The sequence below is a fragment of the Pseudomonas sp. Z4-20 genome (genome assembly GCF_051131955.1).
In the GTDB taxonomy this organism is placed as follows: domain Bacteria; phylum Pseudomonadota; class Gammaproteobacteria; order Pseudomonadales; family Pseudomonadaceae; genus Aquipseudomonas; species Aquipseudomonas marvdashtae.
On the sequence record NZ_CP071641.1, the window covers coordinates 3,722,198 to 3,779,868 of the forward strand.

45 protein-coding genes (2 of these 45 running past the window's edge) are annotated in these 57,671 nt (G+C 61.8%); 19 read left to right on the forward strand and 26 right to left on the reverse strand.

Annotated features, from left to right (window positions below; genetic code table 11):
- From J3P82_RS16875 to J3P82_RS16905, 7 genes are all read right to left on the reverse strand, one after another.
- On the reverse strand, positions 1–340 hold the 5' portion of the coding sequence (locus tag J3P82_RS16875; protein WP_186636644.1) for a zinc-binding metallopeptidase family protein. Its footprint begins 821 nt before the window's first position; the window shows 340 of its 1,161 coding nt (coding positions 1–340); the start codon lies at positions 338–340; its stop codon lies beyond the left edge, outside the window.
- A 98-nt stretch (positions 341–438) separates the two neighbouring features.
- Positions 439–849, reverse strand: a complete 411-nt coding sequence (locus J3P82_RS16880; RefSeq protein WP_434557862.1) for a putative toxin-antitoxin system toxin component, PIN family — start codon at positions 847–849, stop codon at positions 439–441.
- A complete protein-coding gene (locus J3P82_RS16885) occupies positions 849–1,088 on the reverse strand; it encodes a ribbon-helix-helix domain-containing protein (protein ID WP_434557863.1) in 240 nt (79 codons plus the stop codon). Before J3P82_RS16885 ends, J3P82_RS16880 begins: the two co-directional genes overlap by 1 nt.
- An 83-nt stretch (positions 1,089–1,171) precedes the next feature.
- A complete protein-coding gene (ligA, locus tag J3P82_RS16890; protein WP_434557864.1) occupies positions 1,172–3,529 on the reverse strand; it encodes an NAD-dependent DNA ligase LigA in 2,358 nt (785 codons plus the stop codon).
- Positions 3,530–3,677: 148 nt separating this feature from the next.
- A complete protein-coding gene (gene zipA / locus J3P82_RS16895; RefSeq protein WP_434557865.1) occupies positions 3,678–4,523 on the reverse strand; it encodes a cell division protein ZipA in 846 nt (281 codons plus the stop codon).
- A 210-nt stretch (positions 4,524–4,733) separates the two neighbouring features.
- Entirely contained in the window at positions 4,734–8,222 is a 3,489-nt protein-coding gene (gene smc / locus J3P82_RS16900; RefSeq protein WP_434557866.1) for a chromosome segregation protein SMC, read from the reverse strand.
- 1 nt (position 8,223) lies between these two features.
- Positions 8,224–8,883: a GntR family transcriptional regulator gene (locus J3P82_RS16905; RefSeq protein WP_434557867.1), complete on the reverse strand. Its 660-nt coding sequence runs from the start codon at positions 8,881–8,883 to the stop codon at positions 8,224–8,226.
- A gap of 275 nt (positions 8,884–9,158) precedes the next feature.
- On the opposite strand from J3P82_RS16905, the gene xdhA reads away from it, so the two are divergent.
- The 4 genes from xdhA to guaD are packed head-to-tail and all read left to right on the forward strand — an operon-like array spanning position 9,159 to position 15,176.
- The gene (gene xdhA / locus J3P82_RS16910) at positions 9,159–10,613 is read left to right on the forward strand and encodes a xanthine dehydrogenase small subunit (RefSeq protein WP_434557868.1); all 1,455 of its coding nucleotides are present in this window, start codon (positions 9,159–9,161) and stop codon (positions 10,611–10,613) included.
- Positions 10,606–12,999 carry a xanthine dehydrogenase molybdopterin binding subunit gene (gene xdhB / locus J3P82_RS16915; RefSeq protein ID WP_434557869.1) on the forward strand — a complete coding sequence of 798 codons (2,394 nt, stop codon included), beginning with the start codon at positions 10,606–10,608 and terminating at the stop codon, positions 12,997–12,999. Before xdhA ends, xdhB begins: the two co-directional genes overlap by 8 nt.
- 15 nt (positions 13,000–13,014) lie before the next feature.
- A complete protein-coding gene (xdhC, locus tag J3P82_RS16920; RefSeq protein ID WP_434557870.1) occupies positions 13,015–13,851 on the forward strand; it encodes a xanthine dehydrogenase accessory protein XdhC in 837 nt (278 codons plus the stop codon).
- Between the two features lie 20 nt (positions 13,852–13,871).
- Positions 13,872–15,176, forward strand: coding sequence for a guanine deaminase (guaD, locus tag J3P82_RS16925; RefSeq protein WP_434557871.1), 1,305 nt, complete (start codon positions 13,872–13,874; stop codon positions 15,174–15,176).
- A 58-nt stretch (positions 15,177–15,234) separates the two neighbouring features.
- On the opposite strand, the gene J3P82_RS16930 is transcribed toward guaD, so the two are convergent.
- Positions 15,235–15,999, reverse strand: a complete 765-nt coding sequence (locus tag J3P82_RS16930) for a GntR family transcriptional regulator (RefSeq protein WP_186636663.1) — start codon at positions 15,997–15,999, stop codon at positions 15,235–15,237.
- Between the two features lie 241 nt (positions 16,000–16,240).
- Between J3P82_RS16930 and J3P82_RS16935 the strand changes: the two genes are divergently transcribed.
- Positions 16,241–17,428, forward strand: a complete 1,188-nt coding sequence (locus tag J3P82_RS16935) for a benzoate/H(+) symporter BenE family transporter (protein WP_434557872.1) — start codon at positions 16,241–16,243, stop codon at positions 17,426–17,428.
- A 66-nt stretch (positions 17,429–17,494) separates the two neighbouring features.
- Here J3P82_RS16935 and J3P82_RS16940 read toward each other — a convergent pair whose 3' ends face one another.
- Complete coding sequence (locus tag J3P82_RS16940; protein WP_434557873.1) at positions 17,495–17,836, reverse strand: YggL family protein; 342 nt, start codon at positions 17,834–17,836, stop codon at positions 17,495–17,497.
- 232 nt (positions 17,837–18,068) lie between these two features.
- Between J3P82_RS16940 and dacB the strand changes: the two genes are divergently transcribed.
- Positions 18,069–19,535 (forward strand): D-alanyl-D-alanine carboxypeptidase/D-alanyl-D-alanine endopeptidase, encoded by a 1,467-nt coding sequence (gene dacB, locus J3P82_RS16945; protein WP_186636673.1) that lies wholly within the window; start codon positions 18,069–18,071, stop codon positions 19,533–19,535.
- Positions 19,536–19,603: 68 nt separating this feature from the next.
- On the opposite strand, the gene J3P82_RS16950 is transcribed toward dacB, so the two are convergent.
- Complete coding sequence (locus tag J3P82_RS16950; RefSeq protein WP_434557874.1) at positions 19,604–21,988, reverse strand: sensor domain-containing diguanylate cyclase; 2,385 nt, start codon at positions 21,986–21,988, stop codon at positions 19,604–19,606.
- Positions 21,989–22,131: 143 nt separating this feature from the next.
- Positions 22,132–24,402 (reverse strand): bifunctional 23S rRNA (guanine(2069)-N(7))-methyltransferase RlmK/23S rRNA (guanine(2445)-N(2))-methyltransferase RlmL, encoded by a 2,271-nt coding sequence (gene rlmKL, locus J3P82_RS16955; protein WP_434557875.1) that lies wholly within the window; start codon positions 24,400–24,402, stop codon positions 22,132–22,134.
- A 532-nt stretch (positions 24,403–24,934) separates the two neighbouring features.
- Between rlmKL and rmf the strand changes: the two genes are divergently transcribed.
- A complete protein-coding gene (gene rmf / locus J3P82_RS16960; protein WP_003223300.1) occupies positions 24,935–25,150 on the forward strand; it encodes a ribosome modulation factor in 216 nt (71 codons plus the stop codon).
- A 305-nt stretch (positions 25,151–25,455) separates the two neighbouring features.
- Here rmf and J3P82_RS16965 read toward each other — a convergent pair whose 3' ends face one another.
- Entirely contained in the window at positions 25,456–26,475 is a 1,020-nt protein-coding gene (locus J3P82_RS16965; RefSeq protein WP_434557876.1) for a quinone-dependent dihydroorotate dehydrogenase, read from the reverse strand.
- Between the two features lie 234 nt (positions 26,476–26,709).
- Here J3P82_RS16965 and J3P82_RS16970 point away from each other — a divergent pair, with 234 nt between their 5' ends.
- The 8 genes from J3P82_RS16970 to cobA all read left to right on the forward strand — a co-directional run bounded on the left by J3P82_RS16970 (position 26,710) and on the right by cobA (position 38,311).
- A complete protein-coding gene (locus tag J3P82_RS16970; RefSeq protein WP_434557877.1) occupies positions 26,710–27,921 on the forward strand; it encodes a CmpA/NrtA family ABC transporter substrate-binding protein in 1,212 nt (403 codons plus the stop codon).
- Positions 27,922–27,935: 14 nt separating this feature from the next.
- On the forward strand, positions 27,936–28,511 hold the full coding sequence (locus J3P82_RS16975; RefSeq protein ID WP_047737436.1) for an ANTAR domain-containing response regulator: 576 nt from the start codon (positions 27,936–27,938) through the stop codon (positions 28,509–28,511).
- Between the two features lie 233 nt (positions 28,512–28,744).
- Positions 28,745–29,956, forward strand: a complete 1,212-nt coding sequence (locus tag J3P82_RS16980) for a nitrate/nitrite transporter (protein WP_186609882.1) — start codon at positions 28,745–28,747, stop codon at positions 29,954–29,956.
- A gap of 9 nt (positions 29,957–29,965) precedes the next feature.
- Positions 29,966–31,636, forward strand: a complete 1,671-nt coding sequence (locus J3P82_RS16985; protein ID WP_434557878.1) for a protein kinase domain-containing protein — start codon at positions 29,966–29,968, stop codon at positions 31,634–31,636.
- Between the two features lie 424 nt (positions 31,637–32,060).
- The gene (gene nirB, locus J3P82_RS16990) at positions 32,061–34,514 is read left to right on the forward strand and encodes a nitrite reductase large subunit NirB (protein ID WP_434557879.1); all 2,454 of its coding nucleotides are present in this window, start codon (positions 32,061–32,063) and stop codon (positions 34,512–34,514) included.
- Positions 34,511–34,828, forward strand: coding sequence for a nitrite reductase small subunit NirD (nirD, locus tag J3P82_RS16995; protein WP_434557880.1), 318 nt, complete (start codon positions 34,511–34,513; stop codon positions 34,826–34,828). The genes nirB and nirD overlap by 4 nt, the downstream gene beginning before the upstream one ends.
- Entirely contained in the window at positions 34,828–37,545 is a 2,718-nt protein-coding gene (locus J3P82_RS17000; protein WP_434557881.1) for a nitrate reductase, read from the forward strand. The genes nirD and J3P82_RS17000 overlap by 1 nt, the downstream gene beginning before the upstream one ends.
- A gap of 10 nt (positions 37,546–37,555) precedes the next feature.
- Positions 37,556–38,311, forward strand: a complete 756-nt coding sequence (cobA, locus tag J3P82_RS17005) for a uroporphyrinogen-III C-methyltransferase (protein ID WP_434557882.1) — start codon at positions 37,556–37,558, stop codon at positions 38,309–38,311.
- Between the two features lie 379 nt (positions 38,312–38,690).
- Here cobA and J3P82_RS17010 read toward each other — a convergent pair whose 3' ends face one another.
- From J3P82_RS17010 to ppsA, 8 genes are all read right to left on the reverse strand, one after another.
- On the reverse strand, positions 38,691–39,725 hold the full coding sequence (locus J3P82_RS17010) for an OmpA family protein (protein ID WP_434557883.1): 1,035 nt from the start codon (positions 39,723–39,725) through the stop codon (positions 38,691–38,693).
- Positions 39,726–39,832: 107 nt separating this feature from the next.
- Positions 39,833–40,423: an RNA polymerase sigma factor SigX gene (gene sigX / locus J3P82_RS17015; RefSeq protein ID WP_025212681.1), complete on the reverse strand. Its 591-nt coding sequence runs from the start codon at positions 40,421–40,423 to the stop codon at positions 39,833–39,835.
- A 91-nt stretch (positions 40,424–40,514) separates the two neighbouring features.
- Entirely contained in the window at positions 40,515–41,339 is an 825-nt protein-coding gene (locus J3P82_RS17020; RefSeq protein ID WP_045155488.1) for a mechanosensitive ion channel family protein, read from the reverse strand.
- A 2-nt stretch (positions 41,340–41,341) separates the two neighbouring features.
- Positions 41,342–41,587 (reverse strand): hypothetical protein, encoded by a 246-nt coding sequence (locus J3P82_RS17025; protein ID WP_014337331.1) that lies wholly within the window; start codon positions 41,585–41,587, stop codon positions 41,342–41,344.
- A gap of 63 nt (positions 41,588–41,650) precedes the next feature.
- The gene (locus J3P82_RS17030) at positions 41,651–42,646 is read right to left on the reverse strand and encodes a zinc transporter ZntB (protein ID WP_434557884.1); all 996 of its coding nucleotides are present in this window, start codon (positions 42,644–42,646) and stop codon (positions 41,651–41,653) included.
- Between the two features lie 25 nt (positions 42,647–42,671).
- Positions 42,672–43,163 (reverse strand): ribonuclease E activity regulator RraA, encoded by a 492-nt coding sequence (gene rraA, locus J3P82_RS17035; protein ID WP_434557885.1) that lies wholly within the window; start codon positions 43,161–43,163, stop codon positions 42,672–42,674.
- Between the two features lie 126 nt (positions 43,164–43,289).
- The gene (locus J3P82_RS17040; RefSeq protein WP_434557886.1) at positions 43,290–44,279 is read right to left on the reverse strand and encodes an alpha/beta fold hydrolase; all 990 of its coding nucleotides are present in this window, start codon (positions 44,277–44,279) and stop codon (positions 43,290–43,292) included.
- Positions 44,280–44,364: 85 nt separating this feature from the next.
- The gene (gene ppsA, locus J3P82_RS17045; RefSeq protein WP_434557887.1) at positions 44,365–46,740 is read right to left on the reverse strand and encodes a phosphoenolpyruvate synthase; all 2,376 of its coding nucleotides are present in this window, start codon (positions 46,738–46,740) and stop codon (positions 44,365–44,367) included.
- A gap of 184 nt (positions 46,741–46,924) precedes the next feature.
- On the opposite strand from ppsA, the gene ppsR reads away from it, so the two are divergent.
- On the forward strand, positions 46,925–47,743 hold the full coding sequence (gene ppsR / locus J3P82_RS17050; RefSeq protein WP_186609894.1) for a posphoenolpyruvate synthetase regulatory kinase/phosphorylase PpsR: 819 nt from the start codon (positions 46,925–46,927) through the stop codon (positions 47,741–47,743).
- 133 nt (positions 47,744–47,876) lie between these two features.
- Here the strand turns inward: ppsR and J3P82_RS17055 are convergent, their stop codons facing one another.
- From J3P82_RS17055 to J3P82_RS17070, 4 genes are all read right to left on the reverse strand, one after another.
- Positions 47,877–48,104 carry an MbtH family protein gene (locus J3P82_RS17055; protein ID WP_186609895.1) on the reverse strand — a complete coding sequence of 76 codons (228 nt, stop codon included), beginning with the start codon at positions 48,102–48,104 and terminating at the stop codon, positions 47,877–47,879.
- An 84-nt stretch (positions 48,105–48,188) separates the two neighbouring features.
- The gene (locus J3P82_RS17060) at positions 48,189–49,601 is read right to left on the reverse strand and encodes an aspartate aminotransferase family protein (RefSeq protein ID WP_434557888.1); all 1,413 of its coding nucleotides are present in this window, start codon (positions 49,599–49,601) and stop codon (positions 48,189–48,191) included.
- 118 nt (positions 49,602–49,719) lie between these two features.
- Positions 49,720–51,051, reverse strand: a complete 1,332-nt coding sequence (locus tag J3P82_RS17065; protein ID WP_434557889.1) for an ATP-binding protein — start codon at positions 51,049–51,051, stop codon at positions 49,720–49,722.
- Complete coding sequence (locus J3P82_RS17070; protein WP_434557890.1) at positions 51,051–51,731, reverse strand: response regulator; 681 nt, start codon at positions 51,729–51,731, stop codon at positions 51,051–51,053. Before J3P82_RS17070 ends, J3P82_RS17065 begins: the two co-directional genes overlap by 1 nt.
- Before the next feature lie 176 nt (positions 51,732–51,907).
- Here J3P82_RS17070 and dsbD point away from each other — a divergent pair, with 176 nt between their 5' ends.
- The 3 genes from dsbD to dsbG are packed head-to-tail and all read left to right on the forward strand — an operon-like array spanning position 51,908 to position 55,247.
- Positions 51,908–53,635, forward strand: coding sequence for a protein-disulfide reductase DsbD (gene dsbD, locus J3P82_RS17075; protein ID WP_434557891.1), 1,728 nt, complete (start codon positions 51,908–51,910; stop codon positions 53,633–53,635).
- Entirely contained in the window at positions 53,635–54,504 is an 870-nt protein-coding gene (locus J3P82_RS17080; RefSeq protein ID WP_434557892.1) for a prolipoprotein diacylglyceryl transferase family protein, read from the forward strand. Before dsbD ends, J3P82_RS17080 begins: the two co-directional genes overlap by 1 nt.
- Positions 54,480–55,247, forward strand: coding sequence for a thiol:disulfide interchange protein DsbG (gene dsbG / locus J3P82_RS17085; RefSeq protein WP_434557893.1), 768 nt, complete (start codon positions 54,480–54,482; stop codon positions 55,245–55,247). Before J3P82_RS17080 ends, dsbG begins: the two co-directional genes overlap by 25 nt.
- 177 nt (positions 55,248–55,424) lie before the next feature.
- Here the strand turns inward: dsbG and J3P82_RS17090 are convergent, their stop codons facing one another.
- Together J3P82_RS17090 and J3P82_RS17095 are read right to left on the reverse strand one after the other, a co-directional pair.
- On the reverse strand, positions 55,425–56,237 hold the full coding sequence (locus J3P82_RS17090; protein ID WP_434557894.1) for an alpha/beta fold hydrolase: 813 nt from the start codon (positions 56,235–56,237) through the stop codon (positions 55,425–55,427).
- Between the two features lie 127 nt (positions 56,238–56,364).
- Positions 56,365–57,671, reverse strand: the 3' end of a protein-coding gene (locus J3P82_RS17095; protein ID WP_434557895.1) for a non-ribosomal peptide synthetase. It continues 11,680 nt past the right edge of the window; the window shows 1,307 of its 12,987 coding nt (coding positions 11,681–12,987); the start codon falls outside the window, past its right edge — the gene reads right to left on this strand; its stop codon occupies positions 56,365–56,367.

The following is a 57,671-nucleotide window of genomic DNA, read 5'->3' on the forward strand; positions in this document are numbered from 1 at the left end:
TGCGATTCAAGCTGCAGGCGATGCACAAGGTGTCATGCCCGTTCGCCGGCAACAGCCAGTTGCAGGCCGCTGGTGTATCAAGATTGGCGCAACGCCTGAACAGCCCGGCCTGCGGATCGACATCCAGGGTCCAGGTGCCCGGTTGCTCGCCGGGTTGCAGAGACGACAGGCGGCTCTGCTCCGGCTGATAGCCCAGCGCCGCCAGGCATGCCAGGCATTGGCTGTTGCGAAAGAACAAGGACTGGCCGCAACGACACGGCCAGATCTTGCTGTTCCGTGACCGATCGCCCAGGAACGGCGCGGCGATGCGTGAGCTCAGTTGTTCGAAGAAGCGGTACATGGCGGTCTCTCCCTTGAGCCTGCAAGACTAGATCATCCACTACCCTTGATCGTTCCATGCTCTGCGCCACCCATGCTCGTCGAACCACAGCTCAAAGATCAAAGCACTTCGGAACAGAACACGCCGGGCGTCACTATCCGGGTACGCTCTATGTGCCCACGCTGCAATAGACCAGCGCGGCGATCCCCAGTCACTAGATAATCAGCACCGCCAGCCAAAGCCATGGCGAGCAAAAACGAGTCATCCGGATCATCGGCTTCATCCACAATGGTCAGACGCTCCAACACGAGCGCCCGCTGCAGGTTATTGATCATGGCACCCACTTTAGCGGGTTGAAGGATGGCTTGAAGCTTGGGATAGCGGCTAGCTCTGCGGATTTCATCGAGCTGCATCCGCGAAGTCACCACTTCGAAACGTGCCGCCCGCCAGGCACGGTAAATCGCATCGGGTGCACCGTGTGGCGAGATCAGCGCGCTAAATAAAATGTTGGTATCCAACACGACCCGCATCAGCGCTTACGGGCCCAGTCGAGCGCCTCATCAACAATTGAGGTAAGTTCTGCTTCACTCACGCTCGCTGTGGCCGCCTTGGCCTGCTCTGCCGTCAGTTCCAGGATATGTGCCTGCACCGCTTCTTCAATGAAGCGTGACAGGTCTCCCTTGCGGCCGCCTCCTTGGCTGGCCAGGAACATCCGAAGCGCCTGGTCAGTATCGGATGAGACGGCGACGTTCCAGCGAACCGTATTCATTGCGTTTCCTCTCCTGATAGGTGTTTGTGTGTTTATACACCTATCAACCGCTTCGAGACAACGCTCGCCGTGAACCAACGCACTCAAACAGTCATGCCATGCTTGCTCAGGAAATCGACAAACGCTTGTTCATCGAGCACCTTGAGCCCCAGCTCATTGGCCTTGGTCAGCTTCGAGCCTGCCCCAGGCCCTGCCACGACGCAGTGGGTTTTCGCCGAGACGGAACCGGCCACCTTGGCCCCCAGGCTTTCCAATTTGTCCTTGGCAACGTCGCGACTCATCAGTTCCAGCGAACCGGTCAGTACCCAGGTGTGCCCGGCCTCGGGCAAGCCTTCGACGACTTTTTTCTCGCTCTGCCAGTGCATGCCGAAGTCCCGCAGCTGCTGCTCCGCGGCCATGGCCTGCTCGCGGTTGGCGGCAATAGCGAAGAATTCGCGCACAGCATTGGCCTGCTTTTCCGGCAGTGCCTGGCGCATGTCCAGCCAGTCGGCGTCCATGACAGCTTCGAGTGAGCCGAACTTGTCCGCGAGTTTTTGTGCACCGCCCGGCCCTACCGAAGGAATGTGCAGCTTGTCCAGGAAACCGCCAAGGGTGGTGCTGGCGGAAAACTCGGCGCCCAGCTCGCCCTGGTCCTGGATCTCGAGCCCATGGCGCAGCAAGTCCTTGATGACCTGGCGATTGTGCGAGTCTTCAAAGAAACTGTGAATCTCGTGGGCGACTTCCAGGCCGACGTCCGGCAAGTACGTGAGCACTTGAGGCAAGGCGGCTTGCACGCGCTCCAGCGAACCGAGGGAGCGGGCCAGGACCTTGGCGGTTTCCTCGCCGACGTCCGGTATGCCGAGCGCATAGATGAATCGCGCCAGACTCGGCTTCTTGCTGTCGACGATGGCCGCCAGCAGGTTCTTGCTCGACAGCTCGGCGAAACCTTCCAGGTCGACGACTTGCTCGAACGTCAGCGCGTACAGGTCGGCGGGTGAGCCCACCAAGCCTTCATCCACCAACTGCTCGACACTCTTTTCGCCCAGGCCCTCGATGTCCATGGCCCGGCGCGAGACAAAGTGGATGATCGCCTGCTTGAGCTGCGCGCCACAGGCCAGGCGACCGACGCAGCGATACACCGCGCCTTCGCTGACGGTCTCACGGCCCTTGCTGCGCTTGATCAGTTGTGTGCGCTCGACGTGAGAGCCGCAGACCGGACATTGCCGGGGCACCTCCACCGCACGGGCGTTGTCCGGACGGCGCTCGGTGACGACTTGCACCACTTGCGGGATCACGTCGCCGGCGCGGCGGATGATCACCGTGTCACCGATCATCAGGCCCAGGCGCGCCACTTCGTCCATGTTATGCAGCGTGGCGTTGGCCACGGTCACGCCGGCGACCTTGACCGGCTTGAGCCGGGCCACAGGCGTGACGGCGCCGGTGCGACCGACTTGGAATTCCACGTCCAGCAACTCGGTGAGTTCTTCGCTGGCGGGGAATTTATGGGCGATGGCCCAGCGCGGCTCCCGGGCGCGGAAACCCAGTTCGCGCTGCGAGGCGATGCTGTTGACCTTGAACACGACGCCGTCGATTTCGTAGGGCAGCCCATTACGCCGCTCGCCGATGTCATGGTAGTAGTCCAGGCATTCGTCGATGCCGTGGGCCAACTTCAATTCGCGACTGATGGGCAGGCCCCAGGCTTTCAGTTGCCTGAGATTGCCGATGTGGGTGTCGGCGATGTCCGAGGACACCTGGCCGATGCCATAGCAACAGAACTCCAGGGGACGGTTGGCGGTGATCTTGGAATCCAACTGGCGCAGGCTGCCCGCCGCCGCGTTGCGCGGATTGGCAAAGGTCTTGCCGCCCGCCTCCAGTTGCGTGGCGTTGAGCCGCTCGAAACCGGCCTTGGACATGTAGACCTCGCCACGCACTTCCAACACCGGCGGCCAGCCAGTGCCCTGCAACTTGAGCGGAATATTACGCACGGTGCGGACGTTGACGCTGATGTCCTCGCCCGTTGTCCCGTCACCACGCGTCGCCCCGCGTACCAGCATGCCGTCCTGATACAACAGGCTGACCGCCAGGCCATCGAGCTTCGGCTCGCAGCTATATTCCACCGCCGCGCCACCGCCCAGCAGATCGCCCATGGGCAGGTCGAGGCCTTCGGTTACCCGCCGGTCGAATTCGCGCATGGTGGTTTCGTCGAAGGCGTTGCCCAGGCTCAGCATTGGTATTTCATGGCGCACCTGACTGAACGCCGAGAGCGCCACACTGCCGACCCGCTGGGTGGGAGAGTCGCTGGTCACAAGCTCCGGGTGCTGCTCCTCCAAGGCCTTGAGCTCGTGGAACAGTCGGTCATACTCGGCGTCCGGGATGCTGGGTTCATCGAGGACGTGGTAGCGATAGTTATGCTGGTCCAGCTCGGTACGCAGCTGTTGAATACGGGTTTCGACGGCGTTCATGGTGTTCTCTCATAAAGCAAAAGAGCAGCCGAGGCTGCTCATTTTTTCAAGACTTTTTTGGGAGGGCTTCGCCTGGAGCGCCAGCCCGGCCCAGCGGGAGCAAGCTCCCTCGCCACAAAAAGCCTTAGCCACAACGACTCTGGCGACTTCAGCGCTTTTGGGTCAGCGCCCGGCGCTCGAATTCAACGATGCGCTGGCGGTAATGCTCGATGGTCTGGGCGGTCAGCACGCTGCGCTGGTCATCCTTCAGTTCGCCGTTGAGCTCCTGGGACAGCTTGCGAGCCGCGGCCACCATTACGTCAAAAGCCTGCTTGGGATGGCGCGGACCTGGCAGCCCCAGGAAGAAGCTCACCGCAGGGGTGCTGAAATGGTCGATGTCGTCCAGGTCGAAGACGCCAGGCTTGACGGCGTTGGCCATGGAGAACAGCACCTCGCCATTGCCGGCCATGCTTTCGTGACGGTGGAAAATATCCATCTCGCCGAAACGCAGGCCACTTTCCAGAATGTTCTGCAGCAGTGCCGGGCCCTTGAAGCCGGCCGGATCGCGGCAGATCACGCTGATCACCAGCACTTCTTCGGCCTGGGCCTGTTCCTTGTCGCTGCCAGATGGCTTGCTCTCGTCCGGGAAGTCGCCGTCGCGGCTGCTGAAGCTCGGGCCGCCATCGAGGTCGAGATTGAGGTTCAAATCCCCCTGGGACGGCTCGCTGTTGCGCTTGCCACGCTTGGAACCCGACTCCTTCGGCTCACGCGCAGGCGCGCTCATCGACGGCAGGTCGTGCTCGTCCAACTGCGGCTCCTTGTGGGTGTCCAGCACCCGGGGCGGGCCCAGCAGCTCGGCGCTATCATCCTCATCGGGCAGGTTCGACAGGCTGCGGTCCAGGCGAAACTTGAGTTTCCCCTTGCCGCCGCGCATGCGACGCCAGCCGTCAAAAAGAATACCGGCAATGACTATGATGCCGATGACGATCAGCCACTCGCGCAGACCGATTTCCATGTAATCCCGTGCCTCTATAAAAATGCTGAAAAATAAGGGGCTTAGCTATTTGCAAACCGCTTTAAAACGTGGCGCCAACTCTATGTTCTGAATGGCGTTTTGCCCACGCATACGAAAAATTGACATTAAACTAGCATGACCTGCAGATACAAGCTACAAGCCGGAAGCCACAAGCCGCCTCACTTGCAGCTTGCCGCTTGAAGCTCGCAGCTAACTGTCCACCATCGCCATGGCTTCTTCCACATCCACCGCCACCAGCCGCGAACAACCCGGCTCATGCATGGTCACGCCCATCAACTGATCGGCCATCTCCATGGCGATCTTGTTGTGGGTGATATAGATGAACTGCACCGTCTCGGACATTTCCTTCACCAACCGCGCGTAACGGCCGACGTTGGCGTCGTCCAGCGGTGCGTCGACTTCGTCGAGCATGCAGAACGGCGCTGGGTTCAATTTGAAAATGGCAAATACCAGGGCCAAGGCCGTCAGGGCTTTTTCGCCACCGGAGAGCAAATGGATGGTGCTGTTCTTCTTGCCAGGAGGACGCGCCATGATTGTCACCCCAGTATCGAGTAGATCTTCGCCCGTCAGTTCCAAATAGGCGCTGCCGCCGCCGAATACTTTTGGGAAAAGCGCCTGCAATCCAGCGTTGATCTGATCAAAGGTATCCTTGAAGCGATTGCGGGTTTCCTTGTCGATCTTGCGAATGACGTTCTCCAGCGTCTCCAGCGCTTCCACCAGATCATCGTTCTGGGCGTCCAGGTAACGCTTGCGCTCGGACTGCTGCTGGTACTCGTCGATGGCGGCCAGGTTGATCGCGCCCAGGCGCTGGATGCGCTGGGCAATGCGCTCGAGCTCTTCCTCGGCGTCTTTCTCGTTGGCACCCGCGACCAAGGTGGCGAGCACGCCGTTGAGGTCGTAGCCGTCCTCCAGCAACTGATCCTGCAAAGCCTTGCGGCGCACGGTCAGGGCTTGCCATTCCATGCGCTGCTGTTCCATCTGGCCGCGTATCAGCTGGGATTGCTGCTCGGCCTGGCTGCGGCGCTTCTCGGCATCGCGCAGTTCGCGGTCGGCATCCTCCAAGGCGATCTGCGCGGTCTTGAGTTCCTCGTCGACGCTCATGCGCTTGTCGAGCAACTCTTCGAGCTTGAGGCGCAGCTCTTCCAGCGGCGCCTCGCCCTCCTCCAGGTTGAGGCTCAGCTGCTCGCGTTTTTCCGTCAGGCGTTCGGACTGCATTTCCAGGCGTTCCAAGGCCTGGCGCGTGGAATCGTATTGCGCCCTCAGCGAGCCAAGACGCACCGCCAATTGATGGGCATGGTCCTTGTGCTGACGCGCTTCCTGGCGCACCCGATCGAGGCGCTCGCGCAGGCTGTCGCGCTGGGCCAACAGCAATTCACGCTGCTCGGTGTCCAGCGCCATCGCATCGAGGGCGTCTTGCAGTTGCAATCGCGCTTCGCCGATCTGCTCATATTCCAACGCCCGTTGCTCGCCCAGCTCGGCGATTTCTTCATCGAGACGGGTGCGACGCAGGGCCAATTGCTCGACCTTGGCCTTGCCGGCGGACAGCTGCGCCTTGAGCTCGCCTTGCTGGCGCGCTTCGTCCTGCAACAACCGACGCAAGTGTTCACGGCCATTCTCCTGCTGACGCTGTTGTGCGCGCAGGTTCTGCAATTCGGTTTCCAGGGCTTCGACGCTGGCTTCGCGCTCTTCACGCTCGGCGCCCAGTTGCTGGATTTCCTGGCCGCGGGCGAGCATGCCGCTCTCGGCTTCGCCGGCCCGCCGCACCCTGAGGAAATGCCGACCCACCCAATATCCGTCAGGGCTGATCAGGCTTTCGCCGGGAGCCAGTTGCCCGCGCAGGACCAACGCCTGTTCAAGGCTGTCCACCGGCTTGACCTGCCCCAGCCAGGGCGACAGGTCCACCTGGGCCTCGACTTTGTCGAGCAGGCTGCCAGGCACTCGGACGCCGTCGCCGGCCGGACTGAGCAGGCGCAGATCACCCTGTGCAAAACCGGAAAGATCGAAGCCAGCGAAATCATCCACCAGCACCGCTTGCAGGTCGGCTCCCAACACGGTTTCCACCGCCAGCTCCCAGCCAGCGTCGACCTTCAGCCCTTCAGCCAAGCGCGGGCGTTCGGCCAGGTGCTGGTTGCGCAGCCATTCGGCCGTCCCGGTGCCAGGGTCGAGCGCGGCTTGCTGCAAGGCTTCAAGCGAGGCGAGGCGCCCGTTGAGCCGCTGCAATTCGCCCTGGGCTTGCTGCTGGTTCTGCAACGCCAGTTGCAAGGCCTGGCGCAGTTGCTCAAGGCGTTCGACCTGGGCGTCTTCGCTGGCTTGCAAATCCTCGAGGGTGGCTTCGCTGGCGGCCAGTTGTTCGCCCAGCTCCAGAATCGCTGCGTCTTCCGGGTCAGCAGCGAGCAATGCCCGTTCTTCAGTCAGGCGGCGCTGCCGTTCGGCCAGGCGCTCCATGCTGGTTTCCAGCTGCTGGATGCGTGACTGCTGGACTTCAGCCTGGCGCCGTGGTTCGGCGGAGGTGAGGTTGAAGCTGTCCCACTGCTCTTGCCAGCCGTGCATGGTCAGCTCGGCTTCCTCCAGGGCAGCGGCGGCTTCTTCGGCGGCGGCGCTGGTGATTTCTTGCTCCGGTGTGAGCCGGTCCAGTTCCTCGCCCAGAGTCAGCAACAAGGTGCGGTCATGCCCGAGGTGGGATTCGGTTTCCAGGCGCGCGCGCTCGGCCTCCTTCAAATCGTCCTGCAACTGACGCAGGCGTTGCTGGCCATGCTGGATGCTCTGTTCAACCCGGGCGATGTCGCCGCCCACCGAATAGAAGCGCCCTTGCACCAGATTGAAGCGCTCGGAGAGTTCATGGTGCCCGTCGCGCAAGCGCTCGATGGCCGCATCGGCGTTGCGCTGTTCGGCCACCAACGCTTCGAAGCTGACTTCCTGGTTGCCGATGATCGCCTCGCGCTGGCCGACCTGTTCGTTCAACGCTTGCCAGCGCAGGGCCGACAGCTGGGCCTTGAGCTGGCGCTCTTCGCCCTTGTATTCCTGGTACTTCTTCGCGGCTTCGGCTTGACGGTGCAGACGTTCAAGCTGGCGCTCGAGTTCTTCGCGCAAGTCGGTCAGGCGCGCCAGATTTTCATGGGTACGGCGGATACGGTTTTCGGTCTCGCGACGCCGTTCCTTGTACTTGGAAATGCCGGCTGCTTCTTCGATGAAATTACGCAAATCTTCCGGCTTGGCCTCGATCAGCTTGGAGATCATGCCCTGCTCGATGATCGAATAGCTGCGCGGCCCGAGACCGGTGCCGAGGAAGATGTCGGTGATATCGCGGCGACGGCATTTGGTGCCGTTGAGGAAATAACTGTTCTGGCTGTCGCGGGTCACTTTGCGGCGGATGGAGATCTCCGCGTAGGCAGCGTATTCGCCAATCAGGGTGCCGTCCGAGTTATCGAACACCAGCTCGATACTGGCCTGGCTCACCGGTTTACGGCTGGTGGAGCCGTTGAAGATGACGTCGGTCATCGACTCGCCGCGCAAATTCTTGGCCGAGCTCTCGCCCATCACCCAGCGCACGGCGTCGATGATGTTCGACTTACCGCAACCATTGGGTCCGACCACCGCCGCCATGTTGCTGGGGAAGTTCACCGTGGTCGGGTCGACGAAAGACTTGAACCCCGCCAGCTTGATGCACTTGAGTCGCACGTCAGGCCGCCGTCAGGGCAGAAACCACCAGATCGCAACTGCGCTGGGCGTAGGCCGCCAGCACGATGCGGATCTGCGGCAAATCACGCGCCAGCACGGCGGCGAGCAGGCGCTGGAACAGGTCGAGGAATTCGCTCATCTCCGCCTTGCGCTGTTCAAGGGCGAGGAAATAAGCCCGGCTCATCGCCGGCTGCAGGTTTTCGACGGTTTCCTGCAAATACGGATTGTTGGCGAATGGATAAGCGGCGCGCATCACGCTGAAGCTTTCATCGACGAAGGTGCGAATGTCCTGGCGCTCGAAAGCCTCCCGGAGGCGCTGCTGGATCGCGACGAACGGCGCCATGTCGGCCTGTTCCTCCCAGCCATTGGCCACGGCGTTGCCGAGCAGGATGTACAGCTCGCTCATCAACGCGCATAGGCTGCGTACTTTGTGCTCGGTGAGTTCGGTCACGTGGGCGCCACGGCGCGGCAGGATGGCGATCAGATGACGCCTCTCCAGAATCAGCAACGCCTCGCGGACCGAGCCGCGGCTGACGTTGAGCGCCAGCGTGACCTTCTGTTCCTGGATGCGCTCCCCCGGCTTCATTTCGCCGCGAATGATCCGCTCGGCGAGGTGGTGGGCGATTTGCTCGGCGAGGCTGTCCGGGGCCTTGAACGTCATGGTTGTCCTTCAAACTCTTCGATTTGCACAAGCGGCGCAGTGTAGCGCACTCAATACGTCATGGCGCAGGGCCTGCACCGGGTTTTTGGCACGATATAAGCAAAAAATTAGCTGCAAGCTTCAAGCTTTGAGCTTCAAGCTTTTGACTTGTAGCTCGTAGCTTGTCACCTGCAGCTGATTTCTGACCTTTGAGTCAGAAAATCATTGACCGAAAAGTCAGACCTGCTAAATTCGGTCCACGTCGATACAACAATAATGATTCTGCGAGGCCTTCCGTGATCCAGTTTTTACTCAACCAGGAACTCCGTAGCGAGCATGCCCTGGACCCGAACCTGACCGTGCTCAACTATCTGCGAGAGCACGTCGGCAAATCCGGCACCAAGGAAGGCTGCGCCAGCGGCGACTGCGGTGCCTGCACGGTGGTAGTGGGCGAATTGGACACGGACCAAAGCGGTCTCGAACGCATTCGCTACCGCAGCCTCAATTCATGCCTGACCTTTGTCTCCTCGCTGCACGGCAAGCAACTGATCAGTGTCGAGGATCTCAAGCACAAGGGCCAACTGCACAGCGTCCAACAGGCGATGGTCGATTGCCACGGCTCGCAGTGCGGTTTCTGCACGCCGGGCTTTGTCATGTCGTTGTTCGCCCTGCAGAAAAACAGCGAGCAACCCGACGCCCACAAAGCCCATGAAGCGCTCGCGGGCAATCTGTGCCGCTGCACGGGCTATCGGCCGATCCTGGCCGCCGCCGACCAGGCCTGCCGCGCTAGACAGCCAGACCAGTTCGACGCCAGCGAGGCCGAGACCATTTCGCGCCTCAAAGCCATCGCTCCGACCCAAACCGGCGAACTCAATAGCGGCGACAAGCGCTGCCTGGTGCCGCTGACCGTGGCCGACCTCGCCGACCTCTACGACGCCTATCCCCAGGCGCGCCTGCTGGCCGGCGGCACTGACCTGGCGTTGGAAGTCACCCAGTTCCACCGCCCCCTGCCGGTGATGATCTATGTCGGCAACGTCGCCGAGCTCAAGCGCATCGAGCATTTCGATGATCGCCTCGAGATCGGCGCCGCGACCGCGCTCTCCGATTGCTATGAGGCGCTGAACGCCGAATACCCGGACTTCGGCGAACTGCTGCAACGCTTCGCCTCGTTGCAGATCCGCAACCAGGGCACCCTGGGTGGCAACATTGGCAACGCCTCGCCCATCGGCGACTCGCCGCCCCTGCTGATCGCGCTCGGGGCGCAGATCGTGCTCTGCAAAGGCCAGGTCCGCCGCACCCTGGCCCTGGAGGACTATTTCATCGATTACCGGGTCACCGCCCGCCAGGAAAGCGAATTCATCGAGAAGATCATCGTGCCGCGGGCCAGCGCCGAACAGGCATTTCGCGCCTACAAGGTTTCCAAGCGCCTGGACGACGATATTTCAGCCGTGTGCGCGGCATTCAACCTGCGCATCGACAACGGCGTGGTCCGTGACGCCCGCGTCGCCTTTGGCGGCATGGCCGCCACACCCAAGCGCGCCAAACATTGCGAAGCGGTCCTGACCGGTGCGCCTTGGACCAACAGCACCGTCGAACGCGCCTGCATTGCCCTGGCCGAGGACTTCACGCCGCTGTCGGATTTCCGCGCCAGCAAGGAATACCGCCTGCTCAGCGCGCAAAACCTGTTGCGCAAATACTTCATCGAACTGCAAACGCCGCACATCGAGACTCGGGTGACCGCTTATGTCTAACCATCACGCCGTAGAGAAGACCCAAGCCGAACTGGCCGAACTGTTCGCCCGTGACCTCACCACCGGCGTGGGTCGCAGCGTCAAGCATGACAGCGCCACCAAGCACGTGTCCGGCGAAGCCCAGTACATCGATGATCGCCTGGAGTTTCCCAACCAGCTGCACGTGTATGCCCGGCTGTCGGACCACGCCCACGCCCGGATCATCCGCATCGACACCACGCCTTGCTACGCCTTCGAGGGCGTGCGCATCGCCATTACCCATGCAGACATTCCAGGCCTGAAGGACATCGGCCCGCTGCTGCCCGGTGACCCGTTGCTGGCGATTGATGATGTGCAGTTCGTCGGGCAACCGGTACTGGCGGTCGCGGCCAAGGACCTCGAGACTGCACGCAAGGCGGCCATGGCCGCGATCATTGAATACGAAGACCTCGAACCCGTGCTGGATGTGGTCGAGGCGCTGCGCAAACGGCACTTCGTGCTGGACAGCCATACCCACCAGCGCGGCGATTCGGCCACCGCGCTGGCGAGCGCCGAGCACCGCATCCAGGGCTCGCTGCACATCGGCGGCCAGGAGCACTTTTACCTGGAAACCCAGATCTCCTCGGTAATGCCCACTGAAGACGGCGGGATGATCGTCTACTGCTCGACCCAGAATCCCACCGAAGTACAGAAACTGGTGGCCGAGGTGCTCGGTGTATCGATGAACAAAGTCGTGGTGGACATGCGTCGCATGGGCGGCGGCTTTGGCGGCAAGGAAACCCAGGCCGCCAGCCCGGCGTGCCTGTGCGCCGTCATCGCGCACCTCACCGGCCAGCCGACCAAGATGCGCCTGCCCCGGGTGGAGGACATGCTGATGACCGGCAAGCGCCACCCGTTCTATATCGAGTACGACGTCGGCTTCGACAGCAACGGACGGCTGCACGGCATCGCCCTGGAACTGGCCGGCAACTGCGGGTGCTCGCCGGACCTGTCGGCGTCGATTGTCGACCGGGCGATGTTCCATGCCGACAACGCCTATTACTTGGGCGATGCGACCATCAATGGTCATCGCTGCAAGACCAACACCGCGTCGAACACCGCCTACCGGGGTTTCGGCGGACCGCAGGGCATGGTGGCCATCGAAGAAGTGATGGATGCGATTGCGCGGCATCTGGAGCTCGATCCGCTGGCCGTGCGCAAGGCCAACTACTACGGCAAGACCGAGCGCAACGTCACGCATTACTACCAGACCGTCGAGCACAACATGCTCGAGGAAATGACCGCCGAGCTTGAGCAAAGCAGCCAGTACGCCGAGCGCCGCGAAGCGATCCGCCGCTACAACGCAGGCAGCCCGATCCTGAAAAAAGGCCTGGCGCTGACGCCCGTGAAGTTCGGTATCTCGTTCACCGCCAGCTTCCTAAACCAGGCCGGGGCGCTGATTCACGTCTACACCGACGGCAGCATCCACCTGAACCATGGCGGCACGGAAATGGGCCAAGGGCTCAACACCAAGGTCGCTCAAGTCGTGGCGCAGGTGTTCCAGGTAGAAATGGACCGCGTGCAGATCACCGCGACCAACACCGACAAAGTGCCGAACACCTCGCCCACCGCCGCCTCCAGCGGGGCCGACCTGAACGGCAAGGCCGCGCAAAACGCTGCTGAAAACATCAAGCAACGCCTGGTGGAGTTCGCCGCGCGGCAGTACAAGGTCAGCGAAGAAGATGTCGAATTCCACAACGGCCATGTGCGGGTTCGCGATCACATCCTGAGCTTCGAGGCGCTGGTGCAGCAGGCGTATTTCGCCCAGGTCTCGCTGTCGAGCACCGGCTTCTACAAGACCCCGAAAATCTACTACGACCGCAGCCAGGCCCGTGGCCGGCCATTCTACTATTTCGCCTATGGCGCGGCGTGTGCCGAGGTGATCGTCGATACGCTCACCGGCGAGTACAAGATGCTGCGTACCGACATCCTCCACGATGTCGGCGCCTCGCTGAACCCGGCCATCGACATTGGCCAGGTCGAAGGCGGTTTCATCCAGGGCATGGGCTGGCTGACCATGGAAGAGCTGGTGTGGAACGACAAGGGCAAGCTGATGACCAATGGCCCGGCCAGCTACAAGATCCCGGCGGTGGCCGACATGCCGCTGGACCTGCGGGTCAAGTTGGTGGAAAACCGCAAGAACCCTGAAGACACGGTGTTCCACTCCAAAGCCGTGGGCGAGCCGCCATTCATGCTCGGCATCGCCGCGTGGTGCGCCATCAAGGACGCCGTGGCGAGCCTGGGCGACTACAGGCATCAGCCGAAAATCGACGCCCCGGCGACACCGGAGCGGGTGTTGTGGGGGTGTGAGCAGATGCGCGGATTGAAGGTTGCCAGCGTTGAGAAAGTTGAAGCCGAAATCGTCTGATCAGTCGAGGTGAACATGTACAACTGGATCTGCGCCCTCGCGGACCTGCAAGATCGCGGCGAACCCTGCGTGCTGGTGACGATCATCGAAGAGCTCGGCTCCACGCCGCGCAACGCTGGTTCGAAGATGGTCATCAGCGCCGACCAGGCATTCGACACCATTGGCGGCGGGCACCTGGAATACAAGGCCATGGAGCTCGCCAGGCAGATGCTTGCCAGTGGGCAACAAAACACCCATCTGCAGCGCTTCAGCCTCGGTGCCAGCCTGGGCCAATGCTGCGGCGGCGTCACCGTGCTGCTGTTCGAACCGATGGGCCAGGTACAGGCGCAGATCGCCGTGTTCGGCGCCGGCCACGTCGGTCGCGCCCTGGTACCGTTGCTGGCGAGCCTGCCTTGCCGGGTGCGCTGGATCGACTCACGGCAAGCGGAGTTCCCCGAGCACCTGCCCCACGGCGTGCGCAAGATCGTCACCGACGAGCCGCTGGATGAAGTCGACGAGTTGCCCGCCGGCAGCTACTGCATCGTCATGACCCACAATCATCAGCTCGACCTTGAACTGAGCGCCGCGATCCTCAAGCGCAACGACTTCGCCTACTTCGGCCTGATTGGTTCGAAGACCAAGCGGGTCAAGTTCGAGCATCGCCTGCGCGACCGCGGCTTCGACAGCAGCACCCTGCAACGCATGCGTTGCCCGATGGGCATCGGCGAAGTCAAAGGCAAGTTGCCTGTGGAAATTGCCATCTCCATCGCCGGCGAAATCATCGCCACCTATAACGCGGATTTCGGCCAGCACACCTCGCGCGCCGAACCCATTGCCAAGTTGCTGCCGGTTTCACGCCGCAGCCAGCGTTGATTCATTATCGAGAAACTTCCATGCCCCTGACACGCAAAGCCTACCGTGCCGCCCTGCTCCACAGTCTCGCCGACCCGGCCGAAGTGGGAATAGAGGCGTCTTATGAATATTTCGAAGACGGTCTGTTGGTGGTAGAAAACGGCCAAATCAGCGCCATCGGTCACGCCAACGACCTGCTGCCGACCCTGGCGGCGGATATCGAGATCACGCATTACCAAGACGCACTGATCACACCCGGTTTCATCGACACCCATATTCATCTTCCGCAGACCGGCATGGTGGGCGCCTATGGCGAGCAACTGCTGGACTGGCTCAACACCTACACCTTCCCGTGTGAAAGCCAGTTCGCCGACCAGGCCCACGCCGACGCCGTGGCGGATATTTTCGTCAAGGAACTGCTGCGCAACGGCACCACCACCGCCCTGGTATTCGGTAGTGTGCACCCGCAATCGGTGAACGCGTTTTTCGAGGTCGCCGAGAAGCTCGACCTGCGGATGATCGCCGGCAAGGTCATGATGGACCGCAACGCCCCGGACTATCTCGTCGATACCGCCGAGTCCAGCTACAACGAGAGCAAGGCACTGATCGAACGCTGGCACGGCAAGGGCCGCCTGCATTACGCCGTGACCCCGCGTTTCGCGCCGACCAGCACACCCGAACAGTTGACCCTGGCCGGCCAATTGCTCAGTGAATACCCGGACCTGTACATGCAGACTCACATCAGTGAAAACCTGCAGGAGGTCCAATGGGTCAAGGAGCTGTTTCCTGAGCGCAAGGGCTACCTGGACGTCTACGACCACTACCAATTGCTCGGCGAGCGTTCGGTGTTCGCCCACGGCGTGCACCTGTGCGATGACGAATGCGCGCGACTGGCGCAGACCGGTTCGGCGATCGCGTTCTGCCCGACCTCGAACCTGTTCCTGGGCAGCGGCCTGTTCGACCTGCCGATGGCCGAGAAGCACAAGGTGAATGTCGGCTTGGGCACCGACGTGGGCGGCGGCACCAGTTTTTCACTGCTGCAAACCCTGAACGAAGCCTACAAAGTGATGCAACTGCAAGGCGCGCGACTGAGCCCATTCAAGTCGTTATACCTGGCCACGCTCGGCGGCGCCCGGGCCTTGCGCCTGGAAAACAATATCGGCACCTTGCAACCGGGCACCGATGCGGATTTCCTGGTGTTGGACTACAACGCCACGCCGTTGTCGAGCTATCGCCTGAAGCAGGCCAAGGACATTGCCGAGCGGTTGTTTGTCTTGATGACGCTGGGGGATGACCGGACGGTGGCGCGCACTTATGCGGCCGGCAAATTGGTGCATCAGCGCTAGTTTTTTTGATCGTTGATGATCGTTCCCGCGCTCTGCGTGGGAACGATCCGAGTCGGGGTTACAGCTTGGCCGTCGAACGTCCGGGCTTCTTACTTTGCAGCAGATGCGAGAACACCGCATGCAAGTCATCCGAAGCGCTTTCTTCGTCGAGGTTGAGCTTGCTGTCGATGTGGTCCATGTGATGCATCATCAAGTTCACCGCCAAGGCGGCGTCGCGGGCTTCGATGGCGTCTATCAACTGGGTATGTTCGTCATAGGAACAGTGGGAACGGTTGCCGCTCTCGTACTGGGCAATGATCAATGAAGTCTGGGAAACCAGGCTGCGCTGGAAGCTGATCAACGGCGCATTTTTTGCCGCCTCGGCCAGCTTGAGGTGGAACTCGCCCGACAAGCGGATGCCGGCGCCGCGGTCACCGCGGGAAAAGCTGTCGCGCTCGTCGCTGACCATCTGCCGCAGCTCGGCAAGCTGCTCGGCAGTGGCGTGCTGCACCGCCAGTTCAGTGATCGCCTTCTCCACCATGCGCCGGGCAAAGAACACCTGGCGCGCCTCTTCGACACTCGGGCTGGCCACCACCGCGCCGCGGTTGGGTCGCAACAACACCACGCCTTCGTGGGCCAGGCGTGACAGTGCACGGCGAATGATGGTGCGGCTGACTCCGAAAATTTCCCCCAGCGCCTCTTCGCTCAATTTTGTACCGGGCGCCAGGCGCTGTTCGAGGATGGCCTCGAAAATATGCGCATAGACAATATCGTCCTGGGTTCCGCTGCGGCCGGCTTTGCCTGCTCGCGGTTGTTTCTTGAGGGGCTGCAACTGTTCGTTCATGGGCACTCGAGTCGGGAGAACTGCGGCGATTTAACCGTGACTGTAATACGGCACAGCGGGTCGCTGGCAAGTATTGCGTAAAAAACACGGCGATTGTACACAACCTCTGATGGCAACACGACTGTACGGCTGTTTGCGGGCATGGCTGTATCGCAATCGGCAACTGTCTTGAGTTTAGGCTTAAACCCGAAACCCGGGGCCCTCAAGGCCAGTCAATCTACAACAAGGACCACCGCCCACCATGACCGAAGTCACGACCACGCCACTTCGTCCATTGGCCGATACGTCGCCCTCGGCCATCGTTGCCGGGTTCATCGCCATGATGACCGGCTATACCAGTTCCCTGGTGCTGATGTTCCAGGCCGGCCAGGCGGCAGGGCTGACCAACGGGCAGATTTCCTCGTGGATCTGGGCAATTTCCATCGGCATGGCGGTGTGCTCCATTGGACTGTCGCTGCGCTATCGCACGCCGATTACCATCGCCTGGTCGACGCCGGGCGCGGCACTGCTGATTACCAGTCTGGGCGGGGTGAGTTATGGCGAGGCCATCGGTGCCTATATCACCTGCGCGATCCTGGTGACGATCTGTGGCCTGACCGGCAGCTTCGAGCGCCTGGTCAAGCGCATTCCGGCCTCGCTGGCGGCGGCGTTGCTGGCCGGCATCCTGTTCAAGATCGGCAGCGAAATCTTCGTCGCCGCCCAGCATCGCACCGGCCTGGTGCTGGGCATGTTTTTCACCTACCTGATCGTCAAGCGCCTGTCTGCACGCTATGCGGTGCTCGCGGCGTTGCTGGTCGGCACTGCGCTGTCGGGTTTCCTGGGGCTGTTGGATTTCAGCAGCTTCGCCCTTGAAGTCGCCACGCCTGTCTGGACCACGCCGCAGTTTTCCCTGGCAGCGACCATCAGCATCGGCATTCCGCTGTTTGTGGTGGCGATGACCTCGCAGAACATGCCCGGCATCGCCGTGCTGCGCGCCGACGGCTACAACGTGCCAGCATCGCCATTGATCACCAGCACCGGCATCGCCTCGCTGCTGCTGGCACCGTTCGGTTCCCACGGGATCAACCTGGCGGCCATCAGCGCAGCGATTTGCACCGGGCCACATGCCCACGAAGATCGCGACAAGCGCTACACGGCGGCGGTCTGGTGCGGGGTTTTCTACGGGATCGCCGGGGTATTCGGCGCGACACTGGCGGCGCTGTTCGCCGCGCTACCCAAGGAACTGGTGCTTTCGATCGCGGCCTTGGCACTGTTCGGATCGATCATCAATGGCCTGAGCATCGCCATGAGCGAAGCGAAAGAGCGGGAGGCGGCGTTAATTACCTTCATGGTCACGGCGTCGGGGCTGACGCTGTTTTCCATCGGTTCGGCGTTCTGGGGGATTGTGGCGGGGGTGTTGACGCTGTTGGTGCTGAATTGGAGGAAATGAGCTTCAAGCTTCAAGCTTCAAGCACTGAGACTTGCGGCTTGAAGCTTGCAGCTTGCAGCTTGCAGCTTATTTCTGATTAATCGGCTTTTCCGGGTACCAGACGTCCATCAACGGGCTGACAGTAACTTCGGTCAGTTCGCTACGGCCCTTGAGCCAGGCTTCAACGGCTGCGCGCTGCTCTTCGGTCACCGAGCCACGCTTCTGCAGGCAAACCAGACCGTAGTCGTCGCCGCCGACGTAGCCCAGGCCGTTGGCTTCCATGGCCTCTTTCAGGAAAGCGTCGAGGAAAGCGTCAATAGCCTCATCGGCCAGATCTTCTTTGAAATCCAGGTTCAGTTCGAAACCCAGCTCTTGAAATTCATCCACGCACAGTTTTTTGCGCAGACGCTGGGAACGGTTAGTCGCCATTGAACAATCCTCATAAGTAATAACGGCCGGCACTTTACCAGTTTGGTGCGTCGTTTGCCCGACTCATCGGGCACGTCCGTCTACCGTCGGTAAAAAAATACCGCTTCGATGGGCTTGGGCACGGCACAAGCCGTTGCGCCTTGGGGCATAATGCCGACACTTTCATGACCGTTGAGGGCGTTCATTTCCATGTCCTCGTCTTTTTCCCCTCGCCTGTAGGGTTTTATTTCAAATGATCAAATCTTTGCGCCCACTGCTTCTGGCCAGTCTTCTTTTTCCTTTGGCCCTTCCCGTCAATACCCACGCTGCCACCATCAACACCGCCCTTTCGCCCAATGTGCAAAAGGCCCTCAAGAACAGCAAACTGCAAGACAACGCGCTGTCACTGGTGCTGGTGCCGCTCAACGGCCCGGGCACCCCGACGTTGTACAACGCCGATGTCTCGGTGAATCCGGCGTCCACCATGAAACTGGTGACGACTTACGCCGCCCTGGAGATGCTCGGCCCCAATCATCAATGGAAGACCGAGTTCTACACCGACGGCACCCTCAGCGGCGGGATCCTCAACGGCAACCTGTACCTCAAGGGCGGCGGCGATCCCAAGCTGAACATGGAAAAGCTTTGGCTGCTGATGCGCGACCTGCGGGCCAACGGCGTGCAGCAAATTACCGGCGACCTGGTGCTGGACCGCAGCTTTTTCATCCAACCGCAGTTGCCCGAGTTCAACGACGACGGCAATGACGAAAACAAACCCTTCCTGGTCAAGCCCGATTCGCTGCTGGTCAACCTCAAGGCGCTGCGCTTCGTCGCCCGCAACGACGGTGGCCGGGTGCTGGTCTCGGTCGAGCCGCCAATCGCCAGTATTCGTATCGAAAACGTGGTCAAGGCCGCCAATTCCAAACAATGCACCGGCGGCGTGCGCTACAACCCGGTGCCCCAGGCGGACGGCAGCATGACGGTGACCGTCAGCGGTCAACTCGGCGAGGGCTGCAGCTCCCAGACCTACCTCTCGTTGCTCGACCATGCCACCTACACCGCTGGCGCCGTGCGGGCGATCTGGAAAGAGTTGGGCGGCAGCATCCAAGGCAAGGACCGCCTGGCCGCGACCCCGAATAGCGCCAAGCTGCTGGCCCGGGCATTTTCGCCGGACCTGGCGGAGATCATCCGCGACATCAACAAATACAGTAACAACACCATGGCCCAGCAACTGTTCCTGAGCCTGGGCGCGCAGTATCGCAACGAGGCCGACGGTGACGACGCCAAGGCCGCGCAGCGGGTGGTGCGCCAGTGGCTGGCGAAGAAAGGCATCACCGCGCCGCACCTGGTGATGGAAAACGGCTCGGGCCTGTCCCGTGCCGAACGGGTCAGCGCCCGGGAAATGGCGGCGATGCTGCAAGCCGCCTGGCGCAGTCCGTATTCGGCGGAGTTCATCAGTTCGATGCCGATTGCCGGCACCGACGGCACCATGCGCAAACGCCTGAAGACCACCGCCATGGCCGGCGAAGCCCACGTCAAGACCGGCACGCTGAACACCGTCCGCGCCATCGCCGGCTACAGCCGCGACATCAACGGCAATACCTGGGCAGTGGTTGCGATCCTCAACGATCCGAAACCCTGGGGCGCTTCATCGGTTTTGGACCAGGTGCTGCTGGACCTGTACCGCCAGCCGAAACTGCCGCAGACGGCTTCGGTGCTCTGATCGCATAAAATCAAGCTGGGAGTGGGCTTGCTCACTCCCACCGTAATCGACTTTATCCAGGCTAATGGCTACCCCAGCTGCGCCTCGACTCGATCCCGTCCAGCCTGCTTCGCCGCGTACACTCCGGAGTCGGCCCGCAACAGCAGCGCATCGGCGCCTTCGCCGGCGCGCCAGCTGGCAATGCCGAAACTGGCGGTGACCACCCCCACGCCGTCGATCGGCGCCCCGCGAAGGCCGTCCCATAATCCCAGCGCCAGGGTGTAGGCGTCTTCGGCGTCCGTGTCGGGGCACAGCACCACGAACTCTTCCCCACCCAAGCGACAGAACACATCGGTGCGGCGCAGTCGCTGGATGATTCGCTGGCAGACCGCTTGCAGCACCCGATCGCCCACCGCATGGCCATACTGATCATTGACGCGCTTGAAGTGGTCGATGTCGAGCATGATGACCGTGAGTTCTCCGGAACCGCGCTCAACCCGGACCATCTCCGAGGTCAGGCGCTCCTGGAAATAACGCCGGTTGCGAATACCGGTCAAGGCATCGGTGACGGACAGCGCCCGCAGCTCTTCCTCCACGCGCTTGAGGTCGGAAATATCCGAAACATAGCCGTGCCACAACACCCCGCCGCCGGGCAACTGTTCGGGTGTTGCCTCGCCGCGCACCCAGCGCAAGCCGCGCTGTGGCAGTAGCACCCGGTACTCTTCACGCCAAGGGCTCAGGGTATCGGCCGAAATGCGGATAGAAGCGCGCACCCGTGCGCTGTCCAACGAATGGATTCGCGAGAAAATCGCTTCGGCGTTTCGCACCAACACGTCAGGTTCCAGTTCATAGATGTCGCGAATGCCATCGCTGGCGTAGATCACGCTGAATCCGCCGTTGAAATCCATTTTGAATTGGTAGATGCCGCCGGGAACGTGGGCGCTGAGCTTCTTCAGCAAGATATCCCGCGCGGCCAATGCCTCATGGACACGCTTGCGTTCGGTGACGTCGATGCAGATCGCCAGGTGCCCGACCCAAAGCCCTTGGTCGTCGAGCACTGGCGTGGCCAGCATGTTGACCGTCAAGTGGCTGCCGTCGCGGCGCACCAGAGTCCATTCCCGCGCCTGTTGGCCGCCCTGCTCGCCGCCCTCGAGCAGCATCGCATGGCACGTGGGGATCGGTTTGCCGAAGCGGGCCGCCAACTGTGCGGACCGCTCCTGCAATTCGCGGGGAACGTGGAGGCCTTCCAGGGTCATGCTTTGCAAAACGTCGCAGCCCTGGTAACCGAGCATCTGCTCGGCGCCTGCGTTGAATGTGGTGATAATGCCCCGCAGGTCGGTGGCGATGATCGCGACTTGGGTCGCGGCATCGAGCACGCCCTTCAATTGGCCGTGAGTGCCACGTAGTTCCGATTCCCGGGCATGCAGTTCCCGGGTGCGCTGGTCCACCAACGCCAGGGCCCGCTGCCGCTGGCTGACCAACGTGTAGAGCAAGGCGCTGAGCATTAGGCTGAGCAGTCCGCCCAGCACCGTCAGGCTCACCACGCTGGAGTGATTGCTCGACAGGAACAGACGACTGGGGCGCAGCTCTACGTGAAAGTCATGGTCGCCGAGGCGCAACGGCCGTGCTGCCGACAAATCGCTTTTGCCCGGACGGTTCGAGGTTTCGAACAGAACTTCTGGAGGATCGCCGTGGGCGGCGTCAAGCACCCGCATCGACAGGTTGTCATCGTCAGCCTCCGGCAGGCCATCGGCGACCAACTGGCGCATGCTGATGGCCGCCACCACGTAACCGAACGGCTCGCTGGCCGATGGGCCAAGGACAGGCGCTGCCAACATGACACCCCGGGAAAAGGCCGGATCGACGCCTATCAGGTCGATAGGCTCGGAAACCACCAGGGCGTTACGCTGGCGGGCCCGTTCGAGCGTGACGCGGCGCAGAGGATGCGACAGCAAATCCAAGCCTAGCGGCGCGCCATAGGATGGCTGGCTCTGGACGTACAGCACCGGCACGTATTCGTCCCGTTCGGCGGACTCGCGCAGGATCCCGGCCTCGTCCCGTTCACGAACGGTAAAGGTGCTCGACACTTCGGCCCGCGCTCGTTGTTCAAACGCTTGGCGCTCCTCCCGCGCCACCCGAGGCGCCCAGGCGAAGGCCCGGGTGCGCCGCAGCAAAGCTTCGGTGTAGCCGTGGAACTCAGTGCTGGAAACCCCGGCGGAGTTGGCGAAGAAGCGCCTCAGACTGTCGAGGCGTTGTTCCTGATCCTGGAAACGTTCTTCGAGGCGGCTATAGCGCTCCTCGACCAACAGTTCAAAGCGCTGGCGCAACTGGCGATTGAACTGGCTCAGCGTGTCCCAGGCCAGCAAGCCGGTCAGCAGTGAGCCCGCCATCAGGACCACCGCAGCCACGAGCCATGCTGAAACATCTTCGTTGATAAAACCCAGGATCCTGGGACGCACTTGATGTAATGCCATACACATAACTCAGAAAGGACCGGCCTTGTGTACAGCCCCGGCCACACTCTCAGTTATAGCTATTTGCCACTACTTTAGCCAGCCCCAAAATCGACCCAAGAGCCTTGAATTTCAAGGCCTGCATGGATCCAATCAGCCGAACATCAGCGCGCCATGATCTTCCATGCGCGGTGAATCTTGCTGTTGCGGGCAAAATCCGGATCGATGGTCTTGGCGGTAATTTCCTCAACCGCGTAACGCTCGCCCAGATTGTCCTCGAGCTGGAACTTGCGGAAGTTGTTGGAGAAATACAGCACGCCGCCCGGCGCCAGGCGCGCCATGGCGAGGTCCAGCAACTGGACGTGGTCGCGCTGCACGTCAAACACACCTTCCATGCGCTTGGAGTTGGAGAAGGTCGGCGGGTCGATGAAGATCAGGTCGTACTCGTCGCGACTGGCTTCCAGCCAAGCCATGACATCGCCCTGTTCCAGGCGATTCTTGTCCGAGAAGCCATTGAGCGACAGGTTGCGTCGCGCCCAGTCCAGGTAGGTTTTCGACAAGTCGACGCTGGTGGTGCTGCGAGCACCGCCCTTGGCGGCGTGGACACTGGCGGTCGCGGTGTAGCAGAACAAGTTGAGGAAGCGCTTGCCGGCCGCCTCTTTCTGGATCCGTAGGCGCATCGACCGATGATCGAGAAACAGCCCGGTGTCCAGGTAGTCGGTGAGGTTGACCAACAGCTTCACGCCGCCTTCGTTGACCTCGGTGAATTTGCCCTGGGCACTCTGGCGCTCGTACTGCTTGGTGCCGCTCTGACGCTCGCGGCGCTTGATAACGACGCGGTTCTTGTCGACATTCAAGGCTTGGGGAATGGCCGCCAAGGCATCGAACAATCGGGCCGAGGCCTTTTCCGGATCGATGGACTTCGGCGCGACGTATTCCTGGACGTGCACCCAGTCGTGGTACAGATCGATCGCCATGGAGTATTCCGGCATGTCGGCATCATAGACCCGGTAGCAATCCACACCTTCACGCTTGGCCCATTTGCTCAGCAACTTGAGATTTTTCTGCAGGCGATTGGCGAACATCTGCCCGCCTTCGCTCAACCGCGCCTGCTCGACCACAGGGGCCGGCGCCGGAGCCGGTTTGATCGGGTTGCCGTTTTTGTTGTACTGGCGTTCTTGCGGCACTTCGGGGGCTTGATCGTAGACGGCCTGCTCGCGCTCGGCCTGGCGTTGCTCCGGGGTGCGACGCTCGCCGGTGACGAACTGATCCGGCAACACCTTGATCAGCAGCAATTTGCACGGCAAGGCGCCGTTCCAGAACGAATACTGTTTGTGGCTGCGAATGCCCATGCGCTTGCCCAGGTCGGGGGCGCCAGTGAACACTGCCGCTTCCCAGTTCAGACAGGCCTGGCGCAGGCGCTCGCCGAGGTTCTGGTAGAGATAAAGCAGGCTGGCTTCGTCGCCCAGGCGCTCGCCGTACGGCGGGTTGCAGATAACCAGGCCCTTCTGGTTCTGGTCCGGACGCGGTTCAAAGGTGGCGACTTCGCCCTGATAGATCTTGATCCACTCGCTCAGGCCTGCGCGCTCGACGTTGTTGCGGCCCGGCTGGATCAACCGTGGGTCGGCTTCGTAGCCGCGAATCCACAGCGGCGGCTTGGCAAGCCCGGCAGCAGCGCGTTCGGTGGCCTCTTCATGAAGCTTCTTCCACAGCGCCGGCACGTGGCCGAGCCAAGCACTAAACCCCCACTGCTGGCGACGCAAGTTCGGCGCCATGTCGGCGGCGATCATGCCGGCTTCCACCAGGAACGTGCCGACACCGCACATCGGGTCGGCCAGCGCCCCGCCCTCGGCGGCAATGCGCGGCCAACCGGCGCGAATCAGGATCGCGGCGGCGAGGTTTTCCTTCAGCGGCGCGGCACCTTGCTGCAAGCGATAACCACGCTGGTGCAGGCTGTGGCCGGAAAGGTCGAGGGAGAGGATCGCTTCGCCACGGTCCAGGCGCAGGTGGATGCGCAGGTCCGGGTTGAGCTTGTCGATGGACGGACGCTCGCCCGATGGTGTGCGCAGCTTGTCGACGATGGCGTCCTTGACCTTCAAGGCGCCGAAGTGAGTGTTGTCGATGCCCGAGCCGTGTCCGCTGAACTCTACCGCCAGGGTGCCGTCGGCCAGCATATGATCTTGCCAATCGACGTCCAGCACGCCGTGGTACAGGTCTTCGGCGTCTTTCATCGGGAAGCGCTTGAGGACCAGCAACACGCGGTTGGCCAGGCGCGACCACAGGCACAGGCGATAGGCCGTTTCCATGTCGGCCATGCCGCGCACGGCCGAGGTGTGCTCGCGCGCCTCTTCAAGGCCAAGCCCGACGGCTTCCTCGATCAGCAGGCCTTCGAGGCCCTTGGGGCAGGTGAGGAAGAGTTCGAAACGGTCGGACATGGGGATTTCCAGAGCCTTTGGCTAAGTGGGCCGGGCAACGCATTGCCGGGCCGGGTTCAATCAGGTGCTTTTCTCAAGAGCACCCGCGTGGCACGAACGTGTGCCGTTCCGCCCCCGCCGCTCAGGTTTAAAAAGCTTAGATGCGAAGGCAAATAAAAAATTCTGTGCAGCAAATTGTGAAAACGCGTCCCTTTCGTCGAATAGTACCTGAGTGCAACAGGGGGACATTCTCATTCAAACGCGGGGACCGCCCTTCGGCGCAGGGCTGATCATACAGGGGTCTTGCGCAAAAGCGGGCGCTGAACATCATGTTACTTATCGCACTAGCATCTTTACTGTTACGTGCTTATGACAAAAAGATCATTCCATCCGTGTGACGCTTTGGTTAGAACTCACCACAGGTTGGCGTCGCAACGGCGCCGACACCTTGGCTCGTCACGCCGGCAACGAGCCACCAACGGCAGAATGATTCTGCCCCGACCTCGATTGAGGTCGACGCTAAGCAACAGTCAACAAGTGAGGGCAACACCCTATGAGAAGACTTAAGCGTGATCCGTTGGAAAGAGCATTTTTACGCGGTTACCAATATGGCGTTGGTGGTAAATCCCGTGAGCTTTGCCCCTTTACTCTACCGTCAGTACGTCAAGCCTGGATCAATGGCTGGCGAGAAGGACGCGGCGACAACTGGGACGGTATGACCGGCACTGCGGGTATCCACAGACTCAACGAACTTCACGCCGTCGGCTGACACAGGGCTCAATACTCAAGAACTCGACAATTTGAAACCCATATCGATTTAACCACGCACGTCCCATCCGGGCGGCGGGCTACGGCCCAAGGGGCTCCTTCGAGGAGCCCTTTTTAATGGACATGCCAAAGACAACATCATCCTGTGGCGAGGGAGCTTGCTCCCGCTGGGCTGCGCAGCAGCCCCAAAACCATGACACGCGGTGATTCAGACATATCGCCTCCATCAGGCTTCAGGACTGCTTCGCAGTCCAGCGGGAGCAAGCTCCCTCGCCACAATGGATCTGCGCAGAACTAACCTTCGGATCAACCCAACGCCGCAATCGCATCCACCGACTCACGAATCAACGCCGGCCCTTTGTAGATAAAGCCCGAATAGATCTGCACCAAGCTCGCCCCGGCGGTGATCTTCTCGGCGGCATGCCGGCCTTCGGTGATCCCGCCCGCCGCGATAATCGGCAAGCGTCCCGCCAGCTCACCCGCCAGTACTTTCACGGTGTGGGTGCTCTTGTCACGCACCGGCGCGCCAGACAAGCCGCCCGACTCGTCACCGTGTTCCAGCCCTTCGACGCCTTCGCGAGCCAGCGTGGTGTTGGTGGCGATCACCGCGTCCATGCCGGTCTCGATCAAGGCCTGGGCCACTTGGACGGTTTCCTCGTCAGTCATGTCCGGCGCGATCTTGATCGCCAGTGGCACATGCCGACCTTGGGTCAACGCCAGTTCCGCGCGACGCCGGGCCAGGTCGGCCAACAGTTGCTTGAGGGAATCGCCGAATTGCAGGCTGCGCAGCCCCGGTGTGTTGGGCGAGCTGACATTGACGGTCACATAGCTGGCGTGGGCGTAGACCTTTTCCAGGCAGATCAGGTAATCGTCCACGGCGCGTTCCACCGGGGTATCGAAATTCTTGCCGATGTTGATGCCCAGCACGCCCTGGTATTTGGCAGCGGCAACGCGGGCCAGCAGATGATCGACGCCGAGGTTGTTGAACCCCATGCGATTGATGATCGCCTCGGCCTGGGGCAGACGGAACAGCCGTGGCTTCGGATTGCCCGGCTGCGGCCGCGGGGTCACGGTGCCGATTTCAACGAAGCCGAAACCCAGTTGCGCAAAGCCGTCGATGGCCGCGCCATTCTTGTCCAGGCCCGCCGCCAATCCGACCGGATTGGGGAATTCCAGGCCCATGACCGTCACCGGCAATTTTGCCGGGGCTTTGCACAGCAGCCCATTGAGGCCCAGGCGTCCGCCCGCGCCGATCAAGTCCAGGGACAAGTCATGGGAGGTTTCCGGGGAGAGTTTGAACAGCAGTTCACGGGCCAGGGTGTACATGGGCGGCTTTGACTCGGGCGACGAAATGAGGCGGCGATTATAGCCGGGCAACGGCGACGCAAGCGAGGCGTGCGCACAATCCGGCAGCACTGGCATATGCCTTGCACCCTTTTGGTCATCAGCGCCCCATGCCAACACCGGAATGAGTGGCGCACTGTTTCAAAGGACAGCGGCGGCGTCGTTCGGCCTTCTTGGCCAGGACACGGCGCTTATTGGATGTGGAAGGTGATACCGATGAATGAAATTCCAGCCGCCCCCCTGGCCTGGGTCAATGGCAGCGACGCCCCGGAAAAGAGCGCGGTCAACCTCGGCTTCATGGCCCTGAGTGACTGCGCACCGCTGGTCGTGGCCGCCACCCAGGGTTTCGCCCAACCCTACGGCCTGACGCTGAATCTCAAGCGCCAGGCGTCCTGGGCCAACCTGCGGGACAAGCTGGTCAGCGGCGAAATCGATGCCGCCCACAGCCTTTACGGCCTGATCTACGCCGTGCACCTGGGCATCGGCGGCGTCGCCCCAACGGAGATGGCCGTGCTGATGGGTCTCAACCAGAATGGCCAGAGCATCAACCTCTCCCATGGCCTCCAGGCCCAGGGCGTGACCAGTCCTGAGGCACTGGAACTGCACGTGCACCAAACTCGCCCGAAACTGACCTTCGCCCAGACCTTCCCCACCGGCACCCATGCCATGTGGCTCTACTATTGGCTCGCCGCCCAGGGCATTCATCCACTGTCGGATGTCGACAGCGTGGTCGTACCGCCTCCGCAGATGATCGCGCACCTGCAAGCCGGACGCATCGACGGGTTCTGCGTCGGCGAGCCCTGGTGCGCCAGCGCCGTGAAGCAGAACCTCGGCTTCACGTTGGCGACCACCCAGACCATCTGGCCCGATCATCCGGAAAAAGTCCTCGGCTGCACCCGTGCGTTCGTCGAGCAATACCCCAATACCGCCCGTGCCCTGGTGATGGCGATCCTCGAAGCCAGCCGTTTCATCGAACAAAGCACTGAAAACCGCCGCAGCACCGCGCAGTTGTTGAGCGCCCCCGCATACCTCGACGCGCCACTGGACTGCATCGAGCCGCGCCTGCTGGGCATCTATGCCGACGGCCTGGGCAACAGCTGGCAGGATCCCCATGCGATGCGTTTCCATGGCGGCGGCGAGGTGAACCTGCCGTACCTGTCCGACGGCATGTGGTTCATGACCCAGTTCCGTCGCTGGGGCCTGTTGCGCGAAGACCCGGACTACCTGGCCGTGGCCCGGCAAGTCCAGCAGCTCGGGTTGTATCGGGAAGCCGCCGAGGCGCTGGGGGTTTCATCGCCGCGCCAGGACATGCGCAGCAGTCAACTGATCGACGGCACCACCTGGGACGGTTCCGACCCGGCCGGGTATGCCCGCAGCTTCAAACTGCACGCCTTGAGCGATGCGGCTCCCCTTCTCGCCAGCCGCTGACAGGAGCCACGACCATGCTGCGTATCCTGCTGATCAACGACACTGCGAAAAAAGTCGGCCGCCTCAAGGCTGCCTTGATTGAAGCCGGGTTCGAAGTGATCGACGAATCCGGGTTGACCATCGACCTGCCCGCGCGCGTCGAAACAGTGCGTCCGGACGTCATCCTGATCGATACCGAGTCACCCGGCCGCGATGTGATGGAGCAAGTGGTGCTGGTCAGCCGCGACCAACCGCGACCGATCGTCATGTTTACCGATGAGCACGACCCGGACGTGATGCGCCAGGCGATCAAGTCGGGCGTCAGCGCCTACATCGTCGAAGGCATCCATGCCGCGCGCCTGCAACCGATCCTCGACGTCGCCATGGCCCGTTTCGAAAGCGACCAGGCCCTGCGCGCCCAGCTCCTGGCCCGGGACCAGCAACTGGCCGAACGCAAACGCATCGAACTGGCCAAGGGCATGCTGATGAAAATGAAGGACTGCAACGAGGAGCAGGCCTACACCCTGATGCGCCGCCAAGCCATGAGCCGCCAACAGAAACTCATCCAGGTAGCGGAGCAAATCATTGCAATGAACGAGTTGCTGGGCTGAAGGTGATGTAGCACCTGCCCTGTTGGCACAGATCTCGCTTAAGCAACTCCATAGGTAACCAACGGCGGTTGCCCCACCTACGACAAAGACGTCGCACATCCTCTTCGCCTCCGGGTGCTCAGGGTTGCGGCGTTTTTTTGTTTTGGTCCTTCGGGACCGGTGGTGCGACCACAGGCGGCGCACTGCTCAAAGCACTGACTCATTTCTCGAGACTTTTACAGCTGAGGTGCGCGATGAATTCAAGCTTCTGGAAATCCGGCCACACCCCGACATTGTTCGCGGCCTTCCTCTATTTCGACCTGAGCTTCATGGTCTGGTACCTGCTCGGTCCACTGGCGGTACAGATCTCCGCCGACCTGCACCTGACCACTCAACAGCGCGGCCTGATGGTCGCAACGCCGATCCTGGCCGGGGCCGTGCTGCGCCTGTTCATGGGCCTGCTTGCCGACCGGATTTCACCCAAGACCGCCGGCATGGTCGGCCAAGTGATCGTGATCGGTGCGCTGTTCTGCGCCTGGAAACTGGGCATCCACAGCTACGAACAAGCGTTGCTGCTGGGCCTGTTCCTGGGTGTCGCTGGCGCTTCATTCGCCGTTGCCCTGCCACTGGCGTCCCAGTGGTATCCGCCGCAGCATCAAGGCAAGGCCATGGGCATCGCCGGTGCGGGTAATTCAGGCACCGTGCTCGCCGCGTTGATCGCACCGGTCATGGCCGTGGCCTTCGGCTGGACCAACGTCTTCGGCTTCGCGGTGATCCCACTGGTGATCACCCTGGTGCTCTTTGCCTGGCTGGCCAAGAACGCTCCGGAGCGGCCGAAAGCCAAATCCATGGCCGACTACCTCAAGGCCCTGGGCGACCGCGACAGCTGGTGGTTCATGTTCTTCTACAGCGTGACCTTTGGCGGGTTCATCGGCCTGGCCAGCGCCCTGCCCGGCTACTTCAACGACCAATATGGCCTGAGCCCGGTCACCGCCGGCTACTACACCGCGGCCTGCGTGTTCGGTGGCAGCCTGATGCGTCCATTGGGCGGCGCGCTGGCGGACCGTTTCGGCGGCATCCGCACCTTGCTCGGCATGTACACCGTCGCGGCTGTCTGCATTGCCGCCGTCGGCTTCAACCTGCCGAGCTCCTATGCGGCGCTGGCACTGTTCGTCTGCACCATGCTCGGCTTGGGTGCGGGCAACGGCGCAGTGTTCCAACTGGTGCCACAACGCTTCCGCCGCGAGATCGGCGTGATGACCGGCCTGATCGGTATGGCCGGCGGCATCGGCGGCTTCGCCCTGGCGGCGGGCATGGGCGCGATCAAGCAAAGCACCGGCAGCTATCAACTGGCGCTGTGGTTGTTCGCCAGCCTCGGAGTGCTGGCCTGGTTCGGCCTGTATGGCGTGAAACGTCGCTGGAGAACCACTTGGGGTTCGGCAGCTGTCACCGCCGCTCGGGTATAACCGGTCACCATGAGCCTGCAACTGAGTTTTGCCGAAGCCAGCGCTATCGGCCCGCGGGAGGAAAACCAGGACGCCCTGCGCCTGGTCACCCCGGCCCCGGCCCTGGCCGCCAGCAAAGGTTACCTGTTCGCCATCGCCGACGGTGTGAGCCAATGCGCCGACGGCGGTTTGGCCGCCCGTTCGACCTTGCAGGCGCTGGCCCTGGACTACTATTCCACCCCGCAAACCTGGGGCGTGGCCCAAGCGCTCGACCGGCTGCTGCTGGCGCAAAATCGCTGGCTGCAGGCCAACGGTGGCGGGCAACCGCTGCTCACCACTGTCAGCGCCCTGGTCCTGCGGGGCCGACGCTTCACCCTCGCCCATGTCGGTGATTGCCGGGTCTATCGCTGGCATGCCGATCATTTGCAACGGGTCAGCGAAGACCATGTCTGGGAACAGCAGGGCATGCAACATGTGCTCAAGCGTGCCCTGGGCTTGGATCAGCATCTGATCCTGGACTTCCTCGACGGTGAATTGCGCACCGACGAAACCTTCGTGCTGCTTAGCGATGGCGTCTGGGCGGTGCTGGGGGACACGGCCATCGCCGGCATCCTGCGCGACCAACCGGACCTCGACCTCGCCGCGCAGACGCTGGTCAACGCCGCGCACTTGGCCGGGAGCCAGGACAATGCCAGCGCCTTGCTGGTACGCGTCGATGCCTTGGGCGAAGCCAGCATCGGCGATGCACTGATCCAGTTGCAGCAATGGCCCCTGCCGCCTGCGTTGAAACCGGGGCAGGTGTTCGAGGGTTGGCAGATCGAAGGCCTGCTCGGCCAGAGCCAGCAATCGTTGCTCTATCGGGTCCACGACGGCCAGGGCCAACCTTGGCTGCTGAAGACCCTGCCCGTGCAGCTACGGGACGATAGCCGGGCCGGTCAGGCGTTGCTCTCGGAGGAGTGGTTTCTCAAGCGCGTCGCCGGGCGGCAGTTTCCCGAAGTCCATGGCGTTCCCCAGCGTCAGCATTTGTACTACGTGATGCGCGAATATTCGGGCGAGACCTTGGCCGAGCTGCTCAACCAGGGCGGGCCGTTACCGCTGGCCCAATGGTTGGACCTGGCGCAACGGCTGGTGCGGGCGGTCGGCCTGCTGCATCGACGGCAGATCTATCACCGCGACATCAAGCCGGAAAACCTGCACCTGGGCGACGACGGGGAATTGCGCCTGCTGGATTTCGGCCTGGCATACTGCCCGGGCCTGTCCGAAGACCAGGCCAACGTTTTGCCCGGCACGCCCAGCTACATCGCTCCGGAGGCGTTCGGCGGCACATTGCCTACGGCGCAGCAGGATTTGTACGCCGTCGGCGTGACGCTGTATTACCTGCTGACCGGGCATTATCCCTACGGCGAAATCGAAGCCTTCCAACGTCCGCGCTTTGGCGTGCCGGTGAGTGCCCATCGTTATCGGCCCGACCTGCCGGAGTGGCTTGGGCTAAGCCTGGATCGCGCGGTGGCGGCGGATCCGGCCCAGCGCTTTGAAACGGCCGAAGAATGGTTATTGCTGCTGGAACAAGGCGAGCGCCGCAGCTTGAGCGTAAGGCCCCGGCCCTTGCTAGAGCGTGAACCGCTGAAGGTCTGGCGGACGTTGGCGCTGGGATCGTTGTTGGTGAATGTGGTGCTGTTGTTCTTGGTATTTCACTCATGACCCGTGGCGAGGGAGCTTGCTCCCGCTGGGCTGCGAAGCAGTCCCAAAAAACAGGCAACCGCTGCGCGCTTGAGCGGGAGCAAGCTCCCTCGCCACAAAAGCCTTCTCGCCAGCCCTGCCACGCTCCATTACCGGGCAACACGCTTTGATTCGGTGCAATAAACGCCCCTTCATCTCACCCACCCCCGCCCTCAGCCGGTAAATTCGCGGCCCCGAGCCACTTGGCACAACCACTGCATAACCTCTCTCACCATACATAAAGCAACGCCTCCAACGATGAAGGCGGTGCTTCCCGAGAGAACGGGACCAGGACAAAGGCGTCCTCGCTAGGCCACTAGCGAGACGCCTTTTTTTGTTTTCGTAAAAATGTCGAGCCAGTCCGATCGCCGTGATGAAACTGGACCTGAGCTTGCGGAGAACCCTGATGAAAAAACTCAAACTGGTAATGATCGGCAACGGCATGGCCGGGGTTCGCACCCTCGAGGAACTGCTCAAGCTGAGCAACGAGCTCTACGACATCACGGTATTCGGTGCCGAGCCTCACACTAATTACAACCGCATCCTGCTGTCGCCGGTGCTGGCCGGGGAGCAAACGTTCGAAGACATCGTGCTCAACGACCTGAGCTGGTACTTGGAAAACAACATCAAGTTGCTGCTCAACCGCAAAGTCGTGGAGATCGACCGCATCAAGCGCCGGGTCATCGCCCAAGACGGTAGCGAAGCCGAATACGACCGCCTGCTGATCGCCACCGGCTCCACGCCGTTCATCCTGCCAATCCCGGGCAACACCTTGGACGGCGTGATTGGCTACCGCGACATCGCCGACACCCAAGCGATGATCGACACCGCCAAGACCCACAAGCACGCCGTGGTTATCGGCGGTGGCCTGTTGGGCCTGGAGGCTGCCAATGGCCTGAAACTGCGCGGCATGGACGTGACCGTGGTGCACATCGGCGAGTGGCTGCTGGAGCGCCAACTGGACAAGACCAGTGGCCAACTGTTGCAAACCGCCCTGGAAAACCGCGGGCTCAAGTTCCGCCTGTGTGAACAGACCCAGGCCTTGCACGACGCCGGCCATGGCCGGGTCGGCTCGGTACAGTTCAAGAACGGCGACATCATCCCTGCCGACCTGGTAGTGATGGCCGCTGGTATCCGCCCCAACACCGAACTGGCGGAAAAATCCGGCATCCCGTGCAACCGAGGGATCCTGGTCAACGACACGATGCAAACCTACGATCCGCGCATCTACGCCATCGGTGAATGCGCCAGCCACCGTGGGACGGCTTATGGCTTGGTGGCCCCGCTGTTCGAACAGGCCAAGGTCTGCGCCAACCACCTCGCGCAACTGGGCTTCGCCACTTACAAGGGTTCGGTCACCTCGACCAAGTTGAAAGTCACCGGCATCGACCTGTTCTCCGCCGGCGACTTCATGGGCGGCGAAGGCACCGAGACCATCACCCTCTCCGACCCCATCGGCGGCGTCTACAAAAAACTGGTGATCAAGGATGACGTGCTGGTCGGTGCCTGCCTGTACGGCGATACCGCGGACGGTGGTTGGTATTTCCGCCAGATCCGTGAGAACCATGGCATCAGTGAGATCCGCGATCACCTGATGTTTGGGGAAAACGCACTGGGTGATGTAGGACATCAAGGCCAGGACAAAGCCATGAGCATGGCCGACACCGCCGAAGTCTGCGGCTGCAACGGCGTGTGCAAGGGCACCATCGTCAAGGCGATCCAGGAACACGGGCTGTTCAGCGTCGATGACGTGAAAAAACACACCAAGGCCGCCAGCTCCTGCGGCTCCTGCGCCGGCCTGGTGGAGCAGATCCTGATCAATACCGTGGGCGGTGCGGCGGACGTCAAGCCGAAAAGTGAAAAAGCCATCTGCGGCTGCAGCGACCTCAACCACGGCCAGATTCGCCAGGCGATCCGAGACCAGCACCTGCTGACCATCGCCGGAACCATGAGCTACCTGAACTGGCGCACTCCCAACGGTTGCGCCACGTGCCGTCCGGCCTTGAACTATTACCTGATCTCCACCTGGCCCGGCGAAGCCCAGGACGATCCGCAGTCGCGCCTGATCAACGAGCGAGCCCACGCCAACATCCAGAAAGACGGCACCTACTCCGTTGTCCCACGGATGTGGGGCGGCGTCACCAATCCCTCGGAACTGCGGCGTATCGCCGACGTTGCCGACAAATACAACGTGCCGATGGTCAAGGTCACCGGCGGGCAACGAATCGATCTGCTAGGCATCAAGAAGCAGGACTTGCCCGGCGTGTGGAAAGACCTCGACATGCCCTCCGGCCACGCCTACGGCAAGTCCATCCGCACCGTGAAGACCTGCGTCGGCAGCGAGTTCTGCCGCTTCGGCACGCAGAACTCCACCCAGCTTGGCATCGAGCTCGAGCACGACCTGTTCAACATGTGGTCGCCGCACAAGGTGAAGTTGGCTGTCTCCGGTTGCCCACGCAACTGCTCGGAAGCCGGCATCAAGGACGTGGGAATTATCGGCGTCGATTCGGGCTGGGAGATGTACATCGGCGGCAACGGCGGGATCAAGACCGAGGTCGCCGAGTTCTTCGTCAAGCTCAAGACCGCCGAAGAAGTCCGTGAATACAACGGTGCTTTCCTGCAGCTGTACCGCGAGGAAGCCTTCTACCTCGAACGCACCGTGCATTACATGCAACGGGTCGGCATGGAACACATCAAGAAAGCCGTGCTGGAAGATCCGGAGCGGCGCAAGGCCCTTCATGAACGCCTGAAGTTTTCCTTGTCGCTGGAACAAGACCCGTGGAAGCAACGCCTGGAACAACCTCAGTTGAAAAAAGAGTTCGAAGTCATCCCCGTGAAGACCTTGGAGGTGCCGGCATGAACTGGCTGGATATCTGCGCGCTGGAAGAAATCAATACCCTCGGTTCGCGCATCATCAATGGCCCGAAAGGCGACATCGCGATTTTCCGCACCAGCGACGACGAAGTGTTCGCCCTTGATGACCGTTGCCCGCACAAGGGTGGCCCGTTGTCCCAAGGATTGGTCTATGGCAAGCGCGTGGCCTGCCCGTTGCACAACTGGCAGATCGACCTGGAGAGCGGCCAGGCCCAGGCCCCTGACGTGGGCTGCGCCCATCATCATTCGGCGCGGGTCGAGAACGGCCGCGTGCAGTTGGCCCTGCGGGACGCAAGCTGATGAACCGCCAGACCACTGCCTCGACCTGCTGTTATTGCGGGGTCGGTTGCGGCGTCCTGATCGAGCATGACGGCGAGCGCATCCTCGGCGTCAGCGGCGATCCCGCCCATCCGGCCAACTTCGGCAAACTGTGCAGCAAGGGCTCGACCCTGCACCTGACTGGCGACCTCGCCGCGCGCGCCTTGTATCCCGAGCTACGCCTCGGTAAAAGCCTGGCACGGGCACGCACCGACTGGAACAGCGCCCTGGATCACGCCGCCAGCGTCTTCGCCGACACGATCGCCGAGCACGGCCCGGACAGCGTGGCGTTCTACATCTCCGGCCAATTGCTGACCGAGGATTACTACGCCTTCAACAAACTTGCCCGGGCATTGGTGGGCACCAACAACATCGACAGCAATTCGCGGCTGTGCATGTCCTCCGCCGTGGTGGGCTACAAGCGCAGCCTCGGTGCCGACGCCCCACCCTGCAGCTACGAAGACCTGGAACTGAGCGACTGCGTGATGATCGTTGGCAGTAACATGGCCTACGCCCATCCCATCCTGTTTCGTCGTCTCGAAGAGGCAAAATCCCGCCGGCCGCAGATGAAAATCATCGTCATCGATCCCCGGCGCACCGACACCTGTGATCTGGCGGACCTGCACCTGGCGATTCTGCCGGGCACCGACGTGGCCTTGTTCCATGGGATTTTGCACCTGCTGCTGTGGGAAGACTGGGTCGACCGCAGTTTCATCAAGGCCCACACCGAAGGCCTGGCGGACCTGAAGAATATGGTACGCGACTACACGCCGACCATGGTTGCTCAACTGTGCGGCATCAGCGTCGAGCACCTGCACCAATGCGCCGAATGGGTCGGCACTTCGCCGAGTTTCCTGTCGTTGTGGTGCATGGGCTTGAACCAGTCCACCGCTGGTAGCGCAAAAAACAGCGCGCTGATCAATCTGCACCTGGCCACCGGCCAAATTGGCCGGCCGGGTGCGGGACCCTTCTCGTTGACTGGCCAGCCTAACGCAATGGGCGGCAGGGAAACCGGCAGCCTGTCCAACCTGCTGCCGGGTCATCGCGAAGCCGGCAATCCTGAGCATCGCGCCGAGGTCGCCAGATATTGGGACGTGGAACAACTGCCCAGCACTCCGGGGCTGAGCGCCATCGAGCTTTTCGAACAGGTGCGCAGCGGCAAGATCAAGGCCCTATGGATCGCCTGCACCAACCCGGCCCAGTCGATGCCGGACCAGACCGCCGTGCGCGAAGCCCTGCAAACCTGTCCGTTTGTAGTGTTGCAGGAAGCCTTCCGAACCACCGAGACCGCCGCGTTTGCCGACCTGTTGCTGCCGGCGGCCAGTTGGGGCGAGAAAGAAGGTTCGGTCACCAATTCCGAACGACGCATGTCCCACGTTCGCCGGGCAATAAACGCACCGGGCGAAGCACGACCGGACTGGGCCATCACCGTAGATTTCGCACAACGACTGGAGAAGCGTCTGCGCCCAGGCTCACCCAGCCTGTTCGCTTTCGATGCTCCGGCCCAACTGTTCGACGAATACAAACAACTGACCCGCGGCCGCGACCTGGACCTGTCCGGCATCAGCCACGCGCTGATCGATAAACTCGGCCCCCAGCAATGGCCTTTCCCCGAAGGCGCCACGGTTGGAACGGCGCGTTTGTACGTGGACGGGATTTTTCCTACCGACAGTGGCCGTGCCCGGTTTGTGGCCGAACCCTATCGCGCCGCCAAGGAGCTACGTGACGCACGCTACCCGCTGACCCTGAACACCGGTCGTCTGCGGGACCAATGGCACGGCATGAGCCGCACCGGCACCGCTGCGCAATTGTTTGGTCATGTGAACGAAGCCGTGCTCAGCCTGCATCCGGACGAACTGAATCGCCATCGCCTGCAAGCCGGCGATCTGGTCAGCCTGAAAAGCCGTCGCGGCAGCGTGATCGTGGCGGTGGACAGTGACGAGAGTGTTCGCCCTGGCCAAGCCTTCCTGCCCATGCATTGGGGCGACAGGTTTCTCAAGGGCGGCGTGAATACCCTGACTCAACCGGCTTTCGACCCGTTGTCGAAACAGCCGGAACTCAAGCACAGCGGTGTGCGCCTGGAACCGGTGAACCTGCCTTGGCAGCTTTTCGCCTTGGTCGAGGGCGACGTTCAACGACATTTGGAGACGCTGCGTCCGCTGTGTGAGGCGTTTGCCTACGTCAGCCTGAGCCTGACCGGACGTGAGCGTCCCGCGCTGCTGATACGCGCTGCCAGCACCGCCGCACCCGATCCGCAACTGCTACAGGCGATTGACGAACAGCTGGGGCTGATCGATGGGCCAGTGCTGGCCTATGACGATCCGCGTCGCTCCATTGGCAAACGGGTGCGGATCGAAAATGGTCGTATCACTGCCATTCGCCTGGCCGGCGAAACCCTGGCCCGGCACTGGCTGCAGAACCTGTGGCTGGAAGGCCGTGCCGATGAGCAACTGCGCCGTTGGTTATTGGCACCGCTGAGCGCGCCGCCAGGGAACATCGGCGCTGCCGTGGGCGGTGGCAAGACGCTGTGCAATTGCATGAACGTCAGCCAACGCGCCATCTGCGCCGGCATCGAGCGTGGCTTGGACTTGCAGGGGCTGAAAAAGGAACTGGGTTGCGGCACGCAATGCGGTTCCTGCGTACCTGAAATCAAGCGTCTGCTGGTTGCCACCGCGCAACCGGTGGCCGCTATCTCGTGAGGAAGACACTATGAACGCAAAAGTCTGGCTGGTGGGCGCAGGTCCTGGCGACCCTGAATTGCTGACCCTCAAAGCCGTGCGCGCCTTGGGCGAAGCCGACGTGGTGCTGATCGACGATTTGGTCAACGACGCGGTGCTGGAACATTGCCCAGGGGCACGCATCATTGCCGTGGGCAAGCGCGGCGGCTGCCGTTCCACGCCGCAAGCCTTCATCCATCGGTTGATGCTGCGTTATGCCCGCCAGGGCAAATGCGTGGTGCGTCTCAAGGGCGGCGATCCGTGCATCTTCGGTCGCGGCGGTGAAGAGGCGCAGTGGTTGCGCGAGCATGGCGTCGAAGTGGAATTGGTCAACGGCATCACCGCCGGTCTTGCCGGGGCAACCCAATGCGCTATCCCGCTGACCTTACGCGGTGTTGCGCGCGGCGTGACGCTGGTCACCGCCCATACCCAGGATGGCAGCAGCCTGAACTGGCAAGCCTTGGCCCAAGGTGGGACCACCTTGGTGGTGTACATGGGCGTGGCGAAACTGAGCGAGATCCGCGAGCAGTTGCTGGCCGGTGGCTTGGCGGCGGACACGCCCGTGGCCATGATCGAAAATGCCTCCTTGCCCCACCAGCGCGACTGCCGCAGCGACCTGGCTTCGATGGAAGCCGATGCCAGCGCCTTCCAGCTCAAGAGCCCGGCCATCCTGGTGATTGGTGCGGTGGCGCGCGCTGCCGAACTGGCCGCCTCGCAGCCGGCCTTCGCGCAGGCTTCAGCCCTCTGACAGACAATCCCTACCCAATGTGGGAGCGAGCTTGCTCGCGATGGCAATGTATCAGCAACCTGAAGGGTGACTGACACACCGCAATCGCGAGCGGGCTTCCCACAATGGGATTGAAGTACAACCGCCAGAGACAGGTCGGCTGTTAGGCCGCCTCGCTTTTGATTTTGATCTGGGGCGCCCCGTTAAGTAGCCGTTACCGCAGCAATGGATATGTACCCAGTCAACAAACCCCCGGCCGACTGTCAGGCCGCCATCACAAGCAAGCTCGCTCCCACAGATCTCCCACAGGCCTCGTGTTTCCCCAGCCCCCCTGATTTTCATAAATCCCAGGCAAAGAAAAACCCGGCCTAGGCCGGGTTTTTCCAAAGCTGTGGGCTAATTACTTAGCTTGGGCTTCAACCTGCGCTTCTACGCGACGGTTAACTGCACGACCAGCGTCAGTAGCGTTATCGGCAACTGGGCGGGATTCGCCGTAGCCAACAGACTGAACGCGGGACGATTCAACACCGTACTGGTTGGTCAGAACTTGCTTAACGGCGTTTGCACGACGCTCAGACAGCTTCTGGTTGTAAGCGTCAGGACCGACGGAGTCAGTGTGACCTTCAACAGTGGTGCTGGTGGATGGGTACTGCTTCATGAAATCAGCCAGGTTCTTGATGTCGCCGTAGCTGTTTTCTTTAACGACCGACTTGTCGAAGTCGAACTTGACGTCCAGCTCAACACGTACGACTTCAGCAACAGCTGGGCAGCCATCAGCGTCAACGGTTACGTTGGCTGGGGTGTCAGGGCACTTGTCGACGTTGTCGCACACGCCATCGTTGTCGCTGTCGGAGCAGACTTCAGCTGGCGCTGGAACTGGAGCAGCAGCAGGCTTGGAGCCGCCACCGAAGTTCACACCGATACCGACGCTTGGCGCCCACTCGGTGTCGCCCTGGTCGATGTTGTACTGAGCTTCAACGCCGGCACGGGCGTAGAAGTTGTCAGTGAAATACAGCTTGGCGCCGCCACCAACGTTAGCGAAGGTAGAACGGTTACGACCGTTGCTGCCATTCTGGTCGATGCTCTGATCCGAGAAACCGGCAGAAACATAAGGACGCAGCATGTCGCCTGGGTTGTTGAAGTGGTACAGAGCGTCCAGAGCGGTGTTGGCGCCCTTGACGTTAGTGCCGTCTTCGGTACGTGCGTTGTGCACTTCGTCGTAGGCCAGACGCAGTTCAACGTCGTCGGTCAGGAAGTAACCGACCGAACCGCCGAACAGGTTGCCGTTGTTCTTGAAATCACGAGCGCTGTCGAACATTTCTTTCTTGGCGAAGCCTTCGATTTCAACTGCGCCTTGGCCTTGTGCCAGAGCGCCGAACGAAGTGGCAGCAATCAAAGAACCAATGGCAAAGCCCAAGGTGTTTTTCAGTTTCATCCGTTAAATCCCCATCTGGTGATTGTGAAGCAGTCCCGCAAACCGGGGGACAACTCGGCGGCAAGTCTATCAGAACTTGCCTACACGTAAGAGATATTTGCGCCGAACTAAGTTTCAGCAATGCCCGCAAATTTCTCACGTAGCTTATCGAGCGCGCGCTTGTAGCGCATTTTTGTCGCACTCAAACCCATATGCATTATGTCTGCGATCTCCTGGAATTCCAGTTCTGCGACAAATCGTAGCACCAGAATCTCCCGATCGATCGGGTTCACATAAACCAGCCAGCGATCGAGCCCACCCTTTTCCTCGGGTTTGGGCGCCTTTTCTTCGGACGCTTCCTCGAGAGGGTCAAGGCTCAATGCGTCCATCAAGCGACGCTTTCGCCGCTCCTTGCGATACTGCGTGATGCATTCGTTGTAAGTGATGCTGTACAGCCAAGTCTTGAACTTCGATTTCCCCTCGAAGTTCTTCAGGCCGTACAGCACCTTCAACATCACCTCCTGACAGACATCGTCAGCGTCGCGATCGTTCCCAAGATACCGTGCACAAACGTTAAATAATGTGCGCTGGTAGCGGCGCATCAACTCTTCGTAGGCCCGCGTAACGTGAAACAGCTCCGTATGCGCGCGCGCGACCAACTCCTCATCAGAGAGATCACGGGGGTCGTAGCGCGTGGATAGCGATTGGGGTTTGTTCAAAACAAGTCGGGCCGACAGTCTAGGTCAATGTGCGCCGCACCCTGCGGTGGCAGGCATTTCGCGGCGGCATACATTAGCAGGGTTTGCCGGGTTAGCGGCTACTCACATGCTGTTCCAGCAGGATCCGATTGGAAAGCGACACCAGCTCGCCCTCTTCAGTCAGCAATGTGGTTTTCACCGTGCCGATCTCTTCGATCTGCCCTTCGACCTCGCCAACACGCACTTGTTGTCCAACCTCATACAGCTCACGCACATAGATTCCCGCAAGAATCTGACCGGCGATTTCCCGGCTTCCCAAGCCCATTGCCAGCGCAACCGCCAGACCAACGGTAATCAAGACAATCACGATCACATGGTTGAGCAGGTCAGTCTTGACCTCCAACTGGCTGATCGCGACCGAAATACTGATGATAATGACAAGCCCTTGGGCGATTCGCCCAAGACCCGAAGCGTAGTCCAGTCCAACGCCCTCTGCTGCGCCGCGTACCAGCCCGTTGGCCAGTTGCGCCAACAGGACGCCCACCAGCAACACCAAGGCCGCGCCGAACACCTTCGGCAAATACAGCGCAAGCATGTCGAGCGTAGCTGAAACGCGCTCCAGGCCCAGGGATTCAGCCGCTGACACGAGGAATATAAGCAGCACGAACCAATAGACGATCTTGCCCACCAGAGTCGAGATCGGCACCTGGATGCCGCCGCGGGACAGCAGCTTGGTCAGGCCGGTGCCGCCCATCAGGCGGTCGAGGCCCAATTTGGCGAGCAGCTTGGAAAGCAGCGTGTCCAGCAGCTTGGCCACGACAAACCCCAGCAACAGCACCACCAGGGCGCCAAAAAGGTTGGGGATAAAATTAGCTATCTTGGTCCACAACGCAGTCATTGCCGTGACGAGGCTCTGGGTCCAGAGATCAAGTTCCATATTCAATCAGCCTTATCAGCGGTGCGAGTAACAGGTTTGCGACGGGAAACCGGCGAGACATGGGCCGACCCGTTGTTCAACGCGATCATCAGCGCGGGCAACCAACGGCCCAGCAGGCTGAACAGATCGCCGGCGCCGACCTGGCGGTTGGCGGTTTTCAGTACACGCCCCAGGCATGCATCGTCGTCCCGGCTGGACGGCGAGGCCTTGAGCATGTCGCGCAGAGACTGTTCGAACGGATCGTGCATACGCACCTCTCGTGATGTCTGTGGAAGACGCGATCAGATTTCGCCGGGTCACATGAAAGCCCATCACACCCAACGCAAACGGCGGAACAACCACCATTGCCCCAAGGCCACGCACGCCATCAGCAGGCAGGCGACCAGGAATCCATAAGGGCTTTCGGACAAGGGAATGCCACCGACATTGATACCCAGCAGGCCGGTGAGAAAACTCATCGGCAGGAAGATTCCGGTAATGATGCCGAAGCGGTACATGGTGCGGTTCATGCGCACCGAAAGACGCCGGTCCTCGGCCTCCAGCACAAGCCCCACGCGCTCTCGGGTCAATTCCAGCTCTTCGAGGTAGCGCGTCAGGCTGTTATTCAATTCATTCCAGTAGTCGCCATCGTCCTCGACGAACCAGGGCAACTTGATCCGCGACATCTGGCCGAAGATGTCCCGCTGTGGCGCCAGGAATCGCTTCAGTCCGGCGGCCCTGCGACGGATGTGCAAAATGGCGTCGTGTTCGGGTGTATACCGTTCGTCGGTATCGAGTTTTTCTTCCTCGCTGTCGACGATTTCAGACAGGCACGTCACCAGGTCCTGCACTTTATTGGTCAGGTATTGCGCCATATAAAGGATGAGTTCCGACGCGGTCTTCGGTCCCTTGCCTTCAACCAGCTCCGCCAGCAGCTCATCGGTGGCGCGCAAGGGACGCAACCGCAGGGAGATCACACGCTGGGCCGAGGCGAAGATGCGCACCGACACCATGTCTTCCGGTTCGGCCCCTGGATTGAGGTTGATCCCGCGAAGAAACAGCAGCAATTCGGCGTTGGGCAGGGGCAACAAGCGTGGCCGGGTGTTCTCTTCCAGCAACAGGTCGCAGTTGAATTCACTCAAGCCGCTGGATTTGCGCAACCACGTATGGGTTTGCGGATGACTGCGATCCCAGTGCAGCCACAGGCTTTCATGGGCCTGCAACTGCAAATCGTCAAGTTCGGTCCGGGCTATCGAACGCGCGCCGCCTTTACCATCCAGCACCAGGGCATGAACCAGCCCCCATTGCGCGTTTTCTTCCTCGAACATCCTCATCCCTTATGGCTGTAGCGCTTCATTCAGGCATTTTCAGCGGGCTCGGCGAAACAATCACGCCGTTGTTGTCCGCATAGACATACTCGCCCGGACGAAAGGTCACGCCGGCGAAGGTCACGGCAACATTGAGATCGCCGATGCCGCGCTTGTCGGTTTTCATCGGATGACTGGCCAGCGCCTGGACGCCGAGGTCGGTCTGGGCAATGACGTCGACGTCGCGGATGCAGCCGTAGATCACCAGCCCTTCCCAGCCATTCTTCGCCGCCTTCTCGGCCAGCATGTCACCCAGCAGGGCCCGGCGCAGCGACCCGCCGCCGTCGACAACCAGCACTTTGCCCTTGCCCTCGAGTTCAACCTGCTCCTTGACCAGCGAGTTGTCCTCGAAGCACTTGATGGTCACGATTTCACCACCAAAGGAGTCGCGGCCACCGAAATTGCTGAACATCGGTTCCAACACCTGCACCAGGTCCGGGTAGGTATCGCACAGGTCGGGCGTGAGGTAATGGTTCATCGGGCAGCTCCTGCAAGGGTTGGACGTCTGGCTGAATGAATAACCGTTTGTGACCGAAACAACGTAGCGCGTCATATCTTAGCCGCTAGCCGACCAGAGCGGAATGCCCTTGTCAGAGCCTTCCCCTCAAACCGCTTCGGCCAATCCGGACGGTGCCGCCAACAGCGGCGCACATTGATTTTCCAGCCAGCGCGCCACCAGCGGCCAGACCTCGGCATGCGCGGCCTTGCTGACGAGCATTTCCACATGGCCGAAATCGGCGCTGAAGCCCTGCTCTCGGCCGAGACAGACGAACTGCTTGTACTCGGAACCGATCTGCTCGAACAATTTGCGACAGGCCCAGGTTGGATCCTGCTGATCACCGGCGGCACTCACCGCCAACACCGGCACTTGCACGTCCGCAAGGCCCGCCCACCAGTTCTTTTCGGCATCGCCGAAGCGCCCAAACAGGCCATACCAGCGCATGCTCTCCAAGGCCAGGCCGATGGGTTCATCCTCCGGGCCGCGCTTGAGCCTTGAGCCAGACAATTGCGCAAACCGCTTGAGGATGAATCGCCCGCTCCACTCCACCGGCGGAATTTTCAGCGGCCAGTAGGTGCGGCTGACCTGGGTACCGAAAAAGGCCGCCGACGCCACGCCGGGCTCGCCCAGGTAATGCCCGCCCAAGGCTGCCGCCAAGGTAATGCCACCCAGGGAATGACCGATCCAATGGGGCACCTGGCCGCTTTGCTCACGCACAAAGGCGCCGATGGCCGGCAAGTCGTAACGGGCATAGTCGGCCACGCGGTTGTTGCGGTAGCCCTGGTTGCGTTGCGACAGCCCATGACCGCGCATCTCGGGAATCCAGACATCGAACCCACGCCGCACCAGATATGCCCCGAGCCCAAGGCCCTTGGGCGAATACCAGAAGCGCCGGTTGGAGAAGCTGCCGTGCAGCAGGATCACCGGGACGCCACGGACTTCGCCGGCATCCGCCATGCCCAGCCGGGTGACGGCCAGTTCGACGCTGTAGTCCGGGCTGTTGCCGGGTTTCAAGCGATAGACATCTTCGCTCAAATCACCACGCCGCTCGGCGCTGATCAGGGCGACAGGAAATAAGTTGCTGCTGCTTTGCATGATCTTCTTGCACAAAAAAGGCGGATTCCGTGCGGAGCCCGCCCTGCTTCAATCAAAAGGGGCCAACGGGGGCCCCTTCACTCAATCAGACCGCAGCCTGACCCTCAGCCAGGAAGAACCAGGTTTCCAGTACGGAGTCCGGGTTCAGCGAAACGCTTTCGATGCCCTGCTCCATCAGCCACTTGGCCAGGTCAGGGTGGTCCGAAGGGCCCTGGCCGCAGATGCCGATGTACTTGCCGGCCTTGTTGCAGGCGGCGATGGCATTGGCCAGCAGCTTCTTCACCGCCGGATTCCGCTCGTCGAACAGGTGGGCAATGATCCCGGAGTCGCGGTCCAGGCCCAGGGTCAACTGGGTCAGGTCGTTGGAGCCGATGGAGAAACCGTCGAAGAATTCGAGGAATTCTTCAGCCAGGATCGCGTTGGACGGCAGTTCGCACATCATGATTACGCGAAGGCCGTTTTCGCCACGGGCCAGGCCGTTTTCCGCCAGCAGGTCGACCACTTGGCTCGCTTCGCCGAGGGTGCGCACGAACGGCACCATGATCTCGACGTTGGTCAGGCCCATCTCGTTGCGCACGCGCTTGAGGGCGCGGCACTCGAGCTCGAAGCAGTCACGGAACGATTCGCTGATATAGCGCGAAGCGCCACGGAAGCCCAGCATCGGGTTTTCTTCTTCCGGCTCGTAGAGCTTGCCGCCGATCAGGTTGGCGTACTCGTTGGACTTGAAGTCCGACAGGCGCACGATGACCTTTTTCGGGTAGAACGCCGCCGCCAGGGTACTGATGCCTTCCACCAGCTTCTCGACGTAGAAACCGACCGGGTCGTTGTAGCCGGCGATACGCTTGTCGACGCTGTCCTTGATTTCCTGAGGCAAGCCGTCGTAGTTCAGCAGTGCCTTGGGGTGCACGCCGATCATGCGGTTGATGATGAATTCGAGACGGGCCAGGCCCACGCCGGCATTCGGCAATTGTGCGAAGTCGAAAGCACGGTCCGGGTTGCCGACGTTCATCATGATCTTGAACGGCAGCTCCGGCATGGCGTCCACGGAGTTCTTCTTGATGTCGAAGCCCAGCTCGCCTTCAAAAATGTAGCCGGTATCGCCTTCGGCACAGGAAACGGTGACGCCTTGGCCGTCCTTGAGCAATTGGGTGGCGTTGCCGCAACCAACAACTGCCGGGATGCCCAGCTCACGGGCGATGATCGCCGCGTGGCAGGTGCGCCCGCCACGGTTGGTGACGATGGCGCTGGCGCGCTTCATGACGGGTTCCCAGTCCGGGTCGGTCATGTCGGAAACCAGTACGTCGCCGGCCTGGACCTTGTCCATCTCCGAGACGTCCTTGATGATCCGCACCTTGCCGGCGCCGATGCGCTGGCCGATGGCACGACCTTCCACCAGTACGGTGCCGGTTTCCTTGAGCAGGTAGCGCTCCATGACGTTGGCGCTAGTGCGGCTCTTCACGGTTTCCGGACGGGCCTGCACGATGTACAGCTTGCCGTCGTCGCCGTCCTTGGCCCATTCAATGTCCATCGGGCACTTGTAGTGCTTCTCGATGGTCATGGCCTGCTTGGCCAGCTCGCTGACTTCGGCATCGCTCAGGCAGAAACGCGCGCGATCGGCCTTGTCGACGTCGACAGTCTTCACCGAGCGACCCGCCTTGGCTTCGTCGCCGTAGATCATCTTGATGGCCTTGCTGCCCAGGTTGCGACGCAGGATCGCCGGGCGACCGGCTTCCAGCGTGCCTTTGTGGACATAGAACTCGTCCGGGTTCACCGCGCCCTGTACGACGGTTTCACCCAGGCCGTAGGCGCCGGTGATGAACACCACGTCACGAAAACCCGACTCGGTGTCGAGGGTGAACATCACGCCGGCGGTGCCGGTTTCGGAGCGGACCATGCGCTGCACACCCGCGGACAGGGCGACCAGCTTGTGGTCAAAGCCCTGGTGCACGCGGTAGGAAATGGCACGGTCGTTGAAGAGAGAAGCGAAGACTTCCTTGGCAGCCCGAATCACGTTTTCCACGCCACGGATGTTCAGGAAGGTTTCCTGCTGACCGGCAAAGGATGCGTCCGGCAAGTCTTCGGCAGTGGCCGATGAACGTACGGCGACCGCAATATCGGGGTTGCCTTCGGAGAGCTTGGCAAAGGCCGTGCGGATTTCGGCGTTCAGCTTCTCGGGGAATTCGGCCTCCATGATCCATTGGCGGATCTGGGCGCCGGTCTTGGCCAGGGCATTGACGTCATCGACGTCGAGGGCGTCGAGCGCATCGTGGATCTGCTGGTTCAGGCCGCTCAGTTCCAGGAAATCACGATAAGCCTGGGCGGTCGTGGCGAAGCCACCTGGCACCGATACACCGGCGCCGGCGAGGTTACTGATCATCTCGCCCAGGGATGCGTTCTTGCCCCCCACATGCTCTACATCATGGACGCCGAGCTTATCGAGGGAAACTACGTACTCTACCAAGGTGATCTCTCCACTAACTGTGTTGGAAAAGCTCGAGAACCGGTAGCTCCAGGGGAGCGAGTCACCGGCGATATGGCCTGGACCTGGAAAATAAGTGAGAATGCGGACCACGGGCGGCCGGCAAATCGCGCCTATCATATCCAAGAATCGTTACTAGCTCACTAGCTTAAGGCCCAAGGCGCAAATGAAACGATCTGCTTTCTTTATTTCCGACGGCACCGGCATCACGGCCGAAACGCTGGGCCAGAGCTTGTTGGCGCAGTTCGAAAACATTACCTTCACCAAGCTGACACGTCCCTACATAGACAGCGTCGACAAGGCGCGGGCCATGGTACAGCAAATCAATAAAGCCGCCGAAACCGACGGTTTTCGCCCGATCATCTTCGATACCATCGTCAATCAGGACATCCGTGAGATTCTCGCAACGTCCAATGGTTTCATGATCGACATTTTTTCCACGTTTCTTGCGCCACTCGAGCAGGAACTGAGCGAGCATTCCTCCTACTCGGTCGGCAAGTCCCATTCCATTGGCCACAACTCCAACTACATGGAGCGGATCGAAGCGGTCAACTTCGCGTTGGACAACGACGATGGCGCCCGCACGCATTATTACGACAAGGCCGACCTGATCCTAGTGGGGGTGTCGCGATGTGGTAAGACGCCGACGTGCCTGTACATGGCGATGCAATTTGGCATCCGCGCGGCCAACTATCCGCTGACCGAAGACGACATGGAGCGCCTGCAACTGCCGAGCGCCCTGCGCGCCCACCAGCACAAGCTGTTTGGCCTGACCATCGACCCGGACCGCCTTACCGCGATCCGCAACGAACGCAAGCCCAACAGCCGCTATTCGAGCTACGCGCAATGCGAGTTCGAGGTGCGCGAGGTGGAAAACCTGTTCCGGCGGGAGAATATTCCCCACATCAACTCCACGCATTTTTCCGTGGAGGAGATTTCGGCGAAGATCCTGGTGGAGAAAGGGGTGGAGCGGCGGTTCAAGTAGAGCAGCGATGAGTTTCAAGCGCCAAGCTTCAAGATAAAGCAGACGGCGGTGCACCAACTGTCGGCCCAGACGCAAAGCCTGATGAGGGAGCGGGCTTGCCCCGCTCCCTCAAAGCGGGGCGCGTCGGCTCTGTTTAGTGAGCCGCAGTCGCCTGCTCTTCCATCTTCTTGCGCAGGCTCAACGGTCGCATATCGGTCCAGACCTCTTCGATATAAGCCAGGCATTCCTTTTTGAAACCGCTTTTGCCAACGGTGCGCCAGCCTTCCGGAACGGCCTTGTAGTCCGGCCAGATCGAATACTGCTCTTCGTGGTTGACCACGACCTGGAAGAGGATGTCCTCGCGGTCGAATACTGAAGTCATGGGTGGTTCTCCATCGTTGCTCAAGGGTCGCCGCGCGCAGGCGCAGCCAAGGTATGAAAAGGAACGTACCGGACCGGATGAAAATTAGGCGTCGGCCACGGCGGCTTCCAGGGCACGCCGGAAAATCTCCGCAACCCGGTCGATCTCCGCTGCGGTAATGATCAGCGGCGGCAGGAAACGCACCACGCCGCCCTGTCGACCACCCAACTCCAGGATCAGCCCACGCTTGAGGCATTCACGCTGCAGCCGTGGCGCCAGCCGTGCATCCACCGGTGGGTGGCCCAAGGCGTCCGGCTTGCCGGCCGGGTCTATCAGCTCGACGCCGAGCATCAGCCCGCGACCACGAATGTCGCCCAATTGCGGGAAGTCCCTCCGCAGGATATGCAAATGTTCGCTCAGGCGTTCGCCCATGGCGGCGGCATGAGCCGGCACGTTGTGTTCGACCAGGTAGCGCATGACCGCGCTACCCGCCGCCATGGCCATCTGGTTACCCCGAAAAGTCCCGGCATGGGCGCCCGGCAGCCAAGTGTCGAGCCAGTCGCGATACACCACCACCGCCAGCGGCAGGCTGCCGCCGATGGCCTTGGACAGCACGACCACGTCCGGAATGATCCCGGCGTGCTCGAACGCAAACATCTTGCCGGTTCGGCCAAAGCCGCTCTGGATCTCATCGACGATCAGCGCTACGCCGGCCCGCTCGGTGATCCGCCGCAACCCGCGCAGCCAGTCAAGATCGGCGGGTATCACACCACCTTCGCCCTGCACCACTTCGACGATTACCGCCGCAGGCAACTGCACGCCGGCCTCGGGGTCGGTCAGCAGGTTTTCCAGGTAATGCAGATTGGCCTTGACGCCTTCAGCCCCCCCGAGCCCGAACGGACACCGATAATCGTAGGGATACGGCATGAACTGCACGCCACTGCTGAGCAAGGCCTCTAACGGCTTTTTAGGGCCCAGACTGCCCATCAGGCTCAACGCGCCTTGGCTCATGCCGTGATAACCGCCCTGGAACGACAGCACGGTGCTTCGCCCCGTGGCGGTGCGCACCAACTTGAGCGCCGCTTCCACAGCGTCTGTCCCCGTGGGTCCGCAAAATTGAATTTTCGCTTCGGCGGCAAGGGCCGCTGGCAACAGGCCGAACAGGTCCTGGACAAAGCGATCCTTGACCGGCGTGGTCAGGTCCAGGGTATGCAACGGCAGCTCATCGGCAAGTACCTGCTGGATCGCCTCGATCACTACCGGGTGATTGTGCCCAAGGGCCAGCGTGCCCGCGCCGGCCAGGCAGTCGATGAAGGTGCGGCCCTCGACATCTTCGACGTACAGGCCCTTGGCGCGCTTAAGGGCCAGGGGGATCCGTCGTGGGTAACTGCGGGCATTGGATTCCTGCCGGTTCTGGCGGGCCAGCAACGGCGATTCGTTGAATTGATAGAGCGTCTCGACCGGTGTCGGACTGACCCGGACAGGCAATGCTTGGATAGGACTGTGAGCGACTGACATTTTTCGACCCCGCAATGAGTGACCAAACGGCGCACCGGGCAGGTGCGCATTCGGCGCGCACGTGCAGGCTACTGTTGGAAACGCATCAGCGAGGCAAGGATTTACCCACAGGAACCCGTCACTGGACAGGCGACACTTGTACCGGCACGGTGAACTCAACTCGCAGCCCATCCGGGCGGCTGTCGAAGTGCAAGCCACAGCCGCAACGCTGGACGATAGCCTGGACAATCGCCAGTCCCAACCCGCAGCCATTGCTCTGGCCGTTGCGCCAGAAGCGCTGGGTCAGGTGCTGGATATCTTCGGCGGCGATGCCGGGGCCTTGGTCGCGCACTTGGAAACGCACACGTTGGCCGATCATCTCCAGGTTCAGCTCGACCTCGGTATCGTCCGGCGTATGGCGCAGGGCATTTTCCAGCAGATTGCGCAACGCGGCGATGGCCAGTACCGCTGGCATCTGCACTGGCGCGTCGGACAGTGGCGGCGATAGATGCAGCCTGATCCGCTGGGGCGCGCCACCGGCCGCATCCTGGATGGCCAGCCGTGCGACCTGCTCGGCATTGCATTGCACGCCGTCATCGAACGACAGGCTGCCCTCGACCCGGGCCAGCAACAACAGTTGTTCAAGCGTGCGGTGCAGCCGGTCGGCGCCCTCTTCCGCCCGGGCCAGGGACTGGTCGCGCGCGGCGCCCTCAGTCATGCGCGCTACTTGCAGGTGCGTCTTGATGGCCGTCAGCGGGCTGCGCAGTTCATGAGCGGCATCGCCGGTCAGGCGCCGCTCGCGCTCGATGGTCTTGCCGATGCGCTGGAGCAACTGGTTCTGGGTTTCCAGCAAGGGACGCAGCTCGCTGGGCAGCGGATGAATCTGCAGCGGCTCCAGGGAATCGGCGTTGCGCCGCATCAACGCATCGCGCATGCGGTTGAGCGGCGCCAGCCCCTGGCCGATGCCGAGCCACAACAGGCACAGGCAACCGAGCAGCGCCACGCCGACCGGCACCGACGCCGCCAGCAACACCGACATGTTCAACGCTTCGCGCTCGATCTGGCGGTCGGCAGTGGTAATACGCAAATCGCCCCGGGCCAAGGTGAAGCTGCGCCACGGCGCGCCGTCGATCATCTGGTCATGAAAGCCCATTTTCTCGGCTTCAAGAGCTTGCTCCGGGGTGCCGTGGCTGCGCGCCAGGATCTCCCCGCGCAAGGAACTGACCTGGCAGGCCATGCCGCCCGGAATGCTCAGCTGTTCAGCACTGAAATGCGTGCCCTCACCTTTGCTGGGCATGGGCGGCAGTTGCTCCAGCAACCCGGCGACCATCCGCGCCGAAGCCACCAGGCGCTGGTCGAGGGAAAACATCATCTGGTTGCGCAGGTCGCTGAGCATCCAGGCGGCGGCGAGGGCCCAGATCAGCGCGAAGGCCGCGCCAAGGGTCAGGCTCAGCCGTAGTCGCAAGCTCATCACTTGGAGGATTCCCCGCCATCGGCCGGCCCCAGCCGATAACCCAGGCCGCGCACCGTCTCGACAATCCCGTTGCCCAGCTTGCGCCGCAGATGGTGGATATGCACGTTGAGGGCATTGCTTTCCAGTTCGTCGTTGAACCCGTAAACGCTGTCCTTGAGCTGCTCGGTGGACAACACCCGTCCGCGGCTGTGAAGCAGGGCCTGCAACAGCGACTGCTCGCGGCGGGACAGGTCCACCGATTGACCGTCCAGGGTGGTTTCGCGGCTGCTGGGGTCATACGTCAGGCGGCCGTGCTCGATCAGATTGACGCTGCGCCCGGCCACGCGTCGCAACAAGGTGTGCAGGCGCGCCGCCAGCTCGCGCAGGTCGAACGGCTTGAGCAAATAATCATCGGCGCCGGCCTGGAGGCCTTCGACCCGGTCGGTCACCGAATCACGGGCGGTGAGGATCAGCACCGGAATCTCCAGGCCTTGCTGGCGCAACTGCCGGAGCAGCTTGAGGCCGTCCTCATCGGGCAGGCCAAGGTCGAGCACCATGACATCGAACTCGGCCACGCCAATCATCGCCCGCGCCGCCGATGCGGTGGCGACGTGTTCGACCGTCAGGCCTTGGGCCGTCAGCCCGGCGACTATGCCGCTGGCGATCAACTCATCGTCTTCGCAGACCAGTACGCGCATGGGGGGCCCCGTTGAAAAAGGTACATTAGGCCGTCGGCCGATTAAGCCGACATTATGCGACGAGTACGCCCGATATGGGCGATCATTACTGCAAACCGGTTGTCGACCGGGTTAATCGACGGTTAATCGCCAGCCACCATTGTGCGTTCCACTTGCTTCGCTCTAAGGCTTTACCCATGCGTCGATTGTTTTTGCTGTGGCTGATCCTGCTCTCGGGCCTGGCCCAGGCTGCCAATCCCTTCGAGACCAAACCCGACTTCCTGCCGGTGGAAAAGGCGTTCGTCTTTTCCTCGCAACGCCTGGATTCCGGTGAGACCCAGTTGTTCTGGCAGATCGCGGACGGATACTACCTTTATCAGCAGCGGCTCAAATTCGACGGTTTGGCCGAAGCGCAAAAGCCGAAGTTGCCCGAAGGCGAAGCTCACAGCGACGAGTTTTTCGGCGACCAGCAAGTCTATCGCCAGGCACTGGAACTGAAGATTCCCGCCGGGGCTACGGGAAAGATCAAGGTCGGCTTCCAAGGCTGTGCCGACGCGGGCCTGTGCTATCCGCCCCAAACCCAAGTGGTCGACCTGGGTGGCGGCGCAGCGATAACGGCCAACGGCGAGGCGCAGGATCAGGCCTTGGCCAGCGGTCTGCAACAACGCACGTTGGGCTGGAGCCTGCTGGTGTTCTTCGGCCTGGGGCTGTTGCTGGCATTTACGCCGTGTTCGTTGCCAATGCTGCCGATTCTGGCCGGGTTGGTGGTGGGCAGCGGCGCCGGCCCCCGGCGCGGTCTGGCATTGGCCGGCAGCTACGTGATCAGCATGGCCTTGGTGTATGCCGCCATGGGCGTGCTCGCGGCGCTGCTCGGGGCCAACCTGCAGGCATGGTTGCAACAACCCTGGCTGTTGGGCACTTTCGCGGCGGTGTTCGTGGTGTTGGCGTTGCCGATGTTCGGCTTCTTCGAACTGCAACTGCCGGCCGCGCTGCGTGATCGCCTGGAGAACGCCGGCCGCCAGCGGCGCGGGGGCAGCCTGGTGGGTGCCGGCGTGCTCGGCGCACTGTCCGGCCTGTTGGTGGGCCCGTGCATGACCGCGCCGCTGGCCGGCGCGCTGCTATACATCGCCCAGAGCGGCAACGCGCTGCACGGCGGCTTGATCTTGTTCACCATGGGCGTCGGCATGGGCCTGCCGCTGTTGCTGCTGGTCACCGTGGGCAATCGCTTCCTGCCCAAGCCCGGCGCCTGGATGAACCTGCTCAAGGGTGTATTCGGCTTTTTGTTCCTCGGCACCGCGCTGCTGATGATTCGCCCGATCATCGATGGCTCGCTGTGGATCGGACTATGGGGCGCACTGCTGGTAATTGCCGCTTATTGCGCTTGGCGCCAAACTCAAGGATTTGGTCGCGCCGCCTACCTGTGGGGCAGCGTGTCGCTGTTGTTCGGCCTGTGGGGCAGCCTGCTGGTGATCGGGGCGTCGGGCGGCAGCGACGACCTGTTCAGGCCGTTGGAGGTCTACACCGGCGGACAAGGCAACGCGACCCTCAGCACCGACGATGCCTTCGTTACGGTCAGCGAGCCTGCCGCCCTGCAACGGGAACTGGACGCCGCCAAGGCGCAGGGCCAGTGGGTGTTGCTGGATTACTACGCGGACTGGTGCGTGTCCTGCAAGATCATGGAGAAACAGGTGTTCGGCCGCGCCGAAGTGCTCGATGCCCTCAAGGACGTGCGGCTGCTGCGCCTGGATGTCACCGCCGACAGCGCCGCCAGCCGAGAGCTGCTAAGCCGTTACCAGGTGCCTGGGCCACCGAGCCTGCTGTGGGTCGGCGCGGACGGCGCGGAACGCCGCAGCCAACGGATCACGGGCGAAATCGACGCCAAGGGCTTCCTGGAGCGCTGGAACATCACCCGGAACGCGCCCTGATGCTGACGTTTACCTTGGGCACCTTTGCCATCGCCCTTAACCATCTGTTGCTGATCAGCGCATTGGCCCTGGCGACCTTCGTCGGTTGGCGCGTGGCCAAGCGCGGCGGCGAAAACCCCGAATCAGTGCTGTTCGGGTTGTTCCTGCTGGGGCTGCTTGCCGCGAGAGTCGGCTTTGTCGCTGCGTACTGGAACCATTACCAGGACGATCCGTGGCAGATTGTCGACTTGCGCGACGGCGGTTTCCTGGCCTGGCCGGGCATCGTTGCGCTGTTGATCGGAGCGCTGCTATGGGCCCGTCGCCGACCGGGCCTGCGACGCCCGCTGGGTTTCAGTGTCGGCAGCGGGCTGCTGTTCTGGCTGGTGGCAACCCTGTCGTTGACGATTTATGAGCAGGGTACTCGCTTGCCGGCGATCGATCTGCGCAACGCCCAAGGCGAAACCGTGAACCTCGCCGACTACCAGGGCGGCCCCTTGGTGATCAATCTATGGGCCACGTGGTGCCCACCCTGCCGGCGTGAAATGCCGGTACTGGAAGAAGCGCAAAAGCAGCGCCCGGACCTGACCTTCCTGTTCGTCAATCAAGCCGAAAGCATGCAAAGCGTCAGCACCTACCTCGCGACCCAGGGCCTTAGCCTGACTAACGTGCTGTTCGATGGCAGCGGGCGTCTTGGTCAAGCCGTCGGCTCGATGGCATTACCGACAACCTTGTTCTACAGCGCCGACGGCCGCTTGCTGGGCAGTCATCTGGGCGAATTGTCGGAAGCGAGCCTGGCCCGCGCACTGGAAAATTTCGAAACGCCGGGCTCGACCACGGCGGCCCACCCCGCGACAAGGACACTGCCATGCCCCGCCTCAACCACCTGCTGACCCTGGCCTTTGCCGGCGCACTCTTGCAAACCCCACTGCTTCACGCCGAAGAGTTGCCGGCGGCGATCAAGAAGATCGAAGCCAAGGGCGCGAAAATCGTCGGCACCTTCGACGCACCGGATGGCTTGCGCGGTTATGCGGCGCAATACCAGAACCGTGGCATGGCCGTGTACCTGACGCCGGATGGCAAACACGTTCTGCTGGGCAACCTGTACGACGCCGAGGGCAAGGACCTGAGCGCCGAGCCGCTGCAAAAACTGGTCTACGCGCCGATGGCCAAGGAAATCTGGGCAAAAATGGAAGCGAGCAATTGGATCGCCGATGGCAACAAGGACGCACCACGCACTGTGTACCTGTTCAGCGACCCCAATTGCCCATACTGCAACATGTTCTGGGAACAGGCCCGACCGTGGGTCAAGGCCGGCAAGGTGCAGTTGCGCCACATCATGGTGGGCATCATCCGCGAGGACAGCCCGGGTAAATCCGCTGCATTGCTGGCCGCCAAGGAACCGGAGAAAGCCCTGGCCGAGCATGAAAAGGCCGGCAAAGGCAGCTCGCTCAAACCGCTCAAGGACATACCGTCGGCCATCCAGGCCAAGCTCGACGCCAACCTGCAACTGATGGAAGAACTGGAACTGTCAGCCACCCCGGCGATTTTCTACCTCGATGACAAAGGCGAACTGCAACAACAGCAAGGCGCGCCATCGCCGGACAAGCTGGTGAAGATTCTCGGTCCGAAGTAAAGCCCAAAAAACCTGACGCGCCGCCGACTGCTTTTGTGGCGAGGGAGCTTGCTCCCGCTGGGTTGCGAAGCAGCCCCTGGCTGTCTTGCTGTGGTTCGTCAGGTTAAACGCATGCGCTTTTTGGGGCTGCTGCGCAGCCCAGCGGGAGCAAGCTCCCTCGCCACGGTTGGGCAACAGTCAGTGCTTGCGCGTCAGAAGCGCCAGCAACACCTCGGTCACAAACTCCGGGTTCTCCAGATTCGAGATATGCCCCGCCTCCGGGACCAGCATATGCCGACAGCCAATCAGCTCGGCCATTTCCAACGCCTCGGCCGGTGGCCGTGGCTTGTCCTGGTCGCCGCACATCACTAGCGTGCGCTCGGCGTCCAGTCCAGGCAGGCGCGGCAGGATATCGTCCCGACCGAAAATGATCCGCCCCAGCGGTACGACACTGTCGCGCAGGCGATCGGCGGGTAGCGCCGCGAGCGAGGCGCGGAACTGTTGGTAGAGCGCCGACTGCGGATCGATGCCTGGCCGGAAGAAGATCGGCACGATGATGTCCAGCAACGGTTCAGGGATGCCGCCGCAGGCCTCGATCTTGTCGAACAGCGAGAAGTAATACAGGCGGGTCGGTTCCGGCTCGACGCCGACGTAGGTGTCCATCAACACCAGCGACTCCACACGTCCAGGCGCCGCCAACGCCAGTCGCGCACCCCACATCCCGCCCACCGAGAGCCCCACCAGGCTGAAGCAATCGATCTCCAGTTGGTCCATCAACGCCAGCGCCTGGCACGCCAGGTCATCCAGGGAAGTCGTGTCCTCCGGCAAGCGCCCGGACTGGCCATGGCCCCACAGCTCAGGAACGATCACCCGACAGTGCTTCGACAGGGCGTCAATCTGCGGCGTCCACATGCTGCTGTCCCACAAATAGCTGCTGCCCAGCAGCACCACCGGCCCCCGGCCTTGGTCAAGGTAATGGAGCGGTTGTCCGGCAATCGTTACAAAAGGCATCGGTGACCTCCTTGTTGAGTCAGGGAAAACCTTCGGGAGACTGAGCCGCGACAAGCGAGGCGTCAACCACGGGGTTGCCCTGCTTGTGCCGCCAGCTCGCGATGGGGTCCTTATAGACGCCGCAAAACTACAATCCTTCCAACTGCGCCATCAGATCATTCAACCGATCCGCCTTCTCCTCGGTGATTTCGCTGGCCGCCAGCCCTTCGATGTATTCGGCCAGCTCCTGCACCGTGCTGCACTCGAACATGGCCCGCAGCGGCACGTTGCGTTGCAGGGCTTTTTGCACACGCGAGGCGATTTGCGTCGCCAGCAACGAATGCCCGCCCAGCTCGAAGAAGTTATCGCGTATCCCCACCCGCTCGACCTTCAGCACCTCGGCCCAGATGTCCGCCAGGGTCCGTTCCAGATCGCTGCCAGGGGCTTGATAATCCTCGCTTTGCAGCTGGCCAATCTCCAAGGCCGGCAAGGCCTTGCGATCCAGCTTGCCGTTAGCGTTGAGAGGCAACCGGTCGAGCCACAGCCAGTGCAGCGGCACCATATATTCCGGCAGCTCGGCGCGTAGCCGTTGTTTGATGCGCTCCAGCCGTTCGGTCGGGTTCAGCGTCGAGTCGGCGGCAACCAGGTAGCCCACCAGATGCTTGCCATGGGCGCCGTCCTGCACGCTCACCGCGCCGTCGCGGATCTCGGGCTGTTCGTGCAGCCGCGCTTCGATTTCCCCCAGCTCGATACGATAGCCACGAATCTTCACCTGATGGTCGATGCGCCCGACATATTCCAACACGCCGTCGCTGCGGCGTCGCGCCAGGTCGCCGGTGCGATACAGGCGTTCCCCGGCTGCGCCGAACGGATTGGGCACGAACACCGGCGCGGTGCGCAGCGGATCGCCGACATAACCGCGTCCGACCCCGGTGCCGGCGACACACAACTCCCCCACCGCGCCCAGTGGCACCAGGTCCAGCGCGCCGTCGAGCAGGTATAAACGGTTGTTGTCGGTGGGTGTGCCGATGGGCAGGTAAGTGCCACGGGTCGAGGCCATGTCGACGCGGAAGAACGCGACGTCATCGGAACATTCAGCCGGACCGTAGGCATTCACCAGGCCGATATCCGGGTAACGCAACAGCCATTGGTGGGCGAGCTCCGGCGGCATCGCCTCGCCGGTTGGCAACATCCAGCGCAGGCCATCGAGGCCGATGCGCTCCTGGGCAAGCATGCCCTGGATCAGTGACGGCACGCTTTCCAAGACGGTGATGCCCTGGCGTTGCACATGGTCCAGCAGTCCTTGCGGGTCATGGGCGATGGCATTCGGCACGATGTCCACCCGAGCGCCGAACAACGGGGCGGCGAGGAACTGCCACACCGAGATATCGAAACTCTGCGACGCCGTCTGGGCAATCACGTCCGTTTCGTCCAGCGCCAGGTAAGGCACTTTGC

What these genes read in the sequence shown, in the direction of transcription:
- J3P82_RS16880 (WP_434557862.1), bottom strand. Translation starts at nt 849, where the DNA reads ATGCGGGTCGTGTTGGATACCAACATTTTATTTAGCGCGCTGATCTCG.
- J3P82_RS16885 (WP_434557863.1), bottom strand. Translation starts at nt 1,088, where the DNA reads ATGAATACGGTTCGCTGGAACGTCGCCGTCTCATCCGATACTGACCAG.
- ligA (WP_434557864.1), bottom strand. Translation starts at nt 3,529, where the DNA reads ATGAACGCCGTCGAAACCCGTATTCAACAGCTGCGTACCGAGCTGGAC.
- zipA (WP_434557865.1), bottom strand. Translation starts at nt 4,523, where the DNA reads ATGGAAATCGGTCTGCGCGAGTGGCTGATCGTCATCGGCATCATAGTC.
- J3P82_RS16905 (WP_434557867.1), bottom strand. Translation starts at nt 8,883, where the DNA reads ATGACGTTCAAGGCCCCGGACAGCCTCGCCGAGCAAATCGCCCACCAC.
- xdhB (WP_434557869.1), top strand. Translation starts at nt 10,606, where the DNA reads ATGTCTAACCATCACGCCGTAGAGAAGACCCAAGCCGAACTGGCCGAA.
- xdhC (WP_434557870.1), top strand. Translation starts at nt 13,015, where the DNA reads ATGTACAACTGGATCTGCGCCCTCGCGGACCTGCAAGATCGCGGCGAA.
- guaD (WP_434557871.1), top strand. Translation starts at nt 13,872, where the DNA reads ATGCCCCTGACACGCAAAGCCTACCGTGCCGCCCTGCTCCACAGTCTC.
- J3P82_RS16930 (WP_186636663.1), bottom strand. Translation starts at nt 15,999, where the DNA reads ATGAACGAACAGTTGCAGCCCCTCAAGAAACAACCGCGAGCAGGCAAA.
- J3P82_RS16935 (WP_434557872.1), top strand. Translation starts at nt 16,241, where the DNA reads ATGACCGAAGTCACGACCACGCCACTTCGTCCATTGGCCGATACGTCG.
- J3P82_RS16940 (WP_434557873.1), bottom strand. Translation starts at nt 17,836, where the DNA reads ATGGCGACTAACCGTTCCCAGCGTCTGCGCAAAAAACTGTGCGTGGAT.
- dacB (WP_186636673.1), top strand. Translation starts at nt 18,069, where the DNA reads ATGATCAAATCTTTGCGCCCACTGCTTCTGGCCAGTCTTCTTTTTCCT.
- J3P82_RS16950 (WP_434557874.1), bottom strand. Translation starts at nt 21,988, where the DNA reads ATGGCATTACATCAAGTGCGTCCCAGGATCCTGGGTTTTATCAACGAA.
- rlmKL (WP_434557875.1), bottom strand. Translation starts at nt 24,402, where the DNA reads ATGTCCGACCGTTTCGAACTCTTCCTCACCTGCCCCAAGGGCCTCGAA.
- rmf (WP_003223300.1), top strand. Translation starts at nt 24,935, where the DNA reads ATGAGAAGACTTAAGCGTGATCCGTTGGAAAGAGCATTTTTACGCGGT.
- J3P82_RS16965 (WP_434557876.1), bottom strand. Translation starts at nt 26,475, where the DNA reads ATGTACACCCTGGCCCGTGAACTGCTGTTCAAACTCTCCCCGGAAACC.
- J3P82_RS16970 (WP_434557877.1), top strand. Translation starts at nt 26,710, where the DNA reads ATGAATGAAATTCCAGCCGCCCCCCTGGCCTGGGTCAATGGCAGCGAC.
- J3P82_RS16975 (WP_047737436.1), top strand. Translation starts at nt 27,936, where the DNA reads ATGCTGCGTATCCTGCTGATCAACGACACTGCGAAAAAAGTCGGCCGC.
- J3P82_RS16980 (WP_186609882.1), top strand. Translation starts at nt 28,745, where the DNA reads ATGAATTCAAGCTTCTGGAAATCCGGCCACACCCCGACATTGTTCGCG.
- J3P82_RS16985 (WP_434557878.1), top strand. Translation starts at nt 29,966, where the DNA reads ATGAGCCTGCAACTGAGTTTTGCCGAAGCCAGCGCTATCGGCCCGCGG.
- nirB (WP_434557879.1), top strand. Translation starts at nt 32,061, where the DNA reads ATGAAAAAACTCAAACTGGTAATGATCGGCAACGGCATGGCCGGGGTT.
- nirD (WP_434557880.1), top strand. Translation starts at nt 34,511, where the DNA reads ATGAACTGGCTGGATATCTGCGCGCTGGAAGAAATCAATACCCTCGGT.
- J3P82_RS17000 (WP_434557881.1), top strand. Translation starts at nt 34,828, where the DNA reads ATGAACCGCCAGACCACTGCCTCGACCTGCTGTTATTGCGGGGTCGGT.
- cobA (WP_434557882.1), top strand. Translation starts at nt 37,556, where the DNA reads ATGAACGCAAAAGTCTGGCTGGTGGGCGCAGGTCCTGGCGACCCTGAA.
- J3P82_RS17010 (WP_434557883.1), bottom strand. Translation starts at nt 39,725, where the DNA reads ATGAAACTGAAAAACACCTTGGGCTTTGCCATTGGTTCTTTGATTGCT.
- J3P82_RS17020 (WP_045155488.1), bottom strand. Translation starts at nt 41,339, where the DNA reads ATGGAACTTGATCTCTGGACCCAGAGCCTCGTCACGGCAATGACTGCG.
- J3P82_RS17025 (WP_014337331.1), bottom strand. Translation starts at nt 41,587, where the DNA reads ATGCACGATCCGTTCGAACAGTCTCTGCGCGACATGCTCAAGGCCTCG.
- J3P82_RS17030 (WP_434557884.1), bottom strand. Translation starts at nt 42,646, where the DNA reads ATGTTCGAGGAAGAAAACGCGCAATGGGGGCTGGTTCATGCCCTGGTG.
- rraA (WP_434557885.1), bottom strand. Translation starts at nt 43,163, where the DNA reads ATGAACCATTACCTCACGCCCGACCTGTGCGATACCTACCCGGACCTG.
- J3P82_RS17040 (WP_434557886.1), bottom strand. Translation starts at nt 44,279, where the DNA reads ATGCAAAGCAGCAGCAACTTATTTCCTGTCGCCCTGATCAGCGCCGAG.
- ppsR (WP_186609894.1), top strand. Translation starts at nt 46,925, where the DNA reads ATGAAACGATCTGCTTTCTTTATTTCCGACGGCACCGGCATCACGGCC.
- J3P82_RS17055 (WP_186609895.1), bottom strand. Translation starts at nt 48,104, where the DNA reads ATGACTTCAGTATTCGACCGCGAGGACATCCTCTTCCAGGTCGTGGTC.
- J3P82_RS17060 (WP_434557888.1), bottom strand. Translation starts at nt 49,601, where the DNA reads ATGTCAGTCGCTCACAGTCCTATCCAAGCATTGCCTGTCCGGGTCAGT.
- J3P82_RS17065 (WP_434557889.1), bottom strand. Translation starts at nt 51,051, where the DNA reads ATGAGCTTGCGACTACGGCTGAGCCTGACCCTTGGCGCGGCCTTCGCG.
- J3P82_RS17070 (WP_434557890.1), bottom strand. Translation starts at nt 51,731, where the DNA reads ATGCGCGTACTGGTCTGCGAAGACGATGAGTTGATCGCCAGCGGCATA.
- dsbD (WP_434557891.1), top strand. Translation starts at nt 51,908, where the DNA reads ATGCGTCGATTGTTTTTGCTGTGGCTGATCCTGCTCTCGGGCCTGGCC.
- J3P82_RS17080 (WP_434557892.1), top strand. Translation starts at nt 53,635, where the DNA reads ATGCTGACGTTTACCTTGGGCACCTTTGCCATCGCCCTTAACCATCTG.
- dsbG (WP_434557893.1), top strand. Translation starts at nt 54,480, where the DNA reads ATGCCCCGCCTCAACCACCTGCTGACCCTGGCCTTTGCCGGCGCACTC.
- J3P82_RS17090 (WP_434557894.1), bottom strand. Translation starts at nt 56,237, where the DNA reads ATGCCTTTTGTAACGATTGCCGGACAACCGCTCCATTACCTTGACCAA.